Source organism: Stenotrophomonas aracearum, assembly GCF_031834615.1.
GTDB classification, from domain to species: Bacteria; Pseudomonadota; Gammaproteobacteria; order Xanthomonadales; family Xanthomonadaceae; genus Stenotrophomonas; species Stenotrophomonas aracearum.
On sequence record NZ_CP115543.1, the window covers coordinates 1,574,440 to 1,629,392 of the forward strand.

The window sequence follows — 54,953 nt, forward strand, 5'->3', positions numbered from 1 at the left end:
TTTCGGCGGTCCTGTAGGTGACACCCGGCCATAGGGGCCGCGTGCCAGGGGCCGACCGGCCCGCAGACAGCCAGCCCCCCATGACCGAATCCGCCAAATTCACCACCTCCCAGATCCGCAGCGACTTCCTTGAGTTCTTCAAGGGCAAGGGCCACACCATCGTGCCGTCGGCGCCGCTGGTGCCGGGCAACGACCCGACCCTGCTGTTCACCAACTCCGGCATGGTGCAGTTCAAGGACGTGTTCCTTGGCGCCGAGAAGCGCAGCTACGTGCGCGCGGCCGACGTGCAGCGCTGCCTGCGCGCCGGCGGCAAGCACAACGACCTGGACCAGGTCGGCTACACCGCGCGCCACCACACCTTCTTTGAAATGCTGGGCAACTGGTCGTTCGGCGACTATTTCAAGAAGGACGCCATCGCCTGGGCCTGGGAGCTGCTGACCCAGGTCTGGAAGCTGCCGGCCGACCGCCTGCTGGTCACCGTCTACCAGACCGACGACGAGGCCTACGCGCTGTGGCGCGACATGGTCGGCATTCCGGAAGAGCGCATCGTGCGCATCGGCGACAACAAGGGTGCGCCGTTCGCATCGGACAACTTCTGGCAGATGGCCGACACTGGTCCGTGCGGCCCGTGCACCGAGATCTTCTACGACCACGGTGCCCACATCGCCGGTGGCCCCCCGGGCTCGCCGGACGAAGACGGCGACCGCTACATCGAAATCTGGAACCTGGTGTTCATGCAGTTCGACCGCCAGCCCGACGGCAGCCTGGTGCCGCTGCCGGCGCCGTGCGTGGACACCGGCATGGGCCTGGAGCGCCTGGCCGCGATCCTGCAGCACGTGCACACCAACTATGAAATCGACCTGTTCCAGGCGCTGATCCGCAAGGCCAGCGAACTGACCGGCATGGCCGACCTGGAGAACAAGTCGCTGCGCGTGATCGCCGATCACATCCGCGCGTGTTCGTTCCTGATCGTCGACGGCGTGCTGCCGTCCAACGAAGGCCGTGGCTACGTGCTGCGCCGGATCATCCGTCGCGCGCTGCGCCATGGCTGGATGCTGGGCGTGCGCCAGCCGTTCTTCAGCAAGCTGGTGCCGACCCTGGTCGAGCAGATGGGCGAAGCCTACGCGGAACTGCCGGCCCAGGCCGACACCGTGGTGCGTGCGCTGCAGGCCGAAGAAGAACGCTTCGCGCAGACTCTCGACTCGGGCATGAAGATCTTCGACGACGTGGCGGCGCAGGTGACCAATGGCGTCATCCCGGGCGTGGATGCCTTCCGCCTGTACGACACCTATGGCTTCCCGCTCGACCTGACCCAGGACATCGCGCGCGAGCGCGATCTGACCGTCGACATCGACGGCTTCAATGCCGCGATGGAAAAGCAGCGCGATGATGGTCGCAAGGGCGGCAAGTTCGGCGGCGGCGTGACCCTGTCGGCCGAGCTGGTCGCGACCCTGACGCCGACCGTGTTCCTCGGCTATGACCGCCTGCAGGCCGACGGCCTGACCGTGGTCGCCCTGCTCAAGGACGGCCGCCCGGTCGACAGCGCGCAGGCCGGTGACGAGCTGATCGTGCTTACCGACAAGACCCCGTTCTACGCCGAATCCGGCGGTCAGGTCGGCGACACCGGCCAGCTGCTCGGCAACGGTGCGCAGCTGCAGATCACCGACACGCAGAAGTTCGCCGGCCAGTTCCATGGCCATGTCGGCACTCTGGCCCAGGGCAGCCTGAAGGTGGGCGACGTGCTCAGCGGCCAGGTCGATGGCCAGCGCCGCGGCGCCACCATCCTCAATCACTCGGCCACCCACCTGCTGCACGCCGCCCTGCGCGAAGTGCTCGGCACGCATGTGCAGCAGAAGGGCTCGCTGGTTGCGCCGGACCGCCTGCGCTTCGACTTCTCGCATTTCCAGCCGATCAGTGCCGACGAACTGGTGGTGATCGAGCGCAAGGTCAACGAGCAGGTTCGTGCGAACAACGCCGCCGAAGTGCACAACATGGCCATGCAGGAAGCGCTCGATTTCGGCGCGATGGCCCTGTTCGGCGAGAAGTACGGCGAAAACGTGCGCGTGCTGAAGATGGGCGACTATTCCACCGAACTGTGCGGTGGCACCCACGTGTCGCGCACCGGCGATATCGGCCTGTTCAAGATCACCTCCGAAGGCGGTGTGTCCTCGGGCGTGCGTCGCATTGAAGCCGTGACCGGGCAGGGCGCATTGGATTACGTGGCGCACGAAGAAGCGCAGCTGGCCGAAGCCGCCGCGCTGCTCGGCGGCAACGTCGGCGAGGTGGTCGACAAGATCCGCCAGCTGGCCGAACGCCAGAAGAAACTGGACCGCGAACTGGAGTCGCTCAAGGCCAAGCAGGCCGCCGGCGCGACCTCGGATCTCGGTTCCAGCGCAGTTGAGGTCAAAGGCGTCAAGATTCTGGCCGCGCGTCTGGAAGGTTTCGACGCCAAGGCACTGCGTGAAGCGATCGACCGCCTCAAGCAGCAGCTGGGCGATACGGTGATCGTGCTGGCCGGTACCCAGGACGGCAAGGCCGCCCTGGTGGCAGGCGTGAACGGCAGCGCAACCGGCAAGGTCAAGGCCGGGGAACTGTTGTCCCACATCGCCGGTCAGATCGGAGGCAAGGGCGGCGGCCGCCCGGACCTCGCCCAGGGTGGTGGTGAGGACGGGCCCGCCCTTGCTTCTGCACTGGCGGCTGTCGTGGACTGGGTCACCCCGCGTATCTGAACGCCTGAAGCCTCCTGCTCCTTGATGGCTCGGGAGGCCTGACGGTACTATGGCTAATCCTTTCCCTTTGTCGTGTGGCGTACCCCAAGGGCGCGCCGAGCCGGTGGGGAAAATCCACCGGTTCCCTGGAGACTTGCAAAAATGTTGATCCTGACTCGCCGTGTTGGCGAAACCCTGATGATCGGTGACTCGGTCAGCGTGACCGTGCTCGGCGTCAAGGGCAACCAGGTGCGTATCGGTATCACCGCTCCGAAGGACGTGGCCGTGCACCGCGAAGAGATTTACCAGCGCATCCAGCGCGGCGACGAGCCGAATGCATCGGGAAGTGAAAATTCTTCCGATTAAGGCTTTACGTTGGGGTGTGAAAAACGTTATTCTTCGCGCCCCCGCTGAGAAGAAACACGCAGCGGCAGGACCAGATCTGGAGCGGTGCCCGAGTGGCTGAAGGGGCTCCCCTGCTAAGGGAGTATACGGCCAAAAACTGTATCGAGGGTTCGAATCCCTCCCGCTCCGCCAGTAGTAGAAAAGGCCTTCGTACGCGAGTACGAAGGCCTTTTTCTTTTACCGCTTGCCGCGATTACAGCGGCAGGTCGAACACCAGTACTTCGGCATCATTGGCGTTCTCCAGCACCACCTGCGACTCGTCGGTGATCTGCAGCGCGTCGCCGGTATCCAGGGTGATGCCATTGACCTGCAGCTGGCCACGGGCCACCTGTACATAGGCGCCACGCTTCGCGCCGAGGGCAAGGTGCGCGCGCTCGTCGCCGTCCAGGATCGTCGCGTAGATGTTGGCGTCCTGGTGGATCAGCAGCGAGCCGTCGCGGCCGTCCTTCGAGGCGATCAAGCGCAGCTGGCCGCGCTTGGCCTCCGGGGCGAAGTGGGTTTCCTGGTAGCTCGGGGTGATGTTCTCGGTATCGGGGAAAAGCCAGATCTGCAGGAAGTGCACGGTCTCGTCGGCCGAGTGGTTGAATTCGCTGTGGCTGACCCCGCTGCCGGCGCTCATGCGCTGCACGTCGCCGTAGCGCAGCACCGAGCCGGTGCCCATCGAGTCCTTGTGCTCCAGCGCACCGCCAAGAACGTAGGAGACGATCTCCATGTTGCTGTGGCTGTGGGTGCCAAAGCCCTGGCCGCCGATCACCTTGTCCTCGTTGATCACCCGCAGCGGGCCGAAGCTGGTGTAGCGCGGGTCGTAGTAGTTGGCGAAGGAGAAGGTGTGCTGGGAGTTCAGCCAGCCATGGTTGGCCTGGCCACGGGTAGCGCTCTTGCGGATCTGCAGCATGGTGGTTCTCCTCGGGTGTTCGATGGTTTCGATGGCGGTCCGGGGTGGTATGGGCCACCCCTTTCCTGTTGGGGCCCAGTATCCGCTTGCGCCTTCGCGTTGAAAAACGGATAGTTTTGGCAGCCATCATCGAAAATTTCGAATGCTCAAGCTCAGCCTCGACGCGCTGCAGATCCTGGATGCCATCGACCGCCGCGGCTCGTTCGCCTCGGCCGGCAAGGAACTGCACAAGGTGCCCTCGACCATCTCCTACACCGTCTCCAAGCTGGAGCAGGACCTGGGGGTGCAGCTGTTCGACCGGATCGGCCCGCGCGCGGAGCTGACCGACGCCGGCGTGGCCCTGCTCGAGGAGGGGCGGCACCTGCTGCGTGCGGCCCGCGAGCTGGAGATGCGGGTGCGCCGGGTCGCCTCCGGCTGGGAGGCCGAGCTGACCCTGGCCATCGACTCGATGTTCCAGCCGGCCCTGCTGGCCGGGGACATCGCCGACTTCAGCGCGGTGGCCGAGCAGACCCGGGTGCGGATGATCAGCGAGGCGCTGTCGGGCACCTGGGAGGCGCTGCTGGACCGGCGTGCCGACCTGCTGGTGGGCGCGGCGGGCGAGGGCCCCAGTGGCGGCGGCTACGTGGTGGAGCCGCTGGGCGTGGTCCGCTTCGTGTTCGCGGTGGCGCCGGGGCACCCGTTGGCGGCGGTGACCGAGCCGCTGGGCCGGGAGCAGCTGGCCGCCCACTGCGCGATCGCGGTGGCCGACTCGGCGCGGCGGCTGCTGCCACGCACGGTGGGCCTGCTGATGGGCCAGGATACCGTGACCGTGCCGGACATGCTCAGCAAGTACCGGCTGCAGTGCGCCGGCCTGGGCTTCGGTTTCCTGCCCGAGCCCTACGTGCAGGCGGCGGTGGCACAGGGCCGGCTGGTGGTGCGGCAGGTCGAGGAGCCCAAGCCGGACGAGACCTTCTGGCTGGCCTGGCGCACCGGCGAGGAGGGCGCCGCCCTGCGCTGGTGGCGCGAGCGCCTGCAGCAGCCCGGGCATATGGAGGCGTGGTGGGGGCAGATGCAGGGCTGGTTGGCATCCTGAACGATTGCCGGTGTGTCACGGTACGGTCATCTGGTTGCGGTAGAGGGGCCGCGGGCGCCTCGGTAACCTGCCGGGCTCCACGTCGTGCACCTGATTCCCATGAAACGCCTCCTGATGCTGTTGCTGGCGGGCGCCGGCCTCTGGCTGGCGGCCTGCTCGTCCCTTTCAACTTCGTCTGCCTCCACCTCGCTCAGTGACCGGCTGGTTGCGCCGGGCGGGGTCTCCACGCTGCTGGATACCGCCCGCATCGCCGAGGCGGTGGACGCGGTGCCCAACCGTCATGGTTTCGTGACCGGCCGCGCCGGCGTGCCGCTGTTCTGGCGCGCGTTCGACCCGGGCCGCTACGGCCTGCAGTACCACTACCTGGCGCAGCATCACGACAACGGCGAACCGCTGGATACGGGCCTGCAGCTGGCGCTGCCCACGCCGTTCCAGCCGCAGGCGCCGCGCGGCACCGTGGTGCTGCTGCACGGCTGGATGATGAACGGCGATTCGATGCTGCCGTGGTCATTGCAGCTGGCCCAGTCCGGCTACCGGGTGGTCACCATCGACCTGCGCAACCACGGCCACTCCGGCGCCGGCCCGTCCGGCTACGGTACGTTCGAGTCAGACGATGTGATTGACGTGATCGACGCGCTGCAGGCGCGCGGTGAAGTGGTCGGCCCGCTGTACCTGTTCGGCGTCTCCTACGGCGCGGCCACCGCGCTGTTCACCGCCGACAAGCTCGGCGACCGGGTCACCGGCGTGGTCGCGATGGAGTCGTTCGCCAATGCCGGCGATGCGATCCGCAGCATGATCCCGCACCTGATGTCGCTGCAGCCCACCGCATGGAAGGCGCAGGCCATGGCCGCCTATGGGCGCTGGCTGTATGGCGGGCAGGACATCGACAAGGTGATCGCGGCGGCCAGCCAGCGCCTGGACCTGGACCTGGACCGCGTGGATGTCACCCGCGCGGTGGCGGACTCACGCGCGTGCGTGCTGCTGCTGCACGGCCAGGACGACGCGCATGTACCGGTCGGGCAGGGCCGTTTGATCGCGGCGGCCAGCGATCGCGTGCAGTACATCGAACTGCGTGGCGAAGACCACATCACGCTGCCGCTGCGGCTGGACCTGCTGGGCGGGGTGGTGGACGACTGGCTGGCGCACGACGATCACGCGGGCGGCAAATGCCCGGCACCGGGACTGCCGGCAGAAGCGGACAGGCTGGCAATGGCAGATGCAATGTCCAAGCGCGCAGGGTAGAGCCACGCCCTGCGTGGCTGCGGACCCAACAAAAAAGGCAGCCCATGGCTGCCTTTTTTCTCATCGCTGCAATGGTGCGCCCGGAGAGATTCGAACTCCCGACCGCCTGGTTCGTAGCCAGGTACTCTATCCAACTGAGCTACGGGCGCATTTGCATTGATGTGTCGCGATGTAATGGTGCGCCCGGAGAGATTCGAACTCCCGACCGCCTGGTTCGTAGCCAGGTACTCTATCCAACTGAGCTACGGGCGCATTTACATCACGTTTTTCTACAACCCTGTTGATGGTGCGCCCGGAGAGATTCGAACTCCCGACCGCCTGGTTCGTAGCCAGGTACTCTATCCAACTGAGCTACGGGCGCGTCAACAGGAGCGGAATTATGCGGATCGACGCCGCATCCGTCAACGTTTTTGTGAAGGACTTCATTCAAATGAATGAAAAAGCGCCTTCACCACGGCATCCGGCGACTTCATCCATGCGAAGTGATCGGCCCGCGTGCCAAGCGTATCGGCGGGCAGTACCGACAGTGTCGCGGCGACCTGCGGCAGCTTGGCCAGCAGGCCCTGCATGGAGCTGGCAGGGGCGAACCAGTCGTCTGCCAGCACCACCGCGCTGGCCTGGCCGTGCAGGCGGCGCATGCCGGCTTCCAGGTCGGCGCTGATGCCCACGCCCGCGTAGTGGTTGCACCGCCCGACGCGCGCCCAGTCGGCGATCAGCCCACGCGCCTCGGTGCCGCCAAAGCCCAGCCGGCGCCCGTGCAGCACGCCTTGGCGCTGCGCCAGCCACGGCAGGAAGCGGTACACCAGCGGCAGCAGCCAGCCGCGCGGGGCGGGGAAGGTGCGCCAGTACGGCGTGCCGGTCGCGACCAGCCAGAACCGGGCGAACAGATCCGGGTGCTGCCCGGCGAACACGCAGGCCAGCTGGCCGCCCAGGCTGTGCCCGCCGATGATCAGCGGCGCGTTGCCGTGCAGCCGGATCGCCGCCAGGCTGGCCGGCAGGTCCTGTTCGAGGATCTCGCGGTAGCCCCAGTCGCGCTCGCGCGAGGGGCGCAGGCTGCTGCTGCCGTTGCCACGCCATTCGTGCAGGAACACGGCGATGCCGCGTGCTGCCAGCGCATCGGCAAACGGCTCGTAGTTGCGCGCCGACACGCCCAGTGCCGGCAGCCACAGCAGCTGCGCGCGCGGCTGCGCCGGGATCCGCGCGATCAGCTCGAAGTGGTGGCCGTCGGTGGTCGCGACCGGAACCCGCACGGAACGGGTCATGCCGGCCGGCCCGCGCCGAAGTGGTCGAGCACCAGCACCGCGCTGCGGCCGGGTGTGTAGCCGCCCTGCAGTGCGCGCGCGACGTAGTCGATCCCGGCTTCGCAGGCGTTGGGCAGCGAGAGCCCACAGCACAGCTGGGCCGCAATGGCCGAGGCCAGCGTGCAGCCGGTGCCGTGCGCGTCCACCGGCAGGCGTGCGTGGATGAACTCCTCGCGGGTGACGCCGTCGAAGTAGCGGTCGATCACGCGCGCGCCCTCGGCCAGGTGGCCGCCCTTGAGCAGCACCGCACCCGCGCCAAGGTCGAGCAGCGCCGCAGCGGCATCCTCGGCCTCGTCGGCGGTTTCAATCGGGTGGCCCAGCAGCAGCTCGGCTTCGGGGATGTTCGGGGTCAGCAGCGTGGCCAGCGGCAACAGCCGCGTGCGCAGCGCCTGCAGCGCGCTGTCCTCGAGCAGCTTCGCGCCGCTGGTGGCGACCATCACCGGATCCACGATCACGTGGGTGGGGCGATGGCGCTGCAGGGCATCAGCGACCAGCTCGATCACCTCTGCATTGGCCAACATGCCCAGCTTGACCGCATGGATGTCGAAGTCGGCAAAGCATGCGTCGATCTGCGCCTGCAGGAAGTCCAGCGGCGGCACGTGCACTGCAGTGACCCCGCGGGTGTTCTGTGCAGTGAGTGCGGCAATCGCCGACAGGCCATGCACGCGATGCGCGGCGAAGGCCTTCAGGTCGGCCTGGATCCCGGCACCACCGCCGGAATCGGAGCCGGCGATGGTGAGGGCGGAAACGGGAGTGGAAGGGCTCATGGCCCGATTGTGCCACGCGGTTCCGCGATCAACGGTCCGTGGGCGGACCGTTGAACTGGATTTCCGAAAATGCGTTCGTGGCCGGATCGAACACCGCGCCCCAGAACATCCGCCCGCCATCGCAGACGCGGATCGCCTCGCGCGCGGGATCCACATCGCTGTGGTCGGGCAGGCGGAAGGCGTTGAGGTAGATCACCCTGCGTCCTTCCATTTCAATACCGACGTACTGCCGGTTGAAATCGGTGACCCCGGGAATCTGCGCGGCCAGTGTCGGCAGCTGGGCTTCCAGCTGCTCGACCTGCTGCCGGCTCGGCGCCCAGTAGCCGGTGACCCGGCCCGGGGTCTGGCCCGGGCTGGGACGCGAGCAGGTGTCGAGCACCTGCGCAACGATCACCGGGCGGGTCACCACCCAGGACTGGCCGGTCTTGACCGCGGTCGGCACGGTCGCGCCGGGGCGCGTATTGGCAGGCGTGCACGCCGCCGCCAGCGCGGCGAGCGCCAGCGGCACGACTGCTCGGGACAGGGAACGGTTCACAACACCTCCGAAGCGTAGTCGGCCAGGCGCGAACGCTCGCCCCGGCGCAGCGTGATGTGCGCGCTGTGCGGCCAGTTCTTGAAGCGGTCCACCGCGTAGGTCAGGCCCGAGGTGGTTTCAGTCAGGTACGGAGTGTCGATCTGCTCGACGTTGCCCAGGCAGACGATCTTGGTGCCGGGACCGGCACGGGTGATCAGCGTCTTCATCTGCTTCGGGGTGAGGTTCTGCGCCTCGTCCAGGATCAGGTAGCGCGACAGGAAGGTGCGGCCGCGCATGAAGTTCAGCGAGCGGATCTTGATCCGGCTGGCGATCAGGTCGTTGGTGGCCGCGCGACCCCATGCACCGCCTTCCTGGGTGTGGGTGAGCACTTCCAGGTTGTCGGTCAGCGCGCCCATCCACGGCGTCATCTTTTCTTCTTCGGTGCCGGGCAGGAAGCCGATGTCTTCGCCGACGCTGACCGTGGCGCGGGTCATGATGATCTCGCGGTAGCGCTGCTGGTCCATGGTCTGGGCCAGGCCGGCGGCCAGCGCCAGCAGGGTCTTGCCGGTACCGGCGGTGCCGAGCAGAGTGACGAAGTCGATCTCCGGGTCCATCAGCGCGTTGAGCGCGAAGTTCTGCTCGCGGTTGCGCGCGCTGATGCCCCATACCGCGTGGCTGCCGTGGCGGTAGTCGTTGACCAGCGACAGGATCACCTTGCCGCTGGCGTCGACCTTGGCCACGCGCAGTTCGACTTCATCGTCGCCGGGCAGGTAGGCGTACTGGTTCGGATGCCAGTCCTCGTCGTCGCTGGCGTGGATCTCGTAGCTGGTGCGGCCCTTGTCGCTCCAGCTGCGCAGGTCGTCGGTGTGCTTCTTCCAGAAGTCTTCCGGCAGCTCGGTGGCGCCGGTGTAGAGCAGGCTGAAATCGTCCAGCGCGCGGTCGTTCTCGTAGTCTTCGGACACGATCCCGGCGATCGCCGCCTTGATCCGCAGGTTGATGTCCTTGGAGACGAACACCACCGGAATGTCCGGGGTCTGTTCCTTCAGCGCGAGGATCGCGCCGAGGATGGCGTTGTCCGGAATCACCGCGCCGAAGCTCTTGCCGGCGTCGAAGTGGCTGGTCTGGAAGCGGAGCAGGCCCACGCTCTGCTTGCCGCGCAGCTGCAGCCCGTTGGGACGCTGCAGTGGAATGCCGTCGGCCAGGTTGTCGAGGCCCGAGGCCTGCACCAGCTCGTTGAGGAAGCGGCTCACCTGGCGGGCGTTGCGGCTCGCTTCGGAAGTGCCCTTCTTGCCGTTGTCCAGCTCTTCGATCACCTGCATCGGCAGGTAGACATCATGCTCCTCGAACTTGAACAGCGCGGTTGGATCGTGCATCAGCACGTTGGTATCCAGTACGTAGATGCGCTTGCCTCGGGTCATCGTCATTTCCTGGTGGCAGAACAGGGACAAGCCACCGCGGCCTGCGGGGCAGGGCGATGGCCATTGTGGGGTGCCGGGTTGGTCACTGGGTTTTCGCGGCCTTCAGGGCTTCAAGGACGGATTCGGCGTGGCCGGCGACTTTCACCTTGCGCCACGACTGCACGATACGACTGTCGGGAGAAATGAGGAAGGTGCTGCGTTCGATGCCGCGCACCTGCTTGCCGTACATGTTCTTCAGCTTGATGACGTCGAAGGCGGTGCACAGCGCTTCGTCGGCGTCGCTGATGAGCGGGAAGGCGAACCCCTGCTTGGCGCAGAAGTTGTCGTGCGACTTCACCGAGTCGCGCGAGACGCCCAGCACGCGGGCGCCGGCGCGCTTGAACTGCGGCAGCAGGGCGTTGAAGTCGATGCCCTCGGTGGTGCACCCGGGGGTGCTGTCCTTGGGGTAGAAGTACAGCACCAGCCACTGGCCGGCCAGCGCGCCGAGGGTGGTGCTGTCGCCGCCGGACAACGCCAGCGGAAGCGAAAGGGTGGTGCTGTCCAGGGTATCGCCGTTGTTCATGAGGTCCTTGCTGCGGAGCCTGAGTGACGCGTTTTACAACTGCATGAAACACCGCGCCCGGGTGACGGGCGCGCGAAACCGTCAGAACTTCATCGGGTCCATGATCGCGTCCAGGTTCAGGTGGTCGCAGAACTCGAGGAAATCGTCGCGCAGGGCGGCGATGTGCATGTTGGCCGGCACGCCGATGGTGACCTGCGCCGAGAACATCTCCGCGCCGGTCTGCATGGCGCGGTAGCGGGTGCTCTGCAGGTTTTCGATGGTGATGCCCTGGCGGTCGAAGAAGTCGGCCAGCTGGAACAGGATGCCGGGCTTGTCGGCGGCGATCACTTCGACGATGTAGGGCAGCAGGTTGGACTGCGCCTGCTTGGCGCCGGTGCGGTACCACACCAGCTTCAGGCCTTCCTCGCGCTCGAGCCGGGTCAGCATGGCTTCCAGCTTGGCCACGGCGTCCCAGGAGCCGGTCGCCAGGGCGGTGACCGAGACGTCGCGGCCCACGGTGGACAGGCGGGCGTCGACCAGGTTGCAGCCGCTGTCGGCGATGCGCCGGGTAACGGGCAGCAGGGGAGACTCCGGATGCGTCGTGTAGGCGTTGATCAGGAGGTGGTTTTCGGTCGGCGCAGGCCGCGGCGTGGTGTCGGTCAAGGGGGTTCCGGTAATGCGGGGTGAGTCTGAACGGCGCCGAGGGGCGCACGTTCGCCGGAGTCCAGCATACTTGCCCGCGCTTTCGACCCGCAAGTAACATGCAACGTACCTTCGGCCGCGCTTTTCCGCCGCCTTTGGCCCCCTTACTTCCGAGCATCGTTTCCTTGTCCCTTTCCGGTCTCATCACCGCGCTGGCCACGCCTTTCCAGGCCAATGGCGCATTGGATCCCGACGGTTGGCAGCGCCTGCTGCACCTGCAACTGGAGGGTGGCGTTCACGGGGTGGTGGTCGCCGGTTCGACCGGTGAAGCCTCGACCCTGTCCGACGACGAGTACGACCAGCTGCTGCGCAGCGCGGTCAAAACGGTCGCCGGGCGCATTCCGGTGCTGGCCGGTACCGGCCTGTCGGGAACGGCCAAAACGATCGCGCAGACCCGCCGTGCGGCGGCCAGCGGCGCCACCCATGCGCTGGTGGTGACGCCGCCGTACGTGCGCCCGACCCAGGCCGGCCTGGTCGCGCATTACCGTGCGGTGGCCGACCAGGGTGGCCTGCCGGTGATCCTGTACAACGTGCCGGGCCGTACCGGCTGCGACATGCTGCCGGAGACGGTGGCCGAGCTGGCGGCGCACCCGAACATCGTGGGGATCAAGGAAGCGGTGGGCGACATCGGCCGGGTCCAGGCCCTGCTGGCGCTGCGTTCGCCGGACTTCGCGATCCTCAGTGGCGACGACGGCACGGCGGCGCGCTCGATCCTGTCGGGCGTGGACGGGCTGATCTCGGTCGGCTCGAATGCGCTGCCGGGCGCCTACCGCCGGATGTGCGACCTGGCTGCGGCCGGGGAGCGCGAGGCCACCGAGGCGTGGGATGCACGCCTTGAGCCGTTCCATGAATTCTGCGGGGTGGAGTCCAACCCGATTCCGGTGAAGGACCTGCTGCGCCGCATCGGCATCGGCCAGGGCCTGCGCCTGCCGCTGCTGCCACTCTCGGCCGCGCACCACGCTGCCGCCGAACACCTGGCCACCGACATCGGTGCGCTCGAAGCCCTTTCCAGCCACTGAACACAGTGGCCTGACCCAGGAGATCCACATGCGTCAATCCGTTTCCGTCCTCCGCGTGCTGTCGTTCGCGATCGTGGCCACCGCTACCCTGGTCGGCACCACCGGCTGCTTCAAGCGCGGCGCCCGCGGCGACTACGCCATGGCCCCGGAAGTGCGTCCGCTGGAAGTCCCGCCGGACCTGAACGCGCCGGGCAACAACCCGGCCGCGCAGGTGCCGGTGCTGGCCTCGCAGGCGGCCAAGCCGGCCCCGACCCAGGCAGCCGCCAACACCGCCGGTTTCACCATTCCGGGCACGAAGGAAGAGGTGTTCGGCAAGGTCGGCACCGCGCTGGAGTCCGTTGAAGGCGTGAAGATCGCCAGCAAGGCCCAGCTGCTCGGTTCCTACGACGTGAACTTCGAGGGCAGCGACTTCCTGGTCCGCGTGGTCGCCGTCGAAGCCGGCGCCTACATCTCGGCCGTCGACCCGCGCGGCCTGCCGGCCACCGGCGCCGCTCCGACCAAGCTGCTGGGCGAACTGAAGGCCAAGCTGGCGCAGTAATGCTTGCCGCGCCGGGTTCATTGCCTGGCGCGTTTCTCTGATTGCATGCAATCACCTGGAGCCGGGCTTTGCCCGGCTTCATGCGTTTCGGCGAACAGCCGTTGGGTGCGGGGTTTCCCTGGTCAGGGCCGTCGGGTGCGGGTTTGTGGATGCTAAGTACATCGATGTAGGCTCATCGCCGCATCCATGCGGCTCGTGCCCCCTCAAACCCACCCCCGCCGACCCTCCGACAGGTCGCAGGCCAGGGGAAAAGCCGGTGTGTCGACCGATGGTCTACACGGAAGCGGGGGCTGCTGGTCTACGGGGGACACGCATGTGAACTGACCCCCAAAATTGAACGAATCAATGTCGGCCAACGGCCGACATCGGCGTTTCCCGTGGCTGCCAGCATCCTGTCGATGGGTCGGCGGGGGTGGGGGTACGGGACCGTGAAGGCACATGGATGTGCCGCCCGAGCCTAACGGGAGATTTAAGGCGTGTCCCGTACCCCCACCCCCGCCGGCCCCAACGAGGGAACCCCGCAGCCAACGGCTGTTCGCCCAAATGCACGAAGCCGGGCAAGGCCCGGCGCCAGGTCATCGATCGCAACCGAGCACAAAAAAAGGCGCCCGAAGGCGCCTTTTCAGCTTCACCGCTCCAGATACTGGAGCTTGTCCGGCTTGCCATCCCATTCGGCGGCATCCTCGGGCGGGTCCTTGCGTACGGTCAGCACCGGCCAGGCCTTGGCCAGCTCGGCGTTGAGCGCGACGAAGTTTTCCTGCCCGGCCGGTACGTCGTCTTCCGGGAAAATCGCGTTGACCGGGCACTCCGGTTCGCACAGGGTGCAGTCGATGCACTCGTCCGGGTCGATCACCAGGAAGTTCGGGCCTTCGTGGAAGCAGTCCACGGGGCACACTTCCACGCAATCGGTGTGTTTGCACTTGATGCAGTTTTCGGTGACGACAAAGGGCATGGCTGGATCTGGATTCCGCGTTGAGCCGGACAATTCTAGAACAGTTGCGGCTTTGACGCAGTGCACGATGCGCTGGGGGCCGCCGCTGGGGTTGAATGCGTTGGCTAGCGGTAGACAGGCTGGGGAGCCGGGACCGCCTGTTGCGTTGACTCGTCGCTGTTCCCTTCCTGCCAGGGTCCTACATGTCCACAACACTCAGCGCCACCGCCGTCCGCGGCGAAAACACCGCCTTCATCGTCCTGATCAGCTGCGTCGCCACGATCGGCGGCTTCCTGTTCGGCTTCGACAGCGGCGTCATCAACGGCACCGTCGACGGCCTCAAGCAGACCTTCCAGTCCAGCGAGGCCGGGATCGGCTTCGAAGTCGCCTCCATGCTGCTCGGCTGCGCCGTGGGTGCCTTCTTCGCCGGCCGCCTCGGCGACCGGATCGGCCGGCGCGGCGTGCTGATCATCGCCGCCGTGATGTTCCTGCTGTCCGCGCTGGGGGCCGGGTCCGCCCACACCTCGCTCGCCTTCGTGATCGCCCGTGTCGTCGGCGGCATCGCCGTCGGCGCCGCCAGCGTCATGTCCCCCGCCTACATCGCCGAAGTCGCCTCCGCGCGTTATCGCGGCCGGCTGGCCACAGTGCAGCAGATCGCCATCATCAGCGGCCTGTTCTGCGCGTTCCTCAGCAACTTCCTGCTCGCCCGCGCCGCCGGCGCCTCCACCGAAGTGCTGTGGCTGGGCCAGGAAGCCTGGCGCTGGATGTTCTGGATGCAGGCCATTCCCTCCGCACTGTTCCTCGTCCTGCTGCTGGCGATCCCGGAAAGTCCGCGCTACCTGGTGGTCAAGAAGCGTCGCGCCGAAGCGCTCGCCGTGATGACCCGCCTGTACGGTGCCGACGAGGCCCAGGCCAAGATCGCCGAGATCGAAGGCTCGCTCGCCCAGGACCAGCATCGCCCGCGCCTGTCCGACCTGGTCGACAAGAGCACCGGCAAGCTGCGCACCATCGTCTGGGTCGGCATCGGCCTGGCCGTGTTCCAGCAGCTGGTCGGCATCAACGTCGTGTTCTATTACGGCGCCGTGCTGTGGCAGGCGGTCGGCTTCTCCGAAAACGACGCGCTGCTGATCAACGTCCTGTCTGGCGCGCTCAGCATCGGCGCCTGCCTGCTGACCGTCGTCCTGATCGACCGCATCGGCCGCAAGCCGCTGCTCTGGGTCGGCTCGGTCGGCATGGCCGTCTCGCTGGCGCTGATGGTGGTGGCGTTCTCCAGCGGCCACCTCGCTGATGGCCGCCTGCAGCTGTCCGATGGCATGGGGCGCCTGGCGCTGGTCGCCGCCAACGTCTACGTGGTGTTCTTCAACATGTCCTGGGGCCCGGTGATGTGGGTCATGCTGGGCGAGATGTTCCCCAACCAGATCCGCGGCTCGGGCCTGGCCGTGGCCGGCGCCGCGCAGTGGAGCGCCAATTTCGCCATTACCGTGACCTTCCCGGTCCTGCTGGCCAGCATCGGCCTGGCCGGTGCCTACGGCATCTACACCGTGGCGGCGGTGGCCTCGATCTTCTTTGTGCTGCGCTACGTGCGCGAGACCAAGGGCAAGGAACTCGAGCAGATGGTCGGGTAGGGGAACCGGCCGCCCGCAACGCAAAAACCCCGCCGAGGCGGGGTTTTTCGTAGGTCAGCGCGGCAGATGGTGCTCCCTAGGGGACTCGAACCCCTGTTTTAGCCTTGAGAGGGCCACGTCCTAACCTCTAGACGAAGGGAGCATGCTTTGTCGCGAACTGCGCAGCGCGCTAGTATATGGACCACGATGCCATTGGGCAATCCCGAAACTTCAACCGGAAGCGCCAACATCAATTCCTCCGCTACATCACCGTTCAGTCTGCGCGTGATCCCCCGCGACCAGCACAACATCTCCCGCAAGGACATCAGCCCGAACGCCCTGCGCGTGCTTTACCGGCTGCGCGACTCGGGCTTCGGCGCCTACCTGGTGGGCGGCGCCGTGCGCGACCTGCTGGTCGGCGGCAGCCCCAAGGATTTCGACGTGGCCACCGACGCCACGCCGGAGCAGGTCAAGGCGCTGTTCCGCAACTGCCGCCTGATCGGGCGCCGCTTCCGCCTGGCGCACGTGGTGTTCGGCCGCGAAATCATCGAAGTGGCCACCTTCCGCGCCAACAGCGATGACGGCAGCGGCGACCGCGAGATGGAAAACGGCATGCTGGTGCGCGACAACGTGTACGGCAGCATCGAAGACGACGCGGTGCGCCGCGACTTCACCTGCAACGCGCTGTACTACGCCATCGAAGATTTCTCGGTGCGCGACTACACCGGCGGCTTCGAAGACGTGCAGGCGCGCCTGATGAAGCTGATCGGCGACCCCGAACAGCGCTACCGCGAAGACCCGGTGCGCATGCTGCGCGCGGTGCGCCTGGCGGCCAAGCTTGGTTTCCAGATCGAAGACGCCACCGCCGAACCGCTGCCGCGCCTGGCCAGCCTGCTCGGCGAAGCCGCGCCGGCGCGCCTGTTCGAGGAAGTGCTCAAGCTGTTCCTGTCCGGGCATGGCGTGGCCAGCTTCGAAGGCCTGGAACGGTACGGCCTGCTCGACGTGATGTTCCCCGAAAGCGCCGCCGCGCTGCGCAGCAACCGCAGTGGCGCGCTGCGCCGCATGGTGATCGAAGGCCTGCGCAACACCGACCTGCGCGTGGCCAACGACGAGCCGGTGTCGCCCTCGTTCCTGTTCGCGCTGCTGCTGTGGCCGGCGTTCTGCCGCGCCCTGGCGACCCTGCAGAAGCAGGGCGTGGCGCTCGAAGAAGCGCAGCGTCGCGCTGCTGACCGGGTCACCCTGCACCAGCTGACCACCATCGCGCTGCCGCGCCGGTTCTCGCTGCCGATGCAGGAAATCTGGCTGCTGCAGGGCCGTTTCAGCTCGCGCCAGCGCAAGCGCGTGATCCGCACCCTGACCCATCCGCGCTTCCGTGCCGCGTTCGACTTCCTGGCCCTGCGCCAGGTCGCCTCCAGCGAGCACGCAGCCGACGTGGAGTTCTGGCGCGAAGCGCAGCTGCAGTCCGGGCCCGAACTGGACTCGACCCTCGACGCGGCGCATGCCGAAGCCGAACTGGACGAGAACGGCGCACCGCGCAAGCGTCGTCGCCGCCGCCGTCGTCCCGGTGGGGCCGCAGGCGAGTAAGCCGTGACCCTGGCCTGTATTGGACTGGGCGCCAACCTCGGCGATGCCGCGCAGACCCTGCGCGGCGCGTTCGAGGCGATGGCCGCGCTGCCGCTGACCACGCTGCGGGCGCGCTCGCAGCTCTACAGCACCCCGGCCTGGGGCAATGAAGACCAGCCCGCCTTCGTCAACGCCGCCGCCGTGCTCGAGACCGGGCTGGAGGCGACGGCGCTGCTGGACGCGCTGCTGGTGATCGAACGCGAGTTCGGCCGGGTCCGCGATACGGCCGTGCACTGGGGGCCGCGTACCCTCGACCTGGACCTGCTGCTGTACGGCGAAGCGGTGATCGACCTGCCGCAGCTCAAGGTGCCGCACCCCTACCTGCACGAACGCGGGTTCGCGCTGTTGCCGTTGGCCGAGATCGCTCCGGAGGCGGTCATTCCCGGTCACGGCCGCGTGCGGGATGCTGCGATGCGTATCGAGGCCTGCGGGATCGCGCCAATAGGAGGATAATGCGGGGCTTATCGCCACCGGTTATCAGCTAATGAGTACCCACGCAGACAGCAAGCCCTGGACCGTCCCCGCCCTGGCCGAGGCCAAGCGCAACGGCCAGAAGCTGGTGATGCTGACCGCCTACGACGCCGGCTTCGCCCGCGCGTTCGACGCCAATGGCGTCGACCTGATCCTGATCGGCGACTCGCTGGGCATGGTGGTGCAGGGGCACGATTCGACCCTGCCGGTGACCACCGACGACATGGTCTACCACACCCGCGCGGTGGCCCGCGTGCTGCAGCGGGCGCTGCTGGTGGCCGACCTGCCGTTCGGCGCCGATGCCACGCCGGAACGCGCGCTGGACGCCTCGCTGCGCCTGCTCCAGGCCGGTGCGGAGATGGTCAAGATCGAAGGCGCCGGGTTCAAGCTGGACATCATCCGTTACCTGGTCGAGCGCGAGATCCCGGTGTGTTCGCACCTGGGCCTGACCCCGCAGTCGGTACTGCGCCTGGGCGGCTACAAGGTGCAGGGCCGCGGCGACGCCGCCCAGCAGCTGCGTGACGACGCCAAGGCGGCAGTCGAAGCGGGCGCCACCCTGGTGGTGCTGGAGTGCGTGCCGACCCCGATCGCCACCCAGGTCACCGCCGACATCGCCGTGCCCACCATCGGCATCGGCGCCGGCCCCGGCTGCGATGGCCAGGTGCTGGTGCTGCACGATTTCCTCGGCCTGGACAGCGGCCATCGCCGTCCCAAGTTCGTCAAGGATTTCCTTGCCGAAGGCGGGTCGGTGGCCGGCGCGGTCCGTGCCTACGCCGACGCCGTGCGCGACGGCTCCTTCCCCGACGCAGAACACGCCTACGCCTCATGATCGACACCGTCACCGACCTGTCCCGCCTGCGCACCGTCGTCAATGGCTGGAAGCGCGAGGGCCTGCGCGTTGCGCTGGTCCCCACCATGGGCAACCTGCACGCCGGCCACTATTCGCTGGTCACCCTGGCCCGGCAGTACGCCGACCGCGTGGTCTCCAGCGTATTCGTCAACCCGACCCAGTTCGGGCCCAACGAAGACTTCACCCGCTACCCGCGCACCCCCGAAGCCGACACTACCGGGCTGGAGCAGGCCGGCTGTGAAGTGCTGTGGCTGCCTACGGTCGAGTCGATGTACCCGTTCGGGGTCGAGCTGGCCGCCAGCGTGAACGTGCCGGGCATCTCCAGCCTGCTCGAAGGCGCGCACCGGCCGGGCCACTTCGACGGCGTCTGCACGGTGGTCTCGCGCCTGTTCAACCAGGTCCAGCCCGACGTGGCCGCGTTCGGCAAGAAGGATTACCAGCAGCTGGCAGTGATCCGCCAGATGGTCGAAGACCTGGCCTTCCCGATCCAGATCGTCGGCGGCGACATCGTCCGTGAAACCGACGGCCTGGCGATGAGCTCGCGCAACCAGTACCTCAATGCCGAACAGCGCCCGGTCTCGACCACCATCCACCAGGTGCTGCTGGGCATGCGCGAAGGCTTCATCACCGGCAAGCCGCGCAGCCTGATCGAGGCCGAAGCCGCGGCCGCCCTGCAGGCGGCCGGCTTCCAGGTCGACTACGCCGTGGTGCGCAAGCCGGACCTGTCCGAGCCCGCCGACAGCGAGGTTGGCAACCGCGTGGCGCTGATCGCCGCCCGGATCGGCACTACCCGGTTGATCGACAACCTCGAGTTCTGACCCGTCACCTGCCTGAATCGTTGGCAGCGGCCGCGCCCCGGCCCCTGCCGGCGGGGCGGTGGGTGCTAGAATTTCCCTTTCCTTTTACGTCGTCCCGTGCCATGCACCTCTCCCTGCTCAAGACCAAGATCCACCGCGCTACCGTGACCCATTCGGAGCTGAACTACGAAGGTTCCATCGCCATCGATGACAACCTGCTGCTGGCTACCGGCATCCGTGAGTTCGAACAGGTGCATATCTGGGACGTCACCAACGGTGCGCGCTTCTCGACCTATGCCATCCGTGCCGAAGCGGGCAGCGGCGTGGTCTCGCTCAATGGTGGCGCCGCGCGCCACGTGCAGGTCGGCGACATCATCATCATCGCCGCCTTCGCGAGCATGAGCGAAGAAGAAGCTGACAGCTTCCGGCCGAAGTTGGTATATGTGGACGGCAACAACCAGATCTCCCACACCAACGACAGCATTCCGACCCAGGCCGCATGACACAGAACAACGGATTCGACCCGCTTCATTCCCATGCCCAGCGCCTGCGTGGCGCGAGCATCCCCGCACTGATCGCCGCCGAACCGGGCCGCGCACAATCGCTGGGGCTGCGGGTCGGTCCGTTGTATGCCAACTTCGCGCGGCAGAAGTACGACCGCGCGGCGCTGGATGCGCTGCTGCAACTGGCCGCCGAGCGCGATGTCTCCGGCGGTTTCCAGCGCCTGTTCCGCGGTGAAAAGGTCAACGTGACCGAAGGCCGCGCCGCGCTGCATACCGCGCTGCGGGGCGACGCCACCGGCGCCCCGGTCGCGAGCGAAGCGTTCGCCACGGCCGCGCAGGTGCGCGCGCAGATGGGCGAGCTGATCGCCGCGCTGGAAAAGACCGGCGTCACCGATATCGTGAGCGTGGGCATCGGCGGTTCGGACCTCGGTCCGCGTCTCGTTGCCGACGCGCTGCGACCGGTCAGCGGTGCGCGCTTCCGCGTGCATTTCGTCTCCAACGTGGACGGCGCTGCCATGCAGCGCACCCTGGCCACGCTGGACCCGGCGACCACCGCCGGCATCCTGATTTCCAAGACCTTCGGTACCCAGGAGACCCTGCTCAACGGGCAGATCCTGCACGGCTGGCTGGGCGGCAGCGACCGCCTGTACGCAGTCAGCGCCAACCCCGAACGCGCCGCCAAGGCCTTCTCCATTGCCGCCGGCCGCGTGCTGCCGATGTGGGACTGGGTGGGTGGGCGTTACTCGCTGTGGTCGGCGGTCGGCTTCCCGATCGCGCTGGCGATCGGCTTCGACCGGTTCGAGCAGCTGCTGGCCGGTGCGGCCGAGATGGACGCGCATGCGCTCAACGCGCCGCTGGACCAGAACCTGCCGGTGCTGCACGCGCTGACCGACATCTGGAACCGCAACCTGCTGGGCCATGCCACCCACGCAGTAATGACCTACGACCAGCGCCTGGCGCTGCTGCCGGCCTACCTGCAGCAGCTGGTGATGGAAAGCCTGGGCAAGCGTGTGCAGCTGGACGGCAGCCCGGTCGGCAGCGACACCGTGTCGGTGTGGTGGGGCGGGGCGGGCACCGACGTGCAGCACAGCTTCTTCCAGGCGCTGCACCAGGGCACCAGCGTGATTCCGGCCGACTTCATCGGCTGCGTGCACAACGACGACCCGTACACGGTCAACCACCAGGCGCTGATGGCCAACCTGCTGGCGCAGACCGAGGCGCTGGCCAACGGCCAGGGCAGTGACGATCCCCACCGCGAGTATCCGGGCGGGCGGCCGAGCACCCTGATCCTGCTGGATGCGCTGACCCCGCAGTCGCTGGGCGCATTGATCGCGATGTACGAACACGCGGTGTACGTGCAGTCGCTGGTCTGGAACATCAACGCCTTCGACCAGTTCGGCGTGGAGCTGGGCAAGCAGCTGGCCAGCCAGCTGCTGCCGGCGCTGCAGGGTGAGGCGCATGCGATCACCGATCCGGTGACGCTGGAGTTGCTGGGCCGCCTGAAGGCCTGAACGCTCGACACCGCGTGCGGTTGAACGCCTGGATGTTCGACACCGCGTAGTGCCGGCCGCTGGCCGGCTCCTCGCATGACCCAACTCCGCGCAGAGCCGGCCAGCGGCCGGCACTACGTCGGGATTCGGGCAATGCGAGGTTCGAGCAGAGCCCGGGTTATCCCGGACGCTCGGGGCTCGGTCGTTTCGCCAGCTTCCGCTGCAACGAGCGCCGGTGCATGCCCAGCAACCTCGCCGCCGCCGAGACGTTGCCGCCGGTCTCATGCATCGCCTGCTGGATGTGTTCCCACTGCAGGCGGCTGATCGGGGTCATCGCGTCCGGCGGTTCCATCTCGCCGTCGTCGGCCGGGCCGTCGTCTTCCTCGCCCAGTGCGCGCAGGATCATCGGCACCGTGGCCGGCTTGGGCAGGTAGTCGTCCGCGCCCAGCTTGATCGCCTCCACCGCGGTGGCGATGCTGGCATAACCGGTCACCAGCAGGATGCGCATGTCTTCGCGCAGGGCCCGCAACGGCTGGATCAATGCCAGCCCGGATTCCGAACCGAGCTTGAGGTCGATCAGCGCGTAGGCCGGCGGCTGCTGCCGGGCCAGCACCAGCGCCGAAGCGATGTCACTCGCGGTCATGGTTTCCAGGCCCTTGCGGGCCAGGCTGCGCTGCAGCGTGCGCAGGTACAGTTCGTCGTCGTCGACCAGCAGGCCATGGGTGTTCATTCAATGATCTCCGGTGCAGCCAGGGGCAGGCGGAAGCCGACGCGGGTGCCGGCCCCTTGGGCCGGGCGCATCCACAACTCGCCGTCCAGGCGCTCGATGCTGGCATGGGACAGGGCCAGGCCCACGCCCATGCCCTGGGTCTTGCCGCTGTTGAACAGGGTGCCGGGCAGCACCGCGTCGCGCGCGTCGAAGCCGCGACCGTAATCGCGCACTTCGCCGATCAGGTCCGCGCCCTCGATGCGCAGGCTCAGGTCCACCTGCGGGCGCCCGGCCTGTTCGCCGGCGTCGGCGGCGTTGTTGAGCAGCACCATCAGCAGGTGCCCGACGCCCGGGTCCAGAGGCAGCTGCAGCGGCGCGTCGTCATTGCGGTTGAGCGTGATGGTCGGGCGCACCAGGCGCCACTGTTCCAGCACCTGCGGCAGGGTGACCCGGTCGCGCGCGCTGGATTGTCCCGCCGCCGGTCGCGCCAGCGCCAGCACCCGTTCCCGGCACTGCACCAGCAGCTCGCGCAGGGTGTCGACGTCGTCGCGTACTTCGGGGTTGTCGGTCTGGTCGGCGATGTCGTCGGCAAGCAGGGTCATCGTCGCCAGCGGGGTGTTCAGCTCATGCGCGACCGAGGCCGCATGCGTAGCCAGCGCGACGATGCCTTCGTTGCGCGCGAAGCGCTCGCGCAGCAGCGCCACTTCGTGTTCGCGGCGACGCAGCGCCATCGCCAGCCGGGTCGCGAAGGCCAGCACGACCGCAGCCGAGAGCAGGAAGTTGGCGACCACGCCCCACTGGTGCAGGTCCATCGCGCTGAAATAACCGTGCGGCAGCGGCTTGCCGAAGATCCCGCTGACCGCATAGCCGAGCAGGCAGGCCGCCGCCACCGCCAGCGTCCAGCGCACCGGCAGGGCCAGCGCCGCCAGCGCGATCAGGATCAGGAACAGCGACCCGAACGGGTTGGCCACGCCGCCGCTCCAGCCCACCATCCAGGTCAGCACCGCCACGTCCACCAGGATGTGGCAGAACGCGGTCAGCGGCGCGGTGTCGTCGTCCAGCACCCGCAGCTGCGCGTACAGGTTGAACAGGATCAGCACCAGCACGCCCGACCACAGCGGCAGTTGCGGCAGTTCCAGCCCCAGCACCCGGCTGGCCACCAGGATGGTCGCGGCCTGGCCGGCCACGGCCAGCCAGCGCAGGCTGCACAGGGTGCGGAGGAAGGGGGCGTCGGTACCGGTCATCGGCTGCCATCGTATGCGCTTGCGCGCCGGCGTGCCTGCGACAATCGGCCGCGCCCGTCCCGCGGCATTGCGTTAAAATGGGCAATGCACGACGCCGTCAGCCAACCGACCCAACCTTCCGACACCACCGTGTGGGCCCGCCGCCAGACCCAGGCCGTCCGTATCGGCGGCGTGGTCGTGGGCGGGGGCAAGCCCGTGGTGGTGCAGTCGATGACCAACACCGACACCGCCGACGTCGCCTCCAGCGTCAAGCAGGTGGCTGAACTGTGGCGGGCCGGCTCGGAAATGGTCCGGCTGACCGTGAACAATCCCGAATCGGCCGCCGCCATTCCACGCATCGTGGAAAAGCTGCGGATGATGGGGATCGAGGTCCCGCTGATCGGCGACTTTCACTACAACGGCCACCAGCTGCTGACCCAGGAACCGGCCTGTGCCGAAGCCCTGGCCAAGTACCGGATCAACCCCGGCAACGTCGGCTTCGGCAAGAAGAAGGACACCCAGTTCGCGCAGCTGATCGAGTTCGCGATCCGCTACGACAAGCCGGTGCGCATCGGCGCCAACTGGGGCTCGCTGGACCAGTCGCTGGCCGCGCGCCTGATGGACGAGAACAACCACCGCGCCCAGCCCTGGGACGCCGGCCGGGTGCTGCGCGAGGCGCTGATCCGCTCGGCGCTGGACTCGGCGCATACCGCCGTGGAGCTGGGCCTGCCGCGCGACCGCATCGTGCTCTCGGCCAAGGTCAGTGGCGTGCAGGAACTGATCGCGGTGTACCGCGACCTGGCCCAGCGCTCGGACTTCGCCCTGCACCTGGGCCTGACCGAAGCCGGCATCGGCAGCAAGGGCATCGTCGCCTCGTCGGCGGCGCTGGCGGTGCTGCTGCAGGAAGGCATCGGCGACACGATCCGCATTTCGCTGACGCCCGAACCGGGCCAGTCGCGCACCCAGGAGGTGATCGTCGCCCAGGAACTGCTGCAGACCACCGGCCAGCGCGCCTTCACCCCGCTGGTCACGGCCTGCCCGGGCTGCGGCCGCACCACTTCCGAGTTCTTCCAGGAGCTGGCCAAGGTCGTGCAGAACCACGTGCGCGAAAAGATGCCGCTGTGGAAGATCAACCACCCTGGCGCGGAGAACATGACCCTGGCGGTGATGGGCTGCGTGGTAAACGGTCCCGGTGAGTCGCGCCACGCCAACATCGGCATTTCGCTGCCGGGTACCGGCGAAGCGCCCTCGGCCCCGGTGTTCGTGGACGGCGAAAAGTCCGTCACCCTGCGTGGCGAGAACATCGCCCAGGAATTCGTGGAGCTGATCGACGCCTACGTCGAACGCACCTATGTCAGAAACGCCGGATAAGCCCCCGGTCATGGCGGCGCCGGAACCGGCCGCCGGCTTCCGCCACTGGATGGCGCGCAATGCCTGGCGCTTCTTCCTGCTGTTTGCCGGCGTACTGCTGCCGCTGGCCGGTTTCGTCGCGCTGGCCGAAGACGTGCATGAACTGGAAGCCTTCTACTTCGACGCCCCGCTGCTGTGGCGCATGCACGACGTGGCCCGGCCGGGCCTGGACGCCGCCTTCGTGCTGATCTCGAAGATCGGCTACCAGTGGGGCGTGATTCCCGGCGACATCCTGATCGTGCTGGCCCTGCTGCTGTACCGGCGCTGGCGCGAAGCCAGCTTCGCGGCGATCAGCTTCGCCGGCTCGGCGTTGCTCAACATCGGCAGCAAACAGTTCTTCCAGCGCGACCGGCCGACCCTGTGGGAGTCGATCGCCCCGGAAAGCACCTACAGTTTCCCCAGTGGCCACGCCATGGGCTCGATGACCCTGGCCGCCGTGCTGGTCCTGCTGGCCTGGAACACCCGCTGGCGCTGGCCGGCCGTGGTGTTCGGCGTGCTGTTTGCCGGCTCGGTCAGCCTCTCGCGGGTCTACCTGGGCGTGCATTACCCCTCCGACATCCTGGCCGGGTGGTGTGCCGCGCTGGTTTGGGTGGTAGGGTGCTTCCTGGTGATGTTCCGCCGCCGCCATCCCTGGCGCCGCCGGAACTGACACCCGCCCGCAGGGAACGGGCTGCAAGCGGCAACGGTTTCCGCGGACTTCGATAGGCCCGGTATACCGATAAGGCCCGCCTTGAAAGACGGCGTCTTGGGTAATGCACTTCGTATGTGATGTGGGCATCAGAACGCGCTGATGGGGATCGAACTTCCTTGTTATCGCAGGACCCCGGGGCTAGGCTTGCCCCGGATTGCAGCGTTTGGAACAGGGTGGGTGGGATGACGATTCGAGTGTATCTGGTGGACGACCACGCGCTGGTGCGTACCGGCATGAAGATGATCCTGTCGAACGAGACAGACATCGAAGTAGTGGGTGAGGCCGAATCCGGCGAAGACGCCCTCCCGGAGATCCGCAAGCTGCGCCCCGACGTGGTGCTGTGCGACCTGCACCTGCCCGGCGTGAGCGGCATGGAAGTGACCGAACGCGTGATCCGTGGCGACCACGGCACCCGCGTGGTGATCGTCTCGGTGCTCGAAGACGGCCCCATGCCCAAGCGCCTGCTCGAAGCCGGCGCCTCCGGTTACATCGGCAAGGCCTGCGACGCCCAGGAACTGCTGCGCGCCGTGCGCGACGCCGCCCTCGGCCGCCGCTACCTGGGCAGCAGCATTGCCCAGAACCTGGCCCTGTCCAACGTCGAAGGCAGCCAGTCCCCGTTCGACAGCCTCTCCCCGCGCGAACTCGAAGTCGCCCTGCTGCTGACCCAGGGCCTGCGCCAGGAAGACATCGCCAAGCGGTTGAGCCTGAGCGCCAAGACCGTCAACACCCACAAGGCCCGCCTGTTCGAGAAGATGGGCATCCACGACAACATCGCGCTCGCACGCATGGCCAGCCAATATGGGCTGGTGGATCCAGCGCGGCCGATGTAATCGTTGCGGCACCGCGAAAAAAAGCCCGGACATGTCCGGGCTTTTTTTACGCCGGTAGAGCCACGCGCTGCGTGGCTGCGCGGTAATGGGTCGTCAATGCGACCGAACGCGCGCGACAATCTTCGCCGCCTGCGCCGCGCTTTCGCGCACCTTGTCCCATTCGCCGTTTTCGATCCAGTTGTTCGGCACCATCCACGACCCGCCGATGCAGACCACGTTCTTCTGCTCCAGGTACTCCGCCGCCGTGGTTTCCGTGATGCCGCCGGTCGGGCACAGCTTCAGGTCCGGAATCGGACCGGCCAGGCCCTTGATCATCGCCAGCCCGCCCACCGCCGACGCCGGGAACAGCTTGCACACCCGGAACCCGCGCGCATACAGCGCCAGCATCTCCGTCGGCGTCCCCGCACCCGGCACCACCGGCAGCGCCGCCGCCGCCAGCGCATCGGCCATGTGCGCCGGCGTACCCGGCGTCACCAGGAAATCCGCGCCCGCATCAATGGCCTGCTGCATCTGCTCCACGGTCAGCACCGTGCCCGCACCCACCACCACATCCGGCAGCTCGCGCTTGAGCATCGCCAGCGCTTCCATCGCCACCGGGGTGCGCAAAGTAAGCTCGATGGCCGGCAGGCCGCCTTCGAGCAGGGCAGCGCTGACCGCGCGGGCCTGGTCGAGGGTGTGGACGGTAACGACCGGCAGGATGCCAGCGGCAAGCAGCAGGGATTCAGCGCGTTTCTGGTGTTCAGCGATAGACATGAGAGAACCTTTGTAAGTCGCGGATCGAGTTTTGCGAGGAGCCGGCCGGCGGCCGGCACTACGCGTTCAATGATTTCGTCGGGGGCAACGAGGCGCCGCAATGTGTGGTGAGGCAGCGCCGGGGGTCCCCGGAGGGACGCTAGAAAACATGGATGTTTTCTAGCAGCCCCCATGGATGGGTTCACGGCGTGTCCCGGAGGGGACCCCCGGCGATGCCTCACATCAGGAGACACCCACCGCCGCCGTTGGCGCAGACCCGTCAGGCATCTTTGGCTTCATGCGGCGCAAGCGCTGCAGCAGCGTCATGCCCCAGCTCGTACTCCGCGTCGTAATTCCAGACATCGCCTTCGTCGGTCGCCGGCCCGCACGAAATCGAAATCGCGCCCTGGTCCGCCGGACCCACCAGACGGCGGTTCATCGCGAACAGATTGCGGCCCAGATCGTGCGCCGCCGGCGCCGTGTTCGGCGCCAGCTCGCGTGCTGCCCACTCCGCCGCATCCACCAGCACTTCCAACGTGCCCGCTTCACCATCCAGACGGATCATGTCGCCTTCCCGCATGCGTGCCAGCGGACCGCCACGCGACGCCTCCGGCGTCATGTGGATCGCCGCCGGGAACTTGCCCGACGCACCCGACAGACGACCATCCGTCACCAGCGCCACCCGGCGCCCCTGGTTCTGCAGCAGCCCCAGCAGCGGCGCCAGCGAATGCAGCTCCGGCATCCCGTTCGCACGCGGACCCTGGTAACGCACCACCGCCACGAAATCCTGCGGCAGCAGGCCCGCCGCGTGCAGCTTGTTCAGCACCTGCGGCGCATCCACCACCACCGCCGGCGCCTCGATCGTCCGGTACTGCGGCTTCACCGCCGACAACTTGATCAGCGAACGGCCCAGGTTGCCGCGCAGCAGCCGCAGCCCGCCCTGTGCCTCGAACGGCTCCGCCACCCCGCGCACCACCTCACGGTCCGCACTTTCCACGATCCCGTCGATCCAGGTCAGCCCGCCTTCGCGCAGCGCCGGATCCTGCGTGTACTGCCGCATCCCGCCCTCGGCCACCGTCACCAGATCCGCATGCATCAGCCCCGCATCCATCAGCTCCCGGAACACGAACGCCGTCCCGCCCGCCGCCGCGAAACGGTTCACGTCCGCCTCCCCGTTCGGGTACACCCGCGCCAGCAGCGGCACCAGCTGCGACAGCTGATCCATGTCGTCCCACGTCAGCACGATGCCCGCCGCCCGCGCCACCGCGATCCAGTGGATCGTGTGGTTGGTCGAACCGCCCGTCGCCATCAGCGTCACCACCGCATTGACGATCGCCCGCTCGTCGATCAACCGCCCCAGCGGACGGAAATCATCGCCCAGCGCACTGATCTCCAATGCCCGTGCCGCCGCATGCCGCGTCAGCGCATCGCGCAGCGGCGTCTCCGGATTCACGAACGACGCGCCCGGCAACTGCACCCCCATCGCCTCCAGCAGCGTCTGGTTCGAATTGGCCGTCCCGTAGAACGTGCACGTACCCACGCCGTGATACGACGCCGACTCCGCCTCCAGCAGCTCCTCGCGCGTTGCCTGGCCCGCCGCGTAACGCTCGCGCACCTCCGCCTTCTGCTTGTTCGGAATGCCCGGCGTCATCGGACCGGCCGGCAGGAAGATCGCCGGCAGATGGCCGAACGCCAGCGCCCCGATCAACAGCCCCGGCACGATCTTGTCGCACACGCCCAGGTAGACCGTGCTGTCGAACATGTCATGGCTCAGCCCGATCGCCGTCGACTGCGCGATCACATCGCGCGAGAACAGCGACAGCTCCATCCCGCCACGGCCCTGCGTCACACCGTCGCACATCGCCGGCACGCCACCGGCCACCTGCGCCGTCGCACCCAGCGAACGCGCCGTCTCGCGCAGGATTTCCGGGTAATGCTCGAACGGCTGGTGCGCCGACAGCATGTCGTTGTACGCCGTGATGATGCCCAGGTTCGGCGTCACGCCGCCGCGCAGGCGGCTCTTGTCGGTCGGCCCGCACGCAGCGAAACCGTGCGCCAGGTTGCCGCAGCTCAGGCGAGAACGGAACGGACCGTCGCGCAGCGCAGCGTCGATACCGGCCAGGTACGCCGCGCGCGACGCAGCGCTGCGCTTGACGATCCGCTCGGTGATGGCATGGAGGGTGGGGTGCAGGCTCATTGGCTACTACCGGCTATGAGAAGACGAAAAGAAATACGTGGCATGCGTTCAGTCGCACCAATGGATGCGCAGCTTCGGGCCGTCGATGTCGATCGCGTTGAGGATGGGATACAGCTGTGCGTTGTTGCTTTCCAGCGCCTGTTTCAGCACTTCCAGCTTCTGCTTGCCGCGCAGCAGCAGCAGGCGCTGGCGGCAGGTGCGCAGACCGCGCGGGGTCAGCGTGATGCGCAGCGGCCACTGGTTCGCGCCCGGGCACCCGGTCGCATCCAGCGCCGCGTAGGGCAGGGTGCTTTCGAGCGCTTTTGCCAGATCGCGCGAACCCGGGAACAGCGACGCCGTGTGCCCGTCGTTGCCCATGCCCAATACCGCGACGCTGGGCGCCTGGTTGTGCTGGGCCTGCAGGTTGGCCGCGTACACGCACTCCGGCAAGGGCTTGCCGACCCGCACCAGCGGATCGAAGTGTGCACCTTCGGCGCGCTTGAGCAGGTTCTCCCGCACCAGCCACGCATTGCTGTCGCTGTCCTGCGGCGACAGCCAGCGCTCATCGACCAGGCTGACTTCGACCCGGTCCCACTGCACATCCAGCTCGGCCAGCGCCTGGTACACCGGCGCAGGCGTCGAACCGCCGGACAACAGCATGCGCGCGCGGCCGGTCTCGGCGATGTCGTGGTTGAGGATCTGCGCCATTTCCGCAGCGACTACCTCGATCCACGCGTCGGCTTCGCCATGCCGGACGAAGGTGAAACGATTGGAATTTTCCAGCGAATTCATGCGGCGCCTCCTGGCAGGTCACGTTCGAGATCGGCGGCATAACCGGCCGCGCCGAGCAGCCCGGCATGCGGGTGCATCACTGCCAGCGACGGCACCCGCGCCATGATCGAAGAGAACCGGCCCTTGTGTTCGAAGCGCTGCCGGAACCCGGAATGCTGCAGCGAATCGAGCATCTTCGGCACCAGCCCGCCGGTCAGGAATACGCCGTCCCAGGCGCCCTGGATCAGCACCAGGTCGCCGGCGATCGCACCGAACACCGCGCAGAACACATCCACCGTGCGCATCGCCTGCGGGTCGCCGTGCAGCGCACGCGCAGTGACGTCCACCGGCTGCAGCTGGCCCGGATCCACATCGGCCATCTCGCACACCGCGCGATGGATGTTGACCAGGCCCGGGCCGCAGATCAGGCGCTCATTGGAGACCCGCCCGAACTGTTCGGACAGGATCTCCAGGATCCGGATTTCCTCCGGCGTACCCGGTGGGAAGCTGACATGGCCGCCCTCGGTTTCCAGCGGGTAGCAGCGGCCGTGGCGCAGGATCAGCCCGCCCACGCCCAGCCCGGTACCCGGTCCGATCACCGCATAGTTGCGCGGCTGGCCGGGCTTGCCCGGTACCCACGCCGCGCCGCCGACCTGGACCACGTCCTGCGGCTGCAGCAGCGAGATCGCCATTGCCTGCGCGGCGAAGTCATTGATCAGGTGCAGCTCGTTGAAGCCCAGCATGTGCGCGGTGCGCATCCGCGAGATCACCCACGGATGATTGGTGATGCGCGCTTCATCGCCATCGACGCGGCCGGCCACGGCGAACACGCCGCGCTGCGCTTCCGCACCGATCTGCTCCAGGTAATGCCGCGCGGCGTCGCCCAGCGACGGGAAATCGGCGACCACGAATTCGCGGATGCTGTCGTTGATCAGCGGTGCGGCCAGGCTGGTATCTGCCAGCGCGAAGCGGGCGTTGGTACCGCCGATGTCGGCGACCAGCGCCGGTTGGGTCGACACCGTCATGCCGGTTCCTTGCGGGCGGCGTCGGCGTTCACGTCGGCAGGCAGGAAGCCGAAGGCCTGTTCCGGGCCCCACTCACCGGCCGGATACGGCTGCAGCGGCAGGTCCGCCGCCTTCCACGCATCGCTGACGCTGTCGATCCAGGCCCAGGCGGCGCGCACTTCGTCGTCGCGCACGAACAGCGCATGGTTGCCGTTGAACGCGTCCAGGAACAGGCGCTCGTAGGCGATGCGGCGGTGCAGGCCGGTCGGCACCGACAGTTCCAGTTCCAGCGGGTGCAGTTCCAGCGCGCCCCATTCCGGGCCGGCCAGGCTGCTCATCAGGCCCAGCTCGATGTTTTCCTGCGGCTGCAGCTGGAAGGTGATGCGGTTGGGCGTGGCATTGCCACGGTCCGGGCGCTCGAACAGCCAGTGCGTGACCGGCTTGAGCGTGACCACCACGCGGCTGGTGCGTTCGGCCAGGCGCTTGCCGGTGACCAGATGGAACGGCACGCCGGACCAGCGCCAGTTGTCGATGTGCGCGGTGACACCGACGAAGGTTTCCACGTCGCTGCCTTCCGGCGGCTGGTAGGCCTGCGCCGGCTGGCCATTGATGGTGCCGGCGGTGTAGCGGCCGCGCACGCTGTCGCGCGCGGCGTGCTTTGCATCCAGCGGGCGCAGAGCGCGCAGCACCTTGACCTTCTCGTCGCGGATGCGGTCGGCTTCCAGCGACGCCGGCGGCTCCATCGCCACCAGGCACAGCAGCTGCAGGATGTGGCTCTGGACCATGTCGCGCAGCGCGCCCGAGCGTGCGTAGTAGGCATCGCGGCCATCCACGCCTTCGCTCTCGGCGACCAGGATGTGCACCGACTCGATGTAGTTGCGGTTCCACACTGCCTCGAGCAGCGTGTTGCCGAAGCGCAGCGCGATCAGGTTCTGCACCGCGGCCTTGCCCAGGTAATGGTCCAGGCGGAACACGCGGTCTTCGTCGATCCACTGGCCGATGGTGGTCAGGATCTGCTGCGCGCTCTCGCTGTCGCTGCCGATCGGCTTTTCCAGCATCAACCGGTGCGGTGCGGCGAGTGCGCCGCCCAGGGCCAGGCCTTCGCAGGTGGAGATGTACAGGCCCGGCGGAATGGCCAGGTAGCTCACGCAGTTGCCGTGCACCAGGTCGCGCACCGAGTCGGCTACGGACTGCGCATCGCGCAGGTCGACCGAGCGGTAATCGATGCGATCGAGCAGCGACTGGATGTCGTCCTGGCTGGCACTCGGCATGGCCTGCTGCAGGCGCGGGCGCAGGATGTCGCGGAATGCTTCCGTGTCATGCGCGGACAACGCCAGTGCGCGGATCTTGAAGTTTTCCGCCAGCAGGCCGTCGCCAAGGAGGCGCAGCAACGAGGGGAACAGATAGCGCTGGGCGAGGTCGCCGGTGGCGCCGAACAGGAAGAGGGTGTCGTGCATCGCTCGAGTTTCAGATCCGGGTGACATCGTTGTCAATCGCTTCTCGTCTATGTTCTCGGGGGTCCCGCGGGGCGCGATGTCCGGTTGCTGCTTTGCAACATGAACAGGCGCGTACCCGCTCATCATGGGGCATGTCACGGGCAGAGTGCGACGTGGTCATGACCGACCATTGGATACTGCCACGTGAAAACGTTTACATGGCAGAATGAGCAGACTGTATTCGATTGCAGTGGTCGCCGTCATGCGGCACCACGCCATCGACCTGCCATCGGGAGGGCCGACGGCAGTTCCGCACAACAGCCCGGCAGCGGGCGGACTGGAATGGGTGATATGGCAAAAGTGCAGTTGCAGGGCGTGCGCAAGGTATACGACAACGGCCAGGTGGCCGTGCAGGGCGCGACCTTCGAAGTGGCCGATGGCGAGTTGATGGTGCTGGTCGGGCCGTCGGGGTGTGGCAAGTCGACCCTGCTGCGCATGGTCGCCGGCCTGGAGGAAATCAGTGGCGGCACCCTGAGCATCGGCGACCGGGTGGTCAACGACGTGGCGCCCAAGGACCGCGACATCGCCATGGTGTTCCAGAGTTACGCGCTGTACCCGCACATGACCGTGGCCGAGAACCTGGCGTTCGGGCTGAAGCTGCGCGGGCACGACAAGGCGACGATTGCAAAGCGCGTCAACGACGCCGCGCAGACGCTGGGCCTGACCGAGATGCTCGACAAGCTGCCCAAGGCGATGTCCGGCGGCCAGCGCCAGCGCGTGGCGCTGGGCCGGGCGCTGGTGCGCGAGCCGGCGGTGTTCCTGCTCGACGAACCGCTTTCGAACCTCGACGCCAAACTGCGTCACAGCGTGCGCACCGAGATCGCGCAGCTGCACCGCAAGCTGGGCACGACCATGATCTACGTGACCCATGACCAGGTCGAAGCGATGACCCTGGGCCAGCGGATCGTGGTGCTCAAGGACGGTGTGATCCAGCAGATCGACACGCCGATGGCGCTGTACGACCGCCCGGCCAACCTGTTCGTGGCCGGCTTCCTCGGCAGCCCGGCAATGAACGTGCTGCGCGGGCGGCTGGAGCAGGGCGTCGAAGGTGTCGTGGTGCAGGACGGTGCGCTGCGTGCGCCGCTGGGCAACGCGACCATCGATCCGGCCTGGATCGGTCGGACCCTGGCCGTGGGCGTGCGCCCGGAGCACCTGCAGCCGGCAGCGGCAGGCGATGCGACTGCATTCGAGGCGGTGATCGACGGCATCGAGCCGGTGGGCAACGAGATCTTCGTCAACATGACCCACGGCAGCCAGGCGCTGGTGATGCGCGTGGCCCCGCAGGCCTTGCCGGCGGTGGGCGGCACGATCCGCGTGGCGATCCAGCCGCAGGGGCTGCATTTCTTTGATGCGGACAGCGGCGAGCGGTTGAACTACGACGTTTGAGGGTAGGGCGGCACGTTGTTCGTGCCGCCGCCAATGGGTCGAACGGTGCGGGTGGTGCGTGGGACACGCGTGGCGTGTCGCTACGCGGGGTGGGTCGAAGCGCGTAGAGACACGCCATGCGTGTCCCACGGAACCCGTCAGCGGGCGAGCCCGTCCAGCAACGGCACGCCGTGCGCCTCCACGCCACCCACGCTCAACGCGCCCTCAGCCAGCTCCAGCGGCAACACCGCCAGCGCCAGGTCCCCGGCCACGCTGGCCACGGTGCCGATGTCGGCGCCGTTCTGCTGCACCTTGGCCCCGCTTTCCACGCCGTCGGCCACGCGCAGCAGCTGCAGGGCGCGTTTGGCCTTGCCCAGGAAATGGGTGCGCGCCACGATTTCCTGGCCCGGGTAGCAGCCCTTCTTGACGCTGTAACCGTTCAACCGGTCCAGCCCCAGCTGCTGCGGCGTCCACTGTTCGCGCTGGTCGGCGGCAAGCCTCGGCAGCCCGTAGCGCAGGTCGGACTGGCGCCAGGCCAGCTCGAAGCCCGCGTCCGGCGCGGGCGCCTCGGCCGGCGCCGGGCCGATCTTCAATGTGCGCGGCAGGGCGTCGCTCCCCACATCCAGCTCCAGCGTCTCACCATCAACGGCGATTGCAGCCCCGGAGGCCGCCTCCGGCGCCGTGAAGCTGCCGGCGACAATCAGGTCGCTGCGCACTTCCACCTTGACCTTGCGGCGGAACACGAAGCGCTGCAATTGCGACGCAATCGCATCGGCGTCGCCGTCGGCGAGCACCAGCAGCACGTGCTCGGCGTCCACCTTCAACAGCTGGAACACCGCCAGGGTGCGGCCCTTGGCGCTCAACCACGCGCTCCACTGCCAATGCCGCTCGGGCAGGGCAGTGACGTCGCTGGAGAACTGGGCGTGGGCGAACACCGCCGCATCCAGGCCGCGCAGACTGAGCAGCGCGTGACCGGAAAGCCGCGGAAAACCGATGAAATCGAGGGGCAGGTTGTCAGGCACGTGAACGGGGTCTAAAATTTGTGCGTTGCGAGACCACCCATGATAGGCCAAACAACCCCCACTCCAGATTCCGAACCTGAAGCCCCGCTGGTGCCGGAGGAGCAGACGCTCGTCCCGACCCCGGTGGAGCCTGTGGAAATCGGCGGCCGCGGCGGACTTGATCCGGTGCGGTATGGAGATTGGGAGAAAAACGGACGCTGCATCGATTTCTGATCAGCATTGAGCCAACGCGGCATTGTGCCGCCCAGCCGAGACAACGAGCCCAGCGAATGGCCGCCAGAGAACGTCCCCTTTCCCCGCACCTTCAGGTGTATCGCTGGCAGATCCAGATGGCCACCTCGATTCTTCATCGAGCGACCGGCATCTTTCTGTCTGTTGGAGCCTTGATCATCGCCGGCGGCCTGCTGGCCCTGATGATGGGTCCTGAATCCTGGAACTGCTTCACCGGTCACGCCGGCAGCTGGTATGGAAAGCTGTTCCTGTTCGCATGGACGTGGTCGTTCGCCTACCACCTGTGCAACGGCATCCGCCACATCGTGCAGGACTTTGCGATCGGCTTCAGCATTCCCGCCTTCGTGCGCAGCAGCTGGATCTCGGTGTTCGCCAGCCTGGTGATCACCGCGCTGGTCTGGGCCTATGTCTTCGTGGGAGCCGCCGCATGAACAAGTTCCGTACCCCGCTGAAGAACGTGCGCGGGCTTGGCGCGGCCAAGACCGGCACCGAGCATTTCGTGCTGCAGCGCCTGACCGCCACCGCCCTGGTCCCGCTGACCATCTGGTTCCTGGTGTTCGTGCTCAGCCTGCTCAACGCCGATTACGTGACCGCCGCCGACGCGGTGGCCAAGCCGTGGAACGCGATCCTGCTGGTCGGCTTCCTGGTGGCCATGTTCTGGCACGCCCAGATCGGCCTGCAGGTGATCCTGGAAGATTACATCCACAACTCGCTGCTGGCCCTGGCGCTGCAGACCACGGTGAAGTTCATCGCCGTGCTCGGCGCGATCATCAGTGTTTTTGCGGTCGCCCGCATTGCGCTCGGCGTTGCCTGAGTCCAGGCACCAAGACAGGAATCCAGATTAGATGTCCGCTTACAAGATTACGGAACACAAGTACGACATGGTCGTGGTGGGCGCCGGCGGTGCCGGCCTGCGCGCCACGTTCGGTCTTGCCGCCAAGGGCCTGCAGACGGTCTGCCTGACCAAGGTCTTCCCGACCCGTTCGCACACCGTGGCCGCGCAGGGCGGTATCTCCGCCGCGCTGGGCAACATGGGCGAAGACGACTGGCGCTACCACTTCTACGACACCATCAAGGGCTCGGACTGGCTGGGCGACCAGGACGCCATCGAGTACATGTGCCGCGAGGCCATTCCGGCGATCATCGAGCTGGAACACTACGGCGTGCCGTTCAGCCGCACCGAAGAGGGCAAGATCTACCAGCGCCCGTTCGGTGGCATGACCACCAAGTACGGCGAAGGCCCGGCGGCGCAGCGCACCTGCGCGGCGGCCGACCGTACCGGCCACGCCATGCTGCACACGCTGTACCAGCAGTCGCTGAAGCACGACGCGCGCTTCATGATCGAGTACTTCGCGCTGGACCTGATCTTCGATGACGAAGGTGCCTGCCGCGGCGTGCTCGCGCTGGACATGTCCGACGGCTCGCTGCACCTGTTCCGCGCCCAGGGCGTGGTGCTGGCCACCGGCGGCTACGGTCGCGCCTACTTCAGCGCCACCTCGGCGCATACCTGCACCGGCGACGGTGGCGGCCTGGCCATGCGCGCCGGCATCGCCATGCAGGACATGGAGTTCGTGCAGTTCCACCCGACCGGCATCTACGGCGCCGGCTGCCTGATCACCGAGGGTGTCCGCGGTGAAGGCGGCATCCTGCGCAACAGCAACGGCGAGCGCTTCATGGAGCGCTACGCACCGCATTACAAGGACCTGGCCTCGCGCGACGTGGTGGCCCGTTCGATGACCATCGAGATCCGCGAAGGCCGCGGCGTCGGCGAGCACAAGGACCACATCCTGCTCGACCTGACCCACCTCGGCCCGGGCGTGATCGACGAGAAGCTGCCGGGCATCGCCGAAAGCGCCCGCATCTTCGCCGGCGTCGACGTGCACAAGCAGCCGATCCCGGTCATCCCGACCGTGCACTACAACATGGGCGGCATTCCGACCAACTTCCACGGTGAAGTGGTGCGCAAGGTCGGCGACAACAACGACGCCGTGGTGCCGGGCCTGTACGCGATCGGCGAAGCCGCCTGCGTCTCGGTGCACGGTGCCAACCGCCTGGGCTCCAACTCGCTGCTGGACCTGGTGGTGTTCGGTCGTGCGGTGGCCAACCGCTGCGCCGAGACCATCAAGCCGGGCGCGGCGCACAAGCCGCTGGCCGCCGATGCCTGCGACAAGGCGCTGGGCCTGCTGGACAAGCTGCGTTACGCCAACGGCGACACCCCGACCTCGGTCATCCGCGACAACATGCAGCGCACCATGCAGGCCGACGCGGCGGTGTTCCGTACCAGCGAAACGCTGAAGGAAGGCTGCGCGAAGATGGCGCAGGTGTTCGATTCGTTCCAGGACGTGAAGGTCACCGACCGTTCGCTGGTCTGGAACTCCGACCTGATCGAAACCTACGAGCTGAACAACCTGCTGCTCAACGCGGTGGCGACGATCAACTCGGCCGAACAGCGCAAGGAAAGCCGCGGTGCCCACGCACACGAGGACTATCCGGATCGCGACGACGTCAACTGGCACAAGCACACCCTGGTCAGCGTCGACGACAAGGGCAAGTGCAGCTTCGACTACCGCCCGGTGCACATGTACACGCTGACCGACGAGGTTGCCGTGGTGCCGCCGAAGCCGCGCGTGTACTGATCGCGACCCCCGCCTACCATGCAATCCGCGCCTTGAGGGCGCGGGCCGCCTGAGCCAACGAGAGCAGCCATGGCCGAGTTTTCCCTGCCAAAGAATTCCAAGATCACGAAGGGCAAGCACTTCCCCGCCAAGAGCGGTGGCAAGAACCTGCGCACCTTCAAGGTCTACCGCTGGAGTCCCGACGACGACAGCAATCCGCGCACCGACACCTACGAGATCGATCTGGACGCCTGCGGCCCGATGGTTCTCGACGCGCTGATCAAGATCAAGAACGAGATCGACCCGACCCTGACCTTCCGCCGGTCGTGCCGTGAAGGCATCTGCGGTTCGTGCGCGATGAACATCGACGGCACCAACACGCTGGCCTGCACCCGCGCCATCGCCGACTGCGGCAAGGCCGAAGTGCCGATCTACCCGCTGCCGCACATGAGCGTGGTCAAGGACCTGGTGCCGGACCTGACCCACTTCTACGCGCAGTACGCGTCGATCAAGCCGTGGATCCGCACCCAGACCCCGGCACCGCCGGACCGCGAGCGCCTGCAGTCGCCGGAAGATCGCAAGAAGCTGGACGGCCTGTACGAGTGCATCCTGTGCGCGTGCTGCTCGACCAGCTGCCCGAGCTACTGGTGGAACGGCGAGCGTTACCTGGGCCCGGCGATCCTGCTGCAGGCCTACCGCTGGATCATCGACTCGCGCGATGAAGACACCGGTGCGCGCCTGGACGACCTGGAAGACCCGTTCAAGCTGTACCGCTGCCACACCATCATGAACTGCGCCCGGACCTGCCCGAAGGGCCTGAACCCGGCCCTGGCGATCGCCGAGATCAAGAAGTTGATGATGGCGCGCCGCGCCTGATGAAGGGTGCTTCGGGCACCGCGGGGACACGCATGGCGTGTCACTACGCGGGTTGCCCGGAATGCCCGACCGCGTAGCGACACGCCATGCGTGTCCCTCGCACCAATGATTACCCGGTAGAGCCACGCCCTGCGTGGCTTTACCGTATCCGGAGCCAGCAAAATGGAAGAAGACGTCCTTCTCAAGAAACTCCGCTGGCGCTGCCGCCGCGGCATGCGCGAACTGGACCAGCTGTTCGGCCGCTATCTCGACCGCGCATGGCCCACCGCCCCTACCGAAGAGCGCGAGGTTTTCCTGTTCCTGCTCGACTGCGAAGACGATAAGTTGTGGCGCTGGTTCATGGGATACGAGCAGTGCCCGCATGCCCACGCCGTACCCCTCCTCAACAAGATCGGCGCCCTGCCGGCTTGAGTGGCGCCCCTCGCGCTGGCAGCTTGCCGCGCACGTTGTGTTCGCCGCGCTGATGCCCTGGGCGGCCACCGCCACGGCACTGCCTGCCGCCGCGCAGTGGCCGGCGGGCCTGCTGGCCGCCGCGATGGCGGCAGGGCAGGGCTGGCGCCATGCCCGCCGCCCGTCCCGCGCCTTCGTCATCCCCCGCGGAGAAGGTCCAGCCTGTGTCGATGGCCAGCCGGTAGAAGGCCTCACCCTGCACGACCGCGGCCCGCTACTCCAGCTCGGCTGGCGCCAGGACGGCAGCCGCCGGGCCTGCCTGTTCTGGCCGGACACGCTGCCGGCACCCCGGCGACGTGAACTCCGACTGGCGATCCAGGCCCGTCCCATTTCCCGTTCACGTCCGTGATGGCACCATAGCCTGAACTGTCCGGCGTACCTGCATGTTCAAACCCATACCCGTCTCCATCGGCCTGCGCTACCTGCGGGCCAAGCGCCGCAACGGCTTCATCTCCTTCATCTCCATGGCCTCGATCCTCGGCATCGCGCTGGGCGTGACCGTACTGATCACCACCCTGGCGGTGATGAGCGGCTTCCAGAAGGAGATCCGCGACCGCCTGCTGCAGATGACCGCGCACACCACGGTGACCACCGACGGTGCGCCGATGTCGGACTGGCAGCGCACCGTCGACATGGCGCACAAGGATCCGCGCGTGGCCGGTGCCGCACCGTACATCGAGATCCAGGCCATGCTCAGCGGTCCGCGCGTCCAGGGCGCGATCGTGCAGGGCATCGATCCGAAGCTGGAACCGGCGGTCTCGGTGATCAACACCAAGGTCACCAAGGGCAGCTTCGACAGCCTTACCGAAGGCAGTTACAACCTGCTGCTCGGCCAGGAGCTGGCGCTGTGGCTCGGCGTGGACGTGGGCGATACCGTGCTGGTGACCCTGGCCGAAGTACAGGGCACGCCGATGGGCGCCATGCCGCGGCTGAAGCGTTTCACCGTGAGCGGCATCTTCGAGGCCGGCTACAACGAGATCGACCGCGGCGTGGCTTACGCCAACATGGCCGACCTCGAGCGCGTGCTGCGCATGGACGGGGTGACCGGCGTGCGCCTGAAGCTGCATGACATGGACAAGGCGCTGGACGTCGGCGTCGATCTCGCGCAGAACCTCGGTGGTGCGTACCGGGTCAGCGACTGGACCAAGCAGAACGCCAACCTGTACCACTCGCTGCGCATGGAGAAGGTGGTGATGGGCATCCTGCTCTCGCTGATCATCGCCATGGGCGCGTTCAACCTGGTGTCCTCGCAGGTCATGCTGGTCACCGACAAGCAGGCCGACATCGCCATCCTGCGCACGCTGGGCCTGACCCCGGGCGGGGTCATGCAGGTGTTCATGGTGCAGGGCTCGCTGATCGGCATCTTCGGCACCGTGCTCGGCGTGGTCGGCGGCATCACCCTGACCCTGAACCTGGAGCGCATCCTCGGCGCCATCGAGTCGCTGTTCAACGTCAAACTGCTGCCGGAAGACGTCTACTACATCACCGGCCTGCCGACCGACATGCAGACCCCGGACATCGTCATCATCACCGTGGTTGCGCTGGTCATGAGCTTCCTCGCCACCCTGTACCCCGCGTGGCGCGCTGCCCGCACCCAGCCGGCCGAGGCCCTGCGTTATGAATGAGCCGATCAACCGCGGCGACGAAGTAATCCGTGCCCAGGGCCTGGCCAAGACCTATGCCGAAGGCCGCATGCAGACCCCGGTGTTCAACGGGCTGGACCTGAGCGTGGCCGCCGGCGAAACCGTGGCCATCATCGGGGCCTCCGGTGCCGGCAAGAGCACCCTGCTGCACCTGCTGGGCGGGCTCGACACGCCGACCGCCGGCGAAGTGTTCGTGGCCGGCCAGAAGATGTCCTCGCTGTCCGACGGCCAGCGTGGCCAGCTGCGCAACCGCGCGCTGGGCTTCGTGTACCAGTTCCATCACCTGCTGCCCGAGTTCACCGCGCTGGAAAACGTGATGATGCCGGTGCTGCTGGCCGGCGCCGAGGTCAACGATGCGCGTCAGCGTGCGAACGCGCTGCTGGAATCGGTCGGCCTGGGCCACCGCCTGGAGCACAAGCCGGGCGAGCTGTCCGGTGGCGAGCGCCAGCGTGCGGCGGTGGCGCGTGCGCTGGTCAACCGCCCGGCCTGCGTGCTCGGCGACGAGCCGACCGGCAACCTGGACGACAAGACCGCCGGCACCGTGTTCGAGCTGATGCTCGACCTCAACCGCGCGCATCACACCAGCCTGGTGCTGGTGACCCACGACCGCAGCCTGGCGCGCAAGCTGGACCGGGTACTGGAGCTGCGCGAAGGGCGGCTGCACGCGCTGGCCCACGCCGACGTCTGAGCTGGCAGCTGAACAGCTTCGGGTCGACCGCTGCCGGTCGACCCGGACCGGTGCATCATCGCGGTAACCCCTTGCAGGCACCTGCCATGAAGAAGCTGATCGCCGTCGCTGTGCTGGGTCTCACGCTCGCTGGCTGCGCCACCGGCCGGCTGACCAGCGCCGAGCGGCTGGACCTGTACCGCGCCCACGCCGGCCCGCCGCAGAACTCGATGCCGTACTTCGGCACGCTCAGCGGCTGGACAGAACTGGGCGACAGCGCGCTGGCGGTGTGGACGCGTCCCAGCGAGGCCTACCTGATGGAGCTGCGGGGCCCGTGCTACGGGCTGAGCTACGCCACTGCGATCGGGCTGACCAGCCGCACTGGCCAGGTATCAGCGCGGTTCGACAAGGTGCTGATACGCGACCCCAATCAGGGCCCGAGCGTGCCGTGCTTCATTGGTAGCATCCGCAAGCTGGACATCAAGGCGCTGCGCGCCTCCGAGCAGGAAATGCGCCAGGCCCAAGTAGAAGAACGCGAACCGTAGTGCCGGCCGCCGGCCGGCTCTGCATGAATCCGCCATCGCACGGAGCCGGCCAGCGGCCGGCACTACGATGGCTTCGGAACGGGAAGCAGTGGATTACGCCTCCGGAACGAACCCGGCCGGCTTTTCAGCGCCACCTGCGAACAGGAACTTCACCAGCTCTTCTTCCAGGAACGCGCGATGCTTCGGGTCGCGTGGCGACAGGCGGTTCTCGTTGATCAGCATGGTCTGGTGCGCCAGCCACTTGCTCCAGGCGCTCTTGCCGATGCCATTGAAAATGCGCTGGCCCAGTTCGCCGGGGTAGGGCACGAAATCCAGGCCTTCATTGTCGCGTTGTTCGTACTGGCAGAAAACGGTGCGGGACATGGCTTACTCGATGTTCTTCAAGGGCGCTGCAGCGCGTAGTTTACGTCGCGCAGCGGGCGCGGGCGGAATGCTGCCGGATTCCAGCAGCTTGCGGATCGGTGCAGGCAGCCCCAGAGCGGGCAGCTCGTGGTCGGCGACCCAGCGCATTGCAGGGTCATCCGCGCGCAGGCCTTCAACGCGTCGCGCCAGGATCTGCAGGTGCAGGCGGTAGTGGCTGAAGGTGTGCTGCAGCACCGGCAGTTCCTCGGCATCTTCCAGCGAACCGCGTACGTGCACGTCGAACCAGTCCTGCAGGGCGCTGCCGCTGTCGGCCTGTGGCAGGGTCCATAACTGCGCCCAGATGCCGGTGTCGGGCCGCTTCTGCAGCAGCACGCGGCCCTGCGCATCGCGCAGCAGCAGCGCCACCGCCTCGCGCTCGGGCAGCGTCCTGGTCGGTTTCGGGGTGGGCAGCTGGTCGCTGCGGCCTTCGCGGCGGGCAACGCAGTCCTGCTGCAGCGGGCAGATCACGCAGGCCGGCTTCGCCCGCGTGCAGACCGTGGCGCCAAGGTCCATCTGCGCCTGGGTGTAGTCGGCAAGGCGGCCGGCGGGCACCGCTTCGACATGCGTCTGGGCGAGCGCCCACAGTACTTTTTCCACCGCCGGCAGGCCGGGGAAACCCTCGATGCCGTGGTAGCGGCTCATCACGCGCTTGACGTTGCCGTCGAGGATCGCGAAACGGTCGTTCCAAGCCTGGCTGAGGATCGCGCCAGCGGTGCTGCGGCCGATGCCGGGCAGCGCGTGCAGCGCGTCGACGTCGCGCGGCAGGTCACCGCCGTGCTGTTCGACGCAGCGTTTCGCAGCCGCGTGCAGGTTGCGCGCGCGGGCGTAGTAGCCGAGCCCGGCCCATTGCGCCATCACCGCATCGTTGCTGGCGGCGGCCAGGTCGGGCAGGGTGGGGAAGACCTGCAGGAATTTCAGGAAGTACGGAATGACCGTGGCGACCTGGGTCTGCTGCAGCATGATTTCGGAGAGCCAGACCCGGTAGGGCGAGCGCGGGTGCTGCCAGGGCAGGTCGTGCCGGCCGTGGGTGTCGAACCAGGGCAGGAGGCCTTCTACGAAGGCGTCAGCCACCCAATGCTTCCGGCAGCAACGCATCGACGAAGGCTTCGGGATCGAACACGCGCAGGTCTTCCGGGCGCTCGCCGATGCCGGCAAAGCGGATCGGAATGCCGAACTCGCGCGCCAGCGCGAACACCACGCCGCCCTTGGCGGTGCCGTCGAGCTTGGTCACCACCAGGCCGGTCACGTTCACCGCGGCATGGAACTGGCGCAGCTGCGACAGCGCGTTCTGGCCGGTGGTGCCGTCGATGACCATCAGCACTTCGTGCGGCGCGTTGGGGTCGATCTTGCCGAGCACGCGGCGGATCTTGCCCAGTTCGTTCATCAGCCCGCCCTGGGTGTGCAGGCGGCCGGCGGTGTCGGCGATCAGCACGTCGGTGCCACGGGCCTTGCCGGCCTGCAGCGCGTCGAACGCCACCGAGGCGGCGTCGGCATTCTGGCCCTGGGCGACCACGGCCACGCCGTTGCGCTCGCCCCAGGCCTGCAGCTGGGCCACGGCGGCGGCGCGGAAGGTATCGCCGGCGGCCAGCATCAGGCTGTGGCCGTCGTCCTTGAAGCGCTTGGCCAGCTTGCCGATGGTGGTGGTCTTGCCGACGCCGTTGACGCCGACGGTGAGGATCACGAACGGCTTGGCGGTGCGGTCGATGACCAGCGGCTTGGCGACCGGCTGCAGGATCGCGATCAGCTCGGCGCGCAGCGCCTTGAGCAGGGCCGGGGCATCGGCGAACTCGCGCGCCTTCATGCGCTTGCGCAGGTTTTCGACCAGCGCGGTGGTGGCGCCCACGCCGACGTCGGCGGTGATCAACGCGGTTTCAAGTTCGTCGAGCAGGTCGTCGTCGAGCTTGGGATTGCGCGAGAACAGGCCGCCGAAGCTGCGCGCGATGACGCTGTTGCGCAGGCGATCGCGCCAGCCGGTCTTGCCGGGGGCGGCCGGGGCGGCCTCATCGATGGCGGCGGGCGAAGCGAGCGGTTGGGCTGCTTCCTGCACGATTTCGGTGGTGACCAGAACCGGAACCGCGGCCGACGGCGGTGCAGCCAGCGGCGCCGCGGGGATGGCGGGCGTTTCGGACACGACGTCCGGCGATGCGGCCGGTGCAACGGCCGCATCGGCACGCGCGACCGGCGTAGCGCCGGGCTCTGCCCGGCCGACCGGAGCCGCGGTGTCTTCGGCAACAGGGGCTTGGTCGGCCTGCGGGAACGCGGCGGCCAGCTCTTCAGCCGTGTAGTGCTGGGTCTTGGGCGCGTCCTGCGGAGCGTCCTGGGGCTTTTTGCGACGGAAGAAACTGAGCATGGGAATCGGCGCTGAAATCAGGGGGATATGCTAGCACCCGGGCCTGTTCGGCCCGTGTGCAGTGACCGCATGGCCGGCCCCGGGTGGGGCCGGCCCACACCATCAGGCCGACAGTTCCAGCAGCAGCTTGTTGAGCCGGCGCACGTAGGCGGCCGGGTCCTTCAGCGTATCGCCGGCCGCCAGCGCGGCCTGGTCGAACAGAACCCGGCTCAGGTCGCCGAAGCGGCCGGCGTCGGCTTCCTGGTCGAGCTTGCCGATCAGCGGGTGGCCCGGGTTGAACTCGAACACGGGCTTGCTGTCGGGCACCTTCTGGCCGCTGGCTTCGAGGATCTGGCGCATCTGCAGGCCCAGGTCCTGTTCGCCGATGGCCAGGATCGCCGGCGAGTCGGTCAGGCGATGCGAGACGCGCACGTCGGCCACCTCGTCGCCCAGCGCGGTCTTGAGGCGCTCGACCAGACCCTGCTTTTCCTTGGCCGCTTCTTCCTGGGCCTGCTTGTCCTCGGCGCTTTCCAGCGCGCCCAGGTCGAGGTCGCCGCGGGCGACGTCGACGAACGACTTGCCGTCGAACTCGGTCAGGTAGCCCATCAGCCATTCGTCGATGCGGTCGGTCAGCAGCAGCACCTCGATGCCCTTCTTGCGGAACACTTCCAGGTGCGGGCTGTCCTTGACCTGGGTATGGCTGTCGCCGGTCAGGAAGTAGATCTTGTCCTGGCCTTCGATCATGCGGCCCAGGTAGTCGGCCAGCGACACGCTCTGCTCGCCGCTGGCGTCATGGGTGGAGGCGAAGCGCAGCAGGCCGGCGATCTTCTCGCGGTTGTTGAAGTCTTCGGCGGGACCTTCCTTGAGCACCTGGCCGAACTGCTTCCAGAAGCCGGCGTAGACCTCGGGCTTGTCGGTTGCCAGCTTCTCCAGCATGTCCAGCGAGCGCTTGGTCAGCGCGGACTTCATCGAGTCGATGACCGGGCCGGACTGCAGGATTTCGCGGGAGACGTTCAGCGAGAGGTCGTTGGAATCGACCACGCCCTTGATGAAGCGCAGGTACAGCGGCAGGAACTGCTCGGCCTGGTCCATCACGAACACGCGCTGCACGTAAAGCTTTAGGCCCTTGGGCGCGTCGCGATGGTACAGGTCGAACGGGGCGTGGCCGGGCACGTACAGCAGCGAGGTGTACTCGAGCTTGCCTTCGACCTTGTTGTGGCTCCACGCCAGCGGGTCCTGGTGGTCGTGCGCGGCGTGCTTGTAGAACTCCTGGTACTCGGCGTCGGTAATCTCGCTGCGCGGGCGGGTCCACAGTGCGCTGGCGCGGTTGACGGTTTCCCATTCGATCTCGGCCGGGGCGTCTTCGCCGTGGTGTTCCTTGACCATCTGGATCGGCAGGCCGATATGGTCGGAGTACTTCTTGATGATGCTGCGCAGGCGCCAGGCATCGGCGAAGTCCTGCTGGTCGTCCTTCAGGTGCAGCACGATGCGGGTGCCGCGCTCGGGCTTGTCGACGGTTTCGACGTCGAATTCGCCTTCGCCGCGCGAGGACCAGTGCACGCCTTCGCTGGCCGGGAGGCCGGCACGGCGGGAGTAGACGTCGACCTGGTCGGCGACGATGAAGGCGCTGTAGAAGCCGACACCGAACTGGCCGATCAGCTGGGAGTCCTTCTTCTGGTCGCCGGAGAGCTGGCGCAGGAAGTCGCCGGTGCCGGACTTGGCGATGGTGCCGAGGTGGGCAATGGCTTCGTCGCGGCTCATGCCGATGCCGTTGTCGTCGATGGTCACGGTATGCGCCTGCGGATCGACGCTGACCTGGATGCGCAGTTCACCGCCGCCGGGTAGAGCCGGGCCCTGCCCGGCTGCTTCCAGCAGTTCCGGCTGGGTCAGCGCTTCGAAGCGCAGCTTGTCGGCGGCGTCGGCGGCATTGGAGATCAGCTCGCGAAGGAAGATTTCCTTGTTGGAGTACAGCGAGTGGATCATCAGCTGCAGCAGCTGCTTGACCTCGGTCTGGAAGCCCAGGGTCTCTTTGTGGGTCTGCTCGGTCATGCGACGGTGCTCCTTGAATGCGGTGGCGCGCAGTGCGCGGCGGCTGGCTCAAGGGGTAGGGACGCACTGTCCCAAATTCAAGGTTCAGCCGGGAAGAGCCCGGCTCTACGGTATTCTTCACACATGAAAGCACGCTCTCCCGCTTCGGCCCCCGTCGGCCAGGTCCGCATCATTGGCGGCAAATGGCGTAATACCAAACTGCCGGTGCCGTTGGTGGCGGGCCTGCGACCCAGCAGTGACCGGGTTCGCGAGACCCTGTTCAACTGGCTGACGCCGCGCCTGGGCGGGGCCCGGGTGTTGGATCTGTTCGCCGGCAGCGGGGCGCTGGGGCTGGAGGCGGTGTCGCGCGGTGCGGCGCAGGCGACCCTGGTGGAGCGCGATGCCGGGCTGGCCCGGCAGCTGCGGGAGTCCGTGGCCAGGCTGGGCGCCCAGGCCCAGGTCGAGGTGGTCCAGGCCGATGCGCTGCACTGGCTGGCGCAACGACCGTCGGGGCTGGCCGACATCGTGTTCATCGACCCGCCGTTCGCCGATGGCCTGTGGGACAGCGTCCTGGCCGGGCTGGGGCCGCACCTGGCGGCCGATGCCTGGCTGTACCTGGAGTCGCCGGCGGGGCAGACCCTGCGCCTGCCGCCGGGCTGGCTGCTGCACCGGGAGGGGGGCACCCGCGAGGTCGGCTTTGCCCTGTACCGCCGCGCCACTGTTACACTTTCACCAGATCAGAACGCGTAGCGTCCGCATGACCGTAGCCAATCGCCGCATCGCCGTATACCCGGGCACCTTCGATCCGATCACCAACGGTCACATCGACCTGGTGAACCGGGCCGCGCCGTTGTTCGAGAAGCTGGTGGTCGGCGTGGCGCAGAGCCCTTCGAAGGGGCCTTCGCTGCCGCTGGAGCTGCGGGTGTCGCTGGCGCGGGACGCGCTGGCCCACCACCGCAACGTGGAAGTGCGCGGTTTCGACACCCTGCTGGCGCATTTCGTGCGCTCCGAGCAGGGTGGGGTGCTGCTGCGCGGGCTGCGCGCGGTGTCCGATTTTGAATACGAGTTCCAGATGGCCAGCATGAACCGCCACCTGATCCCGGAGGTCGAGACGCTGTTCCTGACCCCGGCCGAGCAGCACAGCTTCATTTCGTCCTCGCTGGTCCGCGAGATCGCCCGCCTTGGTGGTGACGTGTCCGGCTTCGTGCCGGCCTCGGTACTCGAGGCGCTGCGCAAGGTCCGCGAAGCGAAGTCGGGCCCGTCGTAACCCCAAGACCTACACATACCAAGAATCACCAAGAGGGAGACTCCATGAACAACACCATGCGTGCCATGTTGATCGCGTCGTTCGCGCTGGCTTTCACCGCCTGCAAGAAGGAAGAAGCCGCGCCGGTCGCCGAAGCCCAGCAGGCGCTGGTCGCCCCGTCCAAGGACGACGATGCGGGCTGGAAGAAGTACCTGCAGGCCGTGGCCGTGCAGAACATGGGCAACATCACCAACAGCCCGTTCCTGTACTACCTGGCGCCGGAATCGGATCCGGAGTTCCAGGCCAAGTACGACCGCCAGGTCGAAAGCGCTACCGCTGCGGTCGCCCGTGGCGTGCAGCCGGGCAACATGCTGGCCTTCGGTTCGTCTGCCTCGGGCAAGATGGCCGACATGATCCAGTCCGTGTTCAAGGACGTGTCCGCCGACTCGATGAAGGGTGTGCGCGTGGTGTTCATCGGCCAGGCCGCTGACAACGCCCGCGTGCAGTCGATCGTGCAGCCGACCGGCGCCGAGTACATCTTCGTAGAAGCCAAGTAAGCCGTGCCATGGCGGCCGCGCCCTGTGCGCGGCCCGGGCGGCGTCCCTGCGAGGGGGCGCCGCTTTCCCTTTGCCGGCACTGGCGTGGAGTAACGCCATGTCGCTGAAAATCAATGAGCTCTGCGTCAACTGCGACGTATGCGAGCCGGCCTGTCCCAACCAGGCCATTTCGATGGGTGAAACCATCTACGTGATCGACCCTGCACGCTGCACCGAATGCGTGGGGCATTTCGACGAACCGCAATGCGTGGTCGTGTGCCCGGTGGAATGCATCGATCCCGATCCGGACATTCCGGAAACCCAGGAGGCGTTGCTGGCCAAGTTGCATGGGCTGCAGCGCGATCATCCCGAACTGTATGCGGAGTCTTCCCCCGAATGAAAAAGCCGTCGCGTCGCTGGTTGTTGCTGGTCCTGCTGTGGACCCCTGCGCTCTGGGCCGCTGAGCCTGCAAAGGCGCCGCTGGCCACCCACCCGGATGGCGCGGCGATCGCCAGTGGCCATCACCTCGCCACGGAGGCGGGGATGGAGATCCTGGCCAAGGGCGGCAATGCGTTCGATGCGGCGGTGGCGGTGTCGTCGACGCTGGCGGTGGTCGAACCGATCAGTTCGGGGCTGGGCGGTGGCGGGTTCTTCCTGCTGCACGATGCGCGGACCGGCAAGGACGTGATGCTGGACGCGCGCGAGACGGCGCCTGCTGCGGCCACGCCGGAAGCATTCCTGGACAAGCAGGGCGAGCTGGACCGCGACCGTTCGGTGAACGGGCCGTGGTCGGCCGGCATTCCGGGCCTGCCAGCGGCGCTGGTGGAGCTGTCTGCGAAGCACGGCACGCTGCCGCTGAAGGATTCGCTGGCACCGGCGATCCGGATCGCGCGCGAGGGCTTCCCGGTATATGCGCGCATGGCCAAGGGCTATGCGTCGCGCCGTGAGGTGATGGAGCGTTTCCCGGGTACGCGGGAGGTGTACCTGCGCAACGGCAAGCCGATTGCCGAGGGCGATGTATTCAAGCAGCCGGAACTGGCGCAGACGCTGGAGCGGCTGGCGGCCGGCGGATTCGATGGTTTCTACAAGGGCCAGACCGGCAAGCTGCTGCTGGCGGGTGTGAAGCAGGCCGGTGGCAAGTGGACGGCGGACGAGCTGGCGGGCTACCGGGTCAAGCAGCGCGAGCCGATCGTGTTCAATTACCGGGACTGGAAGGTGACCACGGCGTCGCCGCCGTCGTCGGGCGGGATCGCGCTGGCGTCGATGCTGCAGATCCTGGAAGGCTGGGACCTGAAGTCGATGGATCCGGCGCACCGGACGCACCTGGTGGTGGAGTCGATGCGTCGTGCGTTCCGTGACCGTACGTTCTTCCTGGGCGATCCGGATTTCGTGCAGATTCCGCAGAAGGTGCTGACCAGCCGCGATTACGCGCAGGGTCTGCGTGCGACGATCCATCCGGAGAAGGCGACGCCGAGCGATCTGCTGTCGGGGAATCCGACGCCGCTGGAAGATGACGAGACGACGCATTTCTCGATCATCGATGGCGAGGGCAACCGGGTAGGCGCGACGCAGACGGTGAACCTGTTGTACGGGTCGGGCCTGATTCCGTCGGGCACGGGGGTGCTGCTGAACAATGAGATGGACGATTTCGCGCTGAAGCCGGGTACGCCGAATGCGTTCGGGGTGATGGGCTATGCGGCGAATGCGCCGAAGCCGGGCAAGCGGATGCTGAGTTCGATGACGCCGACGTTCATGGAGTCGGCGGACAAGGTGGTGGTGCTGGGCACGCCGGGCGGCAGCCGGATCATCACGATGGTGCTGCTTGGGGTGCTGGGCTATGACGATGGGCTGGACGCGCAGCAGGTGGCGGCGCTGCCGCGCTTCCACCACCAGTGGCTGCCGGACGTGATCGAGGCGGAAAGCAACGCGTTCGACGAGGCGACGATCAAGCAGCTGCAGGCGATGGGCCACAAGATCGACCTGCCGGGCAACAGCGCGGCAGGCGGCCGCGGCTCCAGCCACGTCTGGGGCAACCTGCAGACGGTCGAATGGAACCGCCGCAGCAATGTGCTCAGCGTCGGCAGCGACCCGCGCAATCCGGTAGGCAGCGGTGAGATTTCCAAGTCGAACTGATCTGCACCTGTAGTGCCGGACGCCGGCCGGCTCCTCGGATTGCGTGCGATCTCGCTGATCGGATTGCACACCCTCTGTAGAGCTGGGCTCTGCCCAGCTCGCTGTTGGATTCAGGCGAACAGCTGCAGCGTGCGAGGTTCGCCTGGTCAGGGCCGTCGGGGATGGGTTTGCGGGGGACGCCGTAAACCCATCCATGGGGGCTAAGTCGCGGCATCCATGCCGCTCATTCCCCCGCAAACCCATCCCCGCCGACCCTCTGAGAGTTGGTCGGTGCCCACGGGAAACGCGGATGCCGGGCAGAGCCCGGCACTACCGGGGTTACGTAGCGATTTATTAACGCCGGCCGCCGGATAATTTACCGATGAAACTATGGTCGATCCGCGGTAACTCACAGAAGCTCGATGGCGGCGCGATGTTTGGCAATGCGCCGCGCGCGGTGTGGGAAAAATGGGCGGCGCCCGACGATCTCAACCGGATCGAACTGGCCTGCCGCGCGTTGCTCGCCAGTCCGCTGGCCGGCAAGACGGTGCTGTTCGAGACCGGCATTGGTGCGTTCTTCGAGCCTAAGTTGCGTGATCGCTATGGCGTGCAGGAACCCAGCCATGTGCTGATCGAGTCGCTGCGCGAAGCCGGCTTCGAGCATGAAGATATCGACGTGGTGGTGCTGAGCCATCTGCACTTCGATCACGCCGGTGGCCTGCTGGCGCCGTGGAGCGAAGGACGGGGGCCCGAGCTGCTGTTCCCGAATGCCACCTTCCTGGTCGGTGCCGAACATTGGGAACGCGCGCTGCATCCGCATCCCCGTGACCGCGCCAGTTTCATTCCCGAGTTGCCGCAGCTGCTGCAGGACAGCGGTCGGCTGGAGACCGTGCAGGGGCCGTATTCGCGCACCCTCGGCCAGAGCGTGCGTTTCAGTTTCAGTGACGGGCATACGCCGGGGCTGATGCTGGCCGAGATCGTCGGGCCCGAACAGGTCGAAGGCCAGCCGCGCGGGGGCGTGGTGTTCTGCGCCGACCTGATTCCCGGGCGCTCATGGGTGCATGTTCCGATCACCATGGGCTACGACCGCAACGCCGAGCTGCTGATCGACGAAAAGCGCAGCTTCCTGGAAGACAAGCTGGCCCGCAACGTGCATCTGTTCTTTACCCACGACCCGCAGGTCGCGCTCGCGCAGGTGACCCGCGATGAGAAGGGCCGTTTCGGAACGGCCCACGAACAGGGTGAGTTGAAGGCGCGCGCGTTGGCGTGAGGTTCAACCCACCACACGCGTCCCGAAGATGCGGTCGCCGGCATCGCCAAGCCCCGGCAGGATGTAGCCGCGCTCATTGAGCCGCTCGTCGATCGCCGCCGTGAAGATCTCCACGTCCGGGTGCGCCGCCTGCACCGCGGCAATGCCTTCCGGGGCTGCCACCAGGAAGATCCCCTTGATGCGGCGTGCGCCGGCGCGCTTGAGCATGTCGATGGTCGCGATCAGGGTGCCGCCGGTGGCCAGCATCGGGTCCAGGATCAGCGCGTCGCGTTCTTCCAGGCGGCCGGTCAGCCGCTCGAAGTACGGAACCGGCTGCAGGGTTTCCTCGTCGCGCTGCAGGCCCACCACGCTGACCCGCGCCGCCGGGATCAGCGACAGCACGCCGCTCAGCATGCCCAGCCCCGCGCGCAGGATCGGCACCACGGTGATCTTGGCGCCTGCAATGCGCTGCACCGTGACCGGGCCGGCCCAGCCCGGAAGGGTGTGGGCTTCGGTGTCCAGGTCGGCGGTGGCCTCGTAGGCGAGCAGGCCGCCCAGCTCATTGGCCAGTTCGCGGAAGTCCTTGGTGCTCAGGGACGCGTCGCGCATCAGGCCGATCTTGTGCTGCACCAGCGGGTGGCGAACTTCGACGATTTTCATGGGAATGCCAGCAAAACGGGGAGGATGCCATTTTGCCGCAGCCGCCCCATACCCGGCCAGAGGCGGCTGGCGCGACGCGAAATCACCACCGGTGTCACGTTCATGAAACCTCGCGGACATACCGTGCTGACCCAATCTTTACACCGTTGGGGATCTCGTGCAGAACAAATCGCCGCTGGGCCTGGCCATCAGCCTGTCGTTGCTCGTCCTGTCCACCGCACCCGCCGTGGCCGCCGCGAGCGGGGAGCTCGCCGGCGCTGCGGCGGCCACCGAACTGGACCGCGTGGAAGTCCGTCCGCAGCTGGAATCGCAGACCCGCGCCGTCGACCTCAAGCGCAGCAGCGACGCGATCCAGGACGCGGTCTCGTCCGATTCCATGGGCGTGTACCCCGACAAGAACGTGGCCGAGTCGCTGCAGCGCCTGCCGGGCGTGAGCGTCACCCGCGACCAGGGCGAAGGCCGCTTCGTGGTGGTGCGCGGCCTGGACGCCAACCTCAACAGCGTCAGCATCGACGGCGTCTCGGTCGGTACGCCGGAAGACTCCAGCCGCGCCGCGCCGCTGGACGTGATCCCCTCCGACTCCACCGAACGCCTGCGCGTGGTCAAGTCGCCCACCCCGGACATGCCCGGCGATGCCATCGGCGGCGCGATCCTGGTCGAGTCGGCCTCGGCCTTCGACCGCGACGGTCGCAGCCTGCGCGGCAAGATCGAAGCCAGCCACCAGGACCTGTCCGGCCACACCAGCCCGAAGGCCGCGTTCAACTACAGCGAAGTGTTCGCCGATACCTTCGGCGTGGCGCTGGGCGTGAACTACCAGAACCGCAAGTTCGAGTCCGACAACACCGAAGTGGAGTACGGCGAGTTCGACGGCGGCAGCGAAGACGATCTGTTCGCCACCAGCCTGCAGCACCGCAAGTACGAGATCGAGCGCAAGCGCATCGGCGCCAACCTCAACTTCGACTGGCGCCCCAGCGAAGACAGCCAGTACTATCTGCGCACGCTCTACAGCCAGTTCGACGATGCCGAAACCCGCCAGCGCGCCATCTTCAACTTCGGCGACGGCGAGGTCACCGCACTGGGCAACAACCAGTTCCGGGTCGACGACCTGCCGGCCGATGCCATCCAGAAGCGGATGCGCTACCGCACCAAGGAAGAGAACACCTTTGCGGCGAGCCTGGGCGGTGAGAACCGCCTGACCAACGCGGTGGTCGACTACAAGGTCGGCTATACCCGCACCGAAGAGCGCGTCAACGACGAAATGGAAGCGCGCTTCGAGTACAACGGCGACGACCTGGCCGCCACCGTGGACCAGAACAGCGGCATCCCGCGCTACTCGCTCAGCGATGCCAGCTGGATGGACAACGGCAACTACGACTTCGACCGCTTCGTGCTCTCGCCCAAGCGCGTGGACGACAAGGAACACAGCGCGCAGATCAACGTGCGCTTCGACGGCGACAACAGCAGCTACAAGTTCGGCCTGCTCGGCCGCTGGCGCGACCGCGACGTCGATACCGACGAGCGCGAACTGCGGGTCGGCCCGGACGTGGCCCTGTCCGACTGGACCACTTCCAGCCCCGACCACCGCGGCGGCAGCCTCGGCCAGGGCATGAGCTCGGACGCCATGCGCCGCTACTGGGCGCAGTTCGGCAGCCAGTACAGCGCCCGTCCGCAGGACGTCGGTGCCAACGCGATGACCTCGCTGGAAGAGGACTACACCGCCAGCGAAGACATCTTCGCCACCTACGCCATGGGCACGTGGGACATCGGCAACCTGCGCGTGATCGGCGGCGTGCGCGTGGAGAACACTCAGTTCCAGGCGACCGGCAACCAGGTGGACGTGGCCGCCAATGGCCGCAGCTACACCGTTACCCCGCTCACTGCCGACCGCAGCTACACCAACGTGCTGCCCGGCCTGCACCTGCGCTATGACGCCGGCAGCGACTGGGTGCTGCGTGCGGCCGCCAACAAGACCGTCTCGCGTCCGTCCTTCGGCGACATCGCGCCGCGCATCGGCTACAACCGCGGCGACGAGGAAGTGCGGATCGGCAATCCCGAGCTGGACCCGTACGAATCGAAGAACCTGGACCTGTCGCTGGAGCGCTACATCGGCAGCACCGGCATCGTCTCGCTGGGCCTGTTCCACAAGAGCATCGACGGCTACATCGTCAACACCGTCAGCGACAGCGACCCGGAGTACCCGGGCTTCGAGGTCACCCGCGTGATCAACGGCGACACCGCCAAGGTCTACGGCGCCGAATTCAACTGGCAGCAGCAGCTGAGCTTCCTGCCGGCGGGCTGGGACGGCCTGCTGGTCGGCGCCAGCGGCACCTGGCTCGACACCGACTTCGACCCGGGCCTGGACGGGCGTGCCGACGAGGACTTCACCCTGCCGCGCGCCTCCAAGCACGTGTACAGCGCGCACCTGGGGTATGAAAAGGAAGGGTTCAGCACCCGCCTGGCCGCGGTGTACCGCAGCGAGTACCTGGATACGCTCGGGGACAGCGGCGCCTACGATATCTTCGTGGCACCCAACACCCAGCTCGA

General features: G+C 67.3%; 55 protein-coding genes and 5 tRNA genes (1 of these 60 running past the window's edge). 35 read left to right on the forward strand and 25 right to left on the reverse strand.

Annotation, left to right across the window (positions count from 1 at the left end):
* Positions 1–80 precede the first annotated feature (80 nt).
* The 3 genes from alaS to PDM28_RS07330 all read left to right on the forward strand — a co-directional run bounded on the left by alaS (position 81) and on the right by PDM28_RS07330 (position 3,245).
* Entirely contained in the window at positions 81–2,729 is a 2,649-nt protein-coding gene (gene alaS / locus PDM28_RS07320; protein ID WP_311184309.1) for an alanine--tRNA ligase, read from the forward strand.
* Positions 2,730–2,870: 141 nt separating this feature from the next.
* Complete coding sequence (gene csrA / locus PDM28_RS07325; protein WP_019183311.1) at positions 2,871–3,074, forward strand: carbon storage regulator CsrA; 204 nt, start codon at positions 2,871–2,873, stop codon at positions 3,072–3,074.
* A gap of 78 nt (positions 3,075–3,152) precedes the next feature.
* Positions 3,153–3,245: transfer RNA gene (locus tag PDM28_RS07330), tRNA-Ser, on the forward strand.
* 61 nt (positions 3,246–3,306) lie between these two features.
* On the opposite strand, the gene PDM28_RS07335 is transcribed toward PDM28_RS07330, so the two are convergent.
* The gene (locus tag PDM28_RS07335; protein WP_070207288.1) at positions 3,307–4,008 is read right to left on the reverse strand and encodes a pirin family protein; all 702 of its coding nucleotides are present in this window, start codon (positions 4,006–4,008) and stop codon (positions 3,307–3,309) included.
* Positions 4,009–4,150: 142 nt separating this feature from the next.
* On the opposite strand from PDM28_RS07335, the gene PDM28_RS07340 reads away from it, so the two are divergent.
* Together PDM28_RS07340 and PDM28_RS07345 are read left to right on the forward strand one after the other, a co-directional pair.
* Complete coding sequence (locus PDM28_RS07340; RefSeq protein WP_311184310.1) at positions 4,151–5,080, forward strand: LysR family transcriptional regulator; 930 nt, start codon at positions 4,151–4,153, stop codon at positions 5,078–5,080.
* A 99-nt stretch (positions 5,081–5,179) separates the two neighbouring features.
* A complete protein-coding gene (locus tag PDM28_RS07345) occupies positions 5,180–6,322 on the forward strand; it encodes an alpha/beta hydrolase family protein (RefSeq protein ID WP_311184311.1) in 1,143 nt (380 codons plus the stop codon).
* Positions 6,323–6,394: 72 nt separating this feature from the next.
* On the opposite strand, the gene PDM28_RS07350 is transcribed toward PDM28_RS07345, so the two are convergent.
* From PDM28_RS07350 to PDM28_RS07390, 9 genes are all read right to left on the reverse strand, one after another.
* Positions 6,395–6,471: transfer RNA gene (locus PDM28_RS07350), tRNA-Arg, on the reverse strand.
* Between the two features lie 26 nt (positions 6,472–6,497).
* A tRNA-Arg gene (locus PDM28_RS07355) sits at positions 6,498–6,574 on the reverse strand.
* Positions 6,575–6,606: 32 nt separating this feature from the next.
* A tRNA-Arg gene (locus tag PDM28_RS07360) sits at positions 6,607–6,683 on the reverse strand.
* Positions 6,684–6,744: 61 nt separating this feature from the next.
* Positions 6,745–7,584: an alpha/beta hydrolase family protein gene (locus PDM28_RS07365; protein ID WP_311184312.1), complete on the reverse strand. Its 840-nt coding sequence runs from the start codon at positions 7,582–7,584 to the stop codon at positions 6,745–6,747.
* A complete protein-coding gene (gene thiD / locus PDM28_RS07370) occupies positions 7,581–8,390 on the reverse strand; it encodes a bifunctional hydroxymethylpyrimidine kinase/phosphomethylpyrimidine kinase (RefSeq protein WP_311184313.1) in 810 nt (269 codons plus the stop codon). The genes PDM28_RS07365 and thiD overlap by 4 nt, the downstream gene beginning before the upstream one ends.
* Before the next feature lie 28 nt (positions 8,391–8,418).
* A complete protein-coding gene (locus tag PDM28_RS07375; protein WP_425507644.1) occupies positions 8,419–8,925 on the reverse strand; it encodes a hypothetical protein in 507 nt (168 codons plus the stop codon).
* Positions 8,922–10,322, reverse strand: a complete 1,401-nt coding sequence (locus PDM28_RS07380) for a PhoH family protein (RefSeq protein WP_102945904.1) — start codon at positions 10,320–10,322, stop codon at positions 8,922–8,924. Before PDM28_RS07380 ends, PDM28_RS07375 begins: the two co-directional genes overlap by 4 nt.
* A gap of 82 nt (positions 10,323–10,404) precedes the next feature.
* On the reverse strand, positions 10,405–10,884 hold the full coding sequence (locus PDM28_RS07385) for a peroxiredoxin (protein ID WP_311184314.1): 480 nt from the start codon (positions 10,882–10,884) through the stop codon (positions 10,405–10,407).
* 81 nt (positions 10,885–10,965) lie between these two features.
* Entirely contained in the window at positions 10,966–11,526 is a 561-nt protein-coding gene (locus PDM28_RS07390) for a glycine cleavage system transcriptional repressor (RefSeq protein WP_070208878.1), read from the reverse strand.
* 164 nt (positions 11,527–11,690) lie between these two features.
* Between PDM28_RS07390 and dapA the strand changes: the two genes are divergently transcribed.
* Positions 11,691–12,584, forward strand: coding sequence for a 4-hydroxy-tetrahydrodipicolinate synthase (gene dapA, locus PDM28_RS07395; protein ID WP_311184315.1), 894 nt, complete (start codon positions 11,691–11,693; stop codon positions 12,582–12,584).
* A gap of 28 nt (positions 12,585–12,612) precedes the next feature.
* Complete coding sequence (locus PDM28_RS07400) at positions 12,613–13,122, forward strand: hypothetical protein (RefSeq protein ID WP_102945761.1); 510 nt, start codon at positions 12,613–12,615, stop codon at positions 13,120–13,122.
* A 628-nt stretch (positions 13,123–13,750) separates the two neighbouring features.
* On the opposite strand, the gene fdxA is transcribed toward PDM28_RS07400, so the two are convergent.
* Entirely contained in the window at positions 13,751–14,074 is a 324-nt protein-coding gene (fdxA, locus tag PDM28_RS07405; RefSeq protein ID WP_311184316.1) for a ferredoxin FdxA, read from the reverse strand.
* Positions 14,075–14,256: 182 nt separating this feature from the next.
* On the opposite strand from fdxA, the gene PDM28_RS07410 reads away from it, so the two are divergent.
* The gene (locus PDM28_RS07410) at positions 14,257–15,678 is read left to right on the forward strand and encodes a sugar porter family MFS transporter (protein ID WP_311184317.1); all 1,422 of its coding nucleotides are present in this window, start codon (positions 14,257–14,259) and stop codon (positions 15,676–15,678) included.
* Between the two features lie 67 nt (positions 15,679–15,745).
* Here the strand turns inward: PDM28_RS07410 and PDM28_RS07415 are convergent.
* A tRNA-Glu gene (locus tag PDM28_RS07415) sits at positions 15,746–15,820 on the reverse strand.
* Between the two features lie 50 nt (positions 15,821–15,870).
* On the opposite strand from PDM28_RS07415, the gene pcnB reads away from it, so the two are divergent.
* The 6 genes from pcnB to pgi all read left to right on the forward strand — a co-directional run bounded on the left by pcnB (position 15,871) and on the right by pgi (position 21,412).
* On the forward strand, positions 15,871–17,241 hold the full coding sequence (pcnB, locus tag PDM28_RS07420) for a polynucleotide adenylyltransferase PcnB (protein ID WP_311184318.1): 1,371 nt from the start codon (positions 15,871–15,873) through the stop codon (positions 17,239–17,241).
* Positions 17,242–17,244: 3 nt separating this feature from the next.
* Complete coding sequence (gene folK, locus PDM28_RS07425) at positions 17,245–17,733, forward strand: 2-amino-4-hydroxy-6-hydroxymethyldihydropteridine diphosphokinase (protein WP_311184319.1); 489 nt, start codon at positions 17,245–17,247, stop codon at positions 17,731–17,733.
* 31 nt (positions 17,734–17,764) lie between these two features.
* Entirely contained in the window at positions 17,765–18,580 is an 816-nt protein-coding gene (panB, locus tag PDM28_RS07430; RefSeq protein ID WP_102945757.1) for a 3-methyl-2-oxobutanoate hydroxymethyltransferase, read from the forward strand.
* Positions 18,577–19,419 (forward strand): pantoate--beta-alanine ligase, encoded by an 843-nt coding sequence (gene panC / locus PDM28_RS07435; RefSeq protein WP_311184320.1) that lies wholly within the window; start codon positions 18,577–18,579, stop codon positions 19,417–19,419. Before panB ends, panC begins: the two co-directional genes overlap by 4 nt.
* 101 nt (positions 19,420–19,520) lie before the next feature.
* Positions 19,521–19,901 carry an aspartate 1-decarboxylase gene (gene panD, locus PDM28_RS07440; RefSeq protein ID WP_068850963.1) on the forward strand — a complete coding sequence of 127 codons (381 nt, stop codon included), beginning with the start codon at positions 19,521–19,523 and terminating at the stop codon, positions 19,899–19,901.
* Complete coding sequence (gene pgi, locus PDM28_RS07445; RefSeq protein ID WP_311184321.1) at positions 19,898–21,412, forward strand: glucose-6-phosphate isomerase; 1,515 nt, start codon at positions 19,898–19,900, stop codon at positions 21,410–21,412. The genes panD and pgi overlap by 4 nt, the downstream gene beginning before the upstream one ends.
* Positions 21,413–21,569: 157 nt before the next feature.
* On the opposite strand, the gene PDM28_RS07450 is transcribed toward pgi, so the two are convergent.
* Both PDM28_RS07450 and PDM28_RS07455 read right to left on the reverse strand, forming a co-directional pair.
* Positions 21,570–22,121 (reverse strand): response regulator transcription factor, encoded by a 552-nt coding sequence (locus PDM28_RS07450; protein WP_311184322.1) that lies wholly within the window; start codon positions 22,119–22,121, stop codon positions 21,570–21,572.
* Positions 22,118–23,344 (reverse strand): ATP-binding protein, encoded by a 1,227-nt coding sequence (locus tag PDM28_RS07455; RefSeq protein ID WP_311184323.1) that lies wholly within the window; start codon positions 23,342–23,344, stop codon positions 22,118–22,120. The genes PDM28_RS07450 and PDM28_RS07455 overlap by 4 nt, the downstream gene beginning before the upstream one ends.
* Positions 23,345–23,428: 84 nt before the next feature.
* Between PDM28_RS07455 and ispG the strand changes: the two genes are divergently transcribed.
* The 3 genes from ispG (at position 23,429) to PDM28_RS07470 (ending at position 26,254) form a co-directional block, all read left to right on the forward strand.
* On the forward strand, positions 23,429–24,694 hold the full coding sequence (gene ispG / locus PDM28_RS07460; RefSeq protein WP_102945754.1) for a flavodoxin-dependent (E)-4-hydroxy-3-methylbut-2-enyl-diphosphate synthase: 1,266 nt from the start codon (positions 23,429–23,431) through the stop codon (positions 24,692–24,694).
* Positions 24,675–25,382, forward strand: coding sequence for a phosphatase PAP2 family protein (locus PDM28_RS07465; RefSeq protein ID WP_102945753.1), 708 nt, complete (start codon positions 24,675–24,677; stop codon positions 25,380–25,382). Before ispG ends, PDM28_RS07465 begins: the two co-directional genes overlap by 20 nt.
* A 224-nt stretch (positions 25,383–25,606) precedes the next feature.
* On the forward strand, positions 25,607–26,254 hold the full coding sequence (locus PDM28_RS07470; RefSeq protein WP_070208864.1) for a response regulator: 648 nt from the start codon (positions 25,607–25,609) through the stop codon (positions 26,252–26,254).
* 93 nt (positions 26,255–26,347) lie between these two features.
* On the opposite strand, the gene PDM28_RS07475 is transcribed toward PDM28_RS07470, so the two are convergent.
* The 5 genes from PDM28_RS07475 to zwf form a co-directional block, all read right to left on the reverse strand.
* The gene (locus tag PDM28_RS07475) at positions 26,348–27,007 is read right to left on the reverse strand and encodes a bifunctional 4-hydroxy-2-oxoglutarate aldolase/2-dehydro-3-deoxy-phosphogluconate aldolase (protein ID WP_311184324.1); all 660 of its coding nucleotides are present in this window, start codon (positions 27,005–27,007) and stop codon (positions 26,348–26,350) included.
* A gap of 259 nt (positions 27,008–27,266) precedes the next feature.
* Entirely contained in the window at positions 27,267–29,183 is a 1,917-nt protein-coding gene (gene edd, locus PDM28_RS07480) for a phosphogluconate dehydratase (protein WP_311184325.1), read from the reverse strand.
* A 48-nt stretch (positions 29,184–29,231) separates the two neighbouring features.
* The gene (gene pgl, locus PDM28_RS07485; protein WP_311184326.1) at positions 29,232–29,954 is read right to left on the reverse strand and encodes a 6-phosphogluconolactonase; all 723 of its coding nucleotides are present in this window, start codon (positions 29,952–29,954) and stop codon (positions 29,232–29,234) included.
* A complete protein-coding gene (gene glk, locus PDM28_RS07490) occupies positions 29,951–30,958 on the reverse strand; it encodes a glucokinase (RefSeq protein WP_311184327.1) in 1,008 nt (335 codons plus the stop codon). The genes pgl and glk overlap by 4 nt, the downstream gene beginning before the upstream one ends.
* On the reverse strand, positions 30,955–32,394 hold the full coding sequence (gene zwf / locus PDM28_RS07495) for a glucose-6-phosphate dehydrogenase (protein ID WP_102945747.1): 1,440 nt from the start codon (positions 32,392–32,394) through the stop codon (positions 30,955–30,957). The genes glk and zwf overlap by 4 nt, the downstream gene beginning before the upstream one ends.
* A gap of 330 nt (positions 32,395–32,724) precedes the next feature.
* On the opposite strand from zwf, the gene PDM28_RS07500 reads away from it, so the two are divergent.
* A complete protein-coding gene (locus PDM28_RS07500; RefSeq protein WP_311184328.1) occupies positions 32,725–33,819 on the forward strand; it encodes an ABC transporter ATP-binding protein in 1,095 nt (364 codons plus the stop codon).
* 137 nt (positions 33,820–33,956) lie between these two features.
* Here the strand turns inward: PDM28_RS07500 and ygfZ are convergent, their stop codons facing one another.
* A complete protein-coding gene (gene ygfZ, locus PDM28_RS07505) occupies positions 33,957–34,820 on the reverse strand; it encodes a CAF17-like 4Fe-4S cluster assembly/insertion protein YgfZ (protein ID WP_311184329.1) in 864 nt (287 codons plus the stop codon).
* 39 nt (positions 34,821–34,859) lie between these two features.
* On the opposite strand from ygfZ, the gene PDM28_RS07510 reads away from it, so the two are divergent.
* From PDM28_RS07510 to PDM28_RS07555, 10 genes are all read left to right on the forward strand, one after another.
* Complete coding sequence (locus tag PDM28_RS07510; RefSeq protein WP_084739082.1) at positions 34,860–35,033, forward strand: DUF1674 domain-containing protein; 174 nt, start codon at positions 34,860–34,862, stop codon at positions 35,031–35,033.
* Between the two features lie 56 nt (positions 35,034–35,089).
* On the forward strand, positions 35,090–35,482 hold the full coding sequence (gene sdhC / locus PDM28_RS07515) for a succinate dehydrogenase, cytochrome b556 subunit (protein WP_070209072.1): 393 nt from the start codon (positions 35,090–35,092) through the stop codon (positions 35,480–35,482).
* Positions 35,479–35,865, forward strand: a complete 387-nt coding sequence (sdhD, locus tag PDM28_RS07520; protein ID WP_311184330.1) for a succinate dehydrogenase, hydrophobic membrane anchor protein — start codon at positions 35,479–35,481, stop codon at positions 35,863–35,865. The genes sdhC and sdhD overlap by 4 nt, the downstream gene beginning before the upstream one ends.
* A 31-nt stretch (positions 35,866–35,896) precedes the next feature.
* Positions 35,897–37,687 (forward strand): succinate dehydrogenase flavoprotein subunit, encoded by a 1,791-nt coding sequence (gene sdhA / locus PDM28_RS07525; protein ID WP_102945743.1) that lies wholly within the window; start codon positions 35,897–35,899, stop codon positions 37,685–37,687.
* A gap of 69 nt (positions 37,688–37,756) precedes the next feature.
* On the forward strand, positions 37,757–38,542 hold the full coding sequence (locus tag PDM28_RS07530) for a succinate dehydrogenase iron-sulfur subunit (RefSeq protein ID WP_070209075.1): 786 nt from the start codon (positions 37,757–37,759) through the stop codon (positions 38,540–38,542).
* 162 nt (positions 38,543–38,704) lie between these two features.
* The gene (locus PDM28_RS07535; RefSeq protein WP_311184331.1) at positions 38,705–38,953 is read left to right on the forward strand and encodes an FAD assembly factor SdhE; all 249 of its coding nucleotides are present in this window, start codon (positions 38,705–38,707) and stop codon (positions 38,951–38,953) included.
* Positions 38,904–39,341, forward strand: a complete 438-nt coding sequence (locus tag PDM28_RS07540) for a hypothetical protein (RefSeq protein ID WP_311184332.1) — start codon at positions 38,904–38,906, stop codon at positions 39,339–39,341. The genes PDM28_RS07535 and PDM28_RS07540 overlap by 50 nt, the downstream gene beginning before the upstream one ends.
* A gap of 34 nt (positions 39,342–39,375) precedes the next feature.
* Positions 39,376–40,617, forward strand: a complete 1,242-nt coding sequence (locus tag PDM28_RS07545) for a lipoprotein-releasing ABC transporter permease subunit (RefSeq protein ID WP_102945740.1) — start codon at positions 39,376–39,378, stop codon at positions 40,615–40,617.
* Positions 40,610–41,323 (forward strand): lipoprotein-releasing ABC transporter ATP-binding protein LolD, encoded by a 714-nt coding sequence (gene lolD / locus PDM28_RS07550; RefSeq protein ID WP_102945739.1) that lies wholly within the window; start codon positions 40,610–40,612, stop codon positions 41,321–41,323. Before PDM28_RS07545 ends, lolD begins: the two co-directional genes overlap by 8 nt.
* A gap of 86 nt (positions 41,324–41,409) precedes the next feature.
* Positions 41,410–41,847 carry a DUF6491 family protein gene (locus tag PDM28_RS07555; RefSeq protein ID WP_311184333.1) on the forward strand — a complete coding sequence of 146 codons (438 nt, stop codon included), beginning with the start codon at positions 41,410–41,412 and terminating at the stop codon, positions 41,845–41,847.
* A 93-nt stretch (positions 41,848–41,940) separates the two neighbouring features.
* Here PDM28_RS07555 and PDM28_RS07560 read toward each other — a convergent pair whose 3' ends face one another.
* The 4 genes from PDM28_RS07560 to htpG all read right to left on the reverse strand — a co-directional run bounded on the left by PDM28_RS07560 (position 41,941) and on the right by htpG (position 46,627).
* Positions 41,941–42,210: an oxidative damage protection protein gene (locus tag PDM28_RS07560; protein ID WP_311184334.1), complete on the reverse strand. Its 270-nt coding sequence runs from the start codon at positions 42,208–42,210 to the stop codon at positions 41,941–41,943.
* A gap of 3 nt (positions 42,211–42,213) precedes the next feature.
* A complete protein-coding gene (gene mutY, locus PDM28_RS07565) occupies positions 42,214–43,320 on the reverse strand; it encodes an A/G-specific adenine glycosylase (RefSeq protein ID WP_311184335.1) in 1,107 nt (368 codons plus the stop codon).
* On the reverse strand, positions 43,313–44,599 hold the full coding sequence (gene ftsY, locus PDM28_RS07570; protein WP_311184336.1) for a signal recognition particle-docking protein FtsY: 1,287 nt from the start codon (positions 44,597–44,599) through the stop codon (positions 43,313–43,315). The genes mutY and ftsY overlap by 8 nt, the downstream gene beginning before the upstream one ends.
* A 102-nt stretch (positions 44,600–44,701) precedes the next feature.
* Positions 44,702–46,627 carry a molecular chaperone HtpG gene (gene htpG, locus PDM28_RS07575; protein WP_311184337.1) on the reverse strand — a complete coding sequence of 642 codons (1,926 nt, stop codon included), beginning with the start codon at positions 46,625–46,627 and terminating at the stop codon, positions 44,702–44,704.
* A gap of 123 nt (positions 46,628–46,750) precedes the next feature.
* On the opposite strand from htpG, the gene rsmD reads away from it, so the two are divergent.
* The 6 genes from rsmD to PDM28_RS07605 all read left to right on the forward strand — a co-directional run bounded on the left by rsmD (position 46,751) and on the right by PDM28_RS07605 (position 51,770).
* The gene (rsmD, locus tag PDM28_RS07580; protein ID WP_311184338.1) at positions 46,751–47,356 is read left to right on the forward strand and encodes a 16S rRNA (guanine(966)-N(2))-methyltransferase RsmD; all 606 of its coding nucleotides are present in this window, start codon (positions 46,751–46,753) and stop codon (positions 47,354–47,356) included.
* A 7-nt stretch (positions 47,357–47,363) separates the two neighbouring features.
* Complete coding sequence (gene coaD / locus PDM28_RS07585; protein ID WP_070209086.1) at positions 47,364–47,873, forward strand: pantetheine-phosphate adenylyltransferase; 510 nt, start codon at positions 47,364–47,366, stop codon at positions 47,871–47,873.
* Positions 47,874–47,917: 44 nt separating this feature from the next.
* The gene (locus PDM28_RS07590) at positions 47,918–48,409 is read left to right on the forward strand and encodes a hypothetical protein (protein ID WP_102945732.1); all 492 of its coding nucleotides are present in this window, start codon (positions 47,918–47,920) and stop codon (positions 48,407–48,409) included.
* Positions 48,410–48,506: 97 nt separating this feature from the next.
* Positions 48,507–48,788, forward strand: coding sequence for a YfhL family 4Fe-4S dicluster ferredoxin (locus PDM28_RS07595; protein WP_070209088.1), 282 nt, complete (start codon positions 48,507–48,509; stop codon positions 48,786–48,788).
* The gene (gene ggt, locus PDM28_RS07600) at positions 48,785–50,521 is read left to right on the forward strand and encodes a gamma-glutamyltransferase (RefSeq protein ID WP_311184339.1); all 1,737 of its coding nucleotides are present in this window, start codon (positions 48,785–48,787) and stop codon (positions 50,519–50,521) included. The genes PDM28_RS07595 and ggt overlap by 4 nt, the downstream gene beginning before the upstream one ends.
* 361 nt (positions 50,522–50,882) lie before the next feature.
* A complete protein-coding gene (locus tag PDM28_RS07605; protein ID WP_311184340.1) occupies positions 50,883–51,770 on the forward strand; it encodes an MBL fold metallo-hydrolase in 888 nt (295 codons plus the stop codon).
* A 3-nt stretch (positions 51,771–51,773) separates the two neighbouring features.
* Here the strand turns inward: PDM28_RS07605 and upp are convergent, their stop codons facing one another.
* The gene (upp, locus tag PDM28_RS07610; RefSeq protein WP_102945729.1) at positions 51,774–52,409 is read right to left on the reverse strand and encodes a uracil phosphoribosyltransferase; all 636 of its coding nucleotides are present in this window, start codon (positions 52,407–52,409) and stop codon (positions 51,774–51,776) included.
* A 157-nt stretch (positions 52,410–52,566) separates the two neighbouring features.
* On the opposite strand from upp, the gene PDM28_RS07615 reads away from it, so the two are divergent.
* On the forward strand, positions 52,567–54,953 hold the 5' portion of the coding sequence (locus PDM28_RS07615) for a TonB-dependent receptor (protein WP_311184341.1). The gene runs 163 nt beyond the window's last position; 2,387 of the gene's 2,550 nt are visible here — the first part of the coding sequence; its start codon is at positions 52,567–52,569; its stop codon lies beyond the right edge, outside the window.

Excerpts from the sequence above, each read along its gene's own strand:
- PDM28_RS07500 (WP_311184328.1), top strand. The coding sequence starts at position 32,725 with ATGGCAAAAGTGCAGTTGCAGGGCGTGCGCAAGGTATACGACAACGGC.
- PDM28_RS07605 (WP_311184340.1), top strand. The coding sequence starts at position 50,883 with ATGAAACTATGGTCGATCCGCGGTAACTCACAGAAGCTCGATGGCGGC.
- PDM28_RS07400 (WP_102945761.1), top strand. The coding sequence starts at position 12,613 with ATGCGTCAATCCGTTTCCGTCCTCCGCGTGCTGTCGTTCGCGATCGTG.
- htpG (WP_311184337.1), bottom strand. The coding sequence starts at position 46,627 with ATGACCGAGCAGACCCACAAAGAGACCCTGGGCTTCCAGACCGAGGTC.
- PDM28_RS07545 (WP_102945740.1), top strand. The coding sequence starts at position 39,376 with ATGTTCAAACCCATACCCGTCTCCATCGGCCTGCGCTACCTGCGGGCC.
- PDM28_RS07555 (WP_311184333.1), top strand. The coding sequence starts at position 41,410 with ATGAAGAAGCTGATCGCCGTCGCTGTGCTGGGTCTCACGCTCGCTGGC.
- sdhA (WP_102945743.1), top strand. The coding sequence starts at position 35,897 with ATGTCCGCTTACAAGATTACGGAACACAAGTACGACATGGTCGTGGTG.
- PDM28_RS07365 (WP_311184312.1), bottom strand. The coding sequence starts at position 7,584 with ATGACCCGTTCCGTGCGGGTTCCGGTCGCGACCACCGACGGCCACCAC.
- PDM28_RS07335 (WP_070207288.1), bottom strand. The coding sequence starts at position 4,008 with ATGCTGCAGATCCGCAAGAGCGCTACCCGTGGCCAGGCCAACCATGGC.
- panD (WP_068850963.1), top strand. The coding sequence starts at position 19,521 with ATGCACCTCTCCCTGCTCAAGACCAAGATCCACCGCGCTACCGTGACC.
- PDM28_RS07510 (WP_084739082.1), top strand. The coding sequence starts at position 34,860 with ATGATAGGCCAAACAACCCCCACTCCAGATTCCGAACCTGAAGCCCCG.
- panB (WP_102945757.1), top strand. The coding sequence starts at position 17,765 with ATGAGTACCCACGCAGACAGCAAGCCCTGGACCGTCCCCGCCCTGGCC.
- coaD (WP_070209086.1), top strand. The coding sequence starts at position 47,364 with ATGACCGTAGCCAATCGCCGCATCGCCGTATACCCGGGCACCTTCGAT.
- alaS (WP_311184309.1), top strand. The coding sequence starts at position 81 with ATGACCGAATCCGCCAAATTCACCACCTCCCAGATCCGCAGCGACTTC.
- PDM28_RS07560 (WP_311184334.1), bottom strand. The coding sequence starts at position 42,210 with ATGTCCCGCACCGTTTTCTGCCAGTACGAACAACGCGACAATGAAGGC.
- PDM28_RS07410 (WP_311184317.1), top strand. The coding sequence starts at position 14,257 with ATGTCCACAACACTCAGCGCCACCGCCGTCCGCGGCGAAAACACCGCC.
- PDM28_RS07535 (WP_311184331.1), top strand. The coding sequence starts at position 38,705 with ATGGAAGAAGACGTCCTTCTCAAGAAACTCCGCTGGCGCTGCCGCCGC.
- ggt (WP_311184339.1), top strand. The coding sequence starts at position 48,785 with ATGAAAAAGCCGTCGCGTCGCTGGTTGTTGCTGGTCCTGCTGTGGACC.
- PDM28_RS07465 (WP_102945753.1), top strand. The coding sequence starts at position 24,675 with ATGTCAGAAACGCCGGATAAGCCCCCGGTCATGGCGGCGCCGGAACCG.
- PDM28_RS07345 (WP_311184311.1), top strand. The coding sequence starts at position 5,180 with ATGAAACGCCTCCTGATGCTGTTGCTGGCGGGCGCCGGCCTCTGGCTG.
- edd (WP_311184325.1), bottom strand. The coding sequence starts at position 29,183 with ATGAGCCTGCACCCCACCCTCCATGCCATCACCGAGCGGATCGTCAAG.
- PDM28_RS07340 (WP_311184310.1), top strand. The coding sequence starts at position 4,151 with ATGCTCAAGCTCAGCCTCGACGCGCTGCAGATCCTGGATGCCATCGAC.
- PDM28_RS07540 (WP_311184332.1), top strand. The coding sequence starts at position 38,904 with ATGCCCACGCCGTACCCCTCCTCAACAAGATCGGCGCCCTGCCGGCTT.
- PDM28_RS07385 (WP_311184314.1), bottom strand. The coding sequence starts at position 10,884 with ATGAACAACGGCGATACCCTGGACAGCACCACCCTTTCGCTTCCGCTG.
- ispG (WP_102945754.1), top strand. The coding sequence starts at position 23,429 with ATGCACGACGCCGTCAGCCAACCGACCCAACCTTCCGACACCACCGTG.
- PDM28_RS07450 (WP_311184322.1), bottom strand. The coding sequence starts at position 22,121 with ATGAACACCCATGGCCTGCTGGTCGACGACGACGAACTGTACCTGCGC.
- panC (WP_311184320.1), top strand. The coding sequence starts at position 18,577 with ATGATCGACACCGTCACCGACCTGTCCCGCCTGCGCACCGTCGTCAAT.
- thiD (WP_311184313.1), bottom strand. The coding sequence starts at position 8,390 with ATGAGCCCTTCCACTCCCGTTTCCGCCCTCACCATCGCCGGCTCCGAT.
- PDM28_RS07455 (WP_311184323.1), bottom strand. The coding sequence starts at position 23,344 with ATGACCGGTACCGACGCCCCCTTCCTCCGCACCCTGTGCAGCCTGCGC.
- PDM28_RS07475 (WP_311184324.1), bottom strand. The coding sequence starts at position 27,007 with ATGTCTATCGCTGAACACCAGAAACGCGCTGAATCCCTGCTGCTTGCC.
- PDM28_RS07530 (WP_070209075.1), top strand. The coding sequence starts at position 37,757 with ATGGCCGAGTTTTCCCTGCCAAAGAATTCCAAGATCACGAAGGGCAAG.
- ftsY (WP_311184336.1), bottom strand. The coding sequence starts at position 44,599 with ATGCTCAGTTTCTTCCGTCGCAAAAAGCCCCAGGACGCTCCGCAGGAC.
- lolD (WP_102945739.1), top strand. The coding sequence starts at position 40,610 with ATGAATGAGCCGATCAACCGCGGCGACGAAGTAATCCGTGCCCAGGGC.
- PDM28_RS07595 (WP_070209088.1), top strand. The coding sequence starts at position 48,507 with ATGTCGCTGAAAATCAATGAGCTCTGCGTCAACTGCGACGTATGCGAG.
- glk (WP_311184327.1), bottom strand. The coding sequence starts at position 30,958 with ATGACGGTGTCGACCCAACCGGCGCTGGTCGCCGACATCGGCGGTACC.
- rsmD (WP_311184338.1), top strand. The coding sequence starts at position 46,751 with ATGAAAGCACGCTCTCCCGCTTCGGCCCCCGTCGGCCAGGTCCGCATC.
- pgi (WP_311184321.1), top strand. The coding sequence starts at position 19,898 with ATGACACAGAACAACGGATTCGACCCGCTTCATTCCCATGCCCAGCGC.
- csrA (WP_019183311.1), top strand. The coding sequence starts at position 2,871 with ATGTTGATCCTGACTCGCCGTGTTGGCGAAACCCTGATGATCGGTGAC.
- zwf (WP_102945747.1), bottom strand. The coding sequence starts at position 32,394 with ATGCACGACACCCTCTTCCTGTTCGGCGCCACCGGCGACCTCGCCCAG.
- fdxA (WP_311184316.1), bottom strand. The coding sequence starts at position 14,074 with ATGCCCTTTGTCGTCACCGAAAACTGCATCAAGTGCAAACACACCGAT.
- PDM28_RS07590 (WP_102945732.1), top strand. The coding sequence starts at position 47,918 with ATGAACAACACCATGCGTGCCATGTTGATCGCGTCGTTCGCGCTGGCT.
- pgl (WP_311184326.1), bottom strand. The coding sequence starts at position 29,954 with ATGAATTCGCTGGAAAATTCCAATCGTTTCACCTTCGTCCGGCATGGC.
- upp (WP_102945729.1), bottom strand. The coding sequence starts at position 52,409 with ATGAAAATCGTCGAAGTTCGCCACCCGCTGGTGCAGCACAAGATCGGC.
- sdhD (WP_311184330.1), top strand. The coding sequence starts at position 35,479 with ATGAACAAGTTCCGTACCCCGCTGAAGAACGTGCGCGGGCTTGGCGCG.
- PDM28_RS07470 (WP_070208864.1), top strand. The coding sequence starts at position 25,607 with ATGACGATTCGAGTGTATCTGGTGGACGACCACGCGCTGGTGCGTACC.
- PDM28_RS07380 (WP_102945904.1), bottom strand. The coding sequence starts at position 10,322 with ATGACCCGAGGCAAGCGCATCTACGTACTGGATACCAACGTGCTGATG.
- sdhC (WP_070209072.1), top strand. The coding sequence starts at position 35,090 with ATGGCCGCCAGAGAACGTCCCCTTTCCCCGCACCTTCAGGTGTATCGC.